Source organism: Nioella ostreopsis (assembly GCF_004000255.1).
Lineage (GTDB): Bacteria > Pseudomonadota > Alphaproteobacteria > Rhodobacterales > Rhodobacteraceae > Nioella > Nioella ostreopsis.
In genome coordinates, this window is sequence record NZ_RCIQ01000021.1 from 1 (window position 1) to 55724 (window position 55724).

Consider the following 55724-nt stretch of genomic DNA (forward strand, 5'->3'; position numbering starts at 1 on the left):
CGCGCTCAAACTTTTCCTTTGCCATTGCTCAGGCGCCTCATGCTTTGGGGGGGCCGCCCGGCCCCGGTTCATCATCGCGCGCTCGTTACTGAGGCGCGGGGGAAAAATCAAGGGTGAGTTGGGGAAATCCGTTATTCCGCCGCTTCTTCGGGCAGCTCTACTGGCTGCTCCACTTCCGCGACCTGCGCCTCCAGCGCAGCCTGAGCCTCGGCGGCGGCGTCCTCGTCGATCGAGAACCATTCCGGATGGGTCAGCATCCAAAGCTGGATGCGCCGCGCCGCGTTGCGCGCAAGGATCTGCATCTGTTCCTCGCGTGACCGGGCAAGGCCCGACCCGATGATCATGGTTTCCGGTGCTGCGCCTTCGAAAATCGTCAGCTGTTCGGGGTCATCATGCAGTTTCGCCTGCAATTCATCATCCCAGACATTGGCACTGACCACGAGGATCGAGCGCGGCTGAAGCACCACGGGGATCCCCGGAGGCGCCAGCGCATAGGCATCCACATGGATCGCGATGTGATAAAGGCGGTCGCCCTCATAGCCCCCAAACCGGCGGTCGATCTCGGCGGTCAGGATCTCGATCCATTCCTCGCCCGACGCTTCCCGCGAGGGTGGGACCTGCTGCATGTTGTCGGCCACGACGATGTTATAGGCCAGGCGGAAATCGCCCATATCTGGCAGGTCTTCCTCCAGCGGGTCGGTCGCGGCGCAGGCCCCGAGAATCAGGACCAGCCCCAAAAGGGCGAAACGGGACAGGGCGCGCATGGGGCTCCTCCTAAATGGCAGCCCATCCGGGATAGCGCAGCCGGGCATGACGCGCAATCGACCCGGTCAAACCGCCGAAAGATCGGCAGAAAACCGTGGCCGAGATGCAAACCGGGGGCGTCTCAGTTGAACCGGTTATCCCGCGGGAAGCCGCGCGGGGCCATGCGGCCCGTTCCGGCGCGTTTGCCTTCCCATTCGGTCAGGTCGGTCTCGGTCCGGGTGCGTCCGGCAGGGTCTTTCCAGCTCAGCCCGTCGGCCCGGTTGAAGCTGCGCGCGTCCGACAGACCGCCATCCTTGTATTTCTGCAACCGCACCCCCTTGCCGCGGCCCATCTCGGGCAGTTCGGCCATCGGGAAGACCAGAACCTTGCGGTTCTCGCCCACGCAGGCGACATAGTCTTCGCCCTCCTGCACGCGGGTGCAGACCGCCGCCCGCACCGGGGCCTTGACGTTCAGAACCTGCTTGCCAGAGCGGGTCTGGGCCAGGACATCGGCCTCGGGCACAAGGAAGCCGTCGCCAGCGGAGGACGCCACCAGCAGTTTCGCGCCGGGCTTGTGAATGAACAGATCGACAATCTCGACCTCGTTGGGCAGATCGACCATCAGGCGCACGGGTTCCCCCATGCCGCGCCCGCCGGGCAGGTTCGAGGCGGCGATGGTATAGAAGCGCCCGTTATTGCCGAACACCAGCAACTTGTCGGTGGTTTCCGCATGCTTCAGGAAGCGGCCTTCGTCGCCATCCTTGTACTTGAACTCACCATCCAGGGCGACATGGCCCTTCATGGCGCGCACCCAACCCATCTTGGACAGCACCACGGTGATCGGTTCACGCTCGATCATGGCTTCCAGCGGCACGTCGGGGGTTTCGCCCGCCTCGGCGAAATCGGTGCGTCGCTTGCCGAATTCGGTGCCCTTGCCGAACTGCTTGCGCATTTCGCGCAGCTCTTCGGCGATGCGGCCCCATTGCAGCTCGTCCCGCGCCAGCAGATCGTCCAGCCCGGCGCGTTCTTCCATCAGCGCGGCCTGCTCTTTCAGCAGTTCCATCTCCTCCAGCCGCCGCAAGCTGCGCAGGCGCATGTTCAGGATCGCCTCGGCCTGCACCTCAGTCAGTTCGCCCTCGCCCGGAGCGGGGCTGACATAGTCGGCCTCGGACGTGGCGCGGACATGCGCCCTGCCCCATTCCTCGCGCATCAATGCAGCCTTGGGGTCGTCGTCATAGCGGATGATGTCGATCACCCGGTCGAGATTGAGGAAGGTGATGATGAAGCCTTCCAACACCTCCAACCGGTGGTCGATCTTTTCCATCCGGTGGGTGGAGCGGCGGATCAGCACCTCGCGCCGGTGATCGAGAAAGGCGCGCAGAACCTCTTTCAAAGAACAGACCTTGGGCGTGCGCCCGTCGATCAGTACGTTCATGTTCAGGCTGAACCGAATCTCCAGGTCCGAGCTGCGAAACAGCGTCCCCATCAGAATTTCCGGGTCCACATTCTTGGACCTGGGTTCCAGCACGATGCGGATATCGTCAGCCGATTCGTCGCGCACATCGGCCAGAATCGGCACCTTCTTGGTCTGAATGAGTTCCGCGATCTTCTCGATCAGTTTCGATTTCTGCACCTGATAGGGGATCTCGGTGACCACGACCTGCCATGTGCCGCGGCCCAGATCCTCGGTCTCCCATTTCGCCCGCAGGCGGAAGGCACCGCGACCGGTGCGATAGGTCTCGGCCATGCTTTCGCGCGGCTCTACGATCACGCCGCCGGTGGGAAAATCAGGCCCCTGAATGTAGTTCAGCAGCGTCTCGTCCCGCGTATCGGGCGACTTGATCATGTGCAGGCAGGCGGCGATCAACTCGTCCACATTATGCGGTGGAATGTTGGTGGCCATCCCCACGGCGATCCCGCTGGACCCATTCGCCAGCAGGTTCGGCAGCGCGGCGGGCAGCACCTCGGGTTCCTGCAAGGTGCCGTCGTAATTGTCGCGGAAATCAACGGCGTTCTCGTTCAGCCCTTCCAGCAGCACTTCGGCCACGGCGGTCATCCGCGCCTCGGTGTATCGGCTGGCGGCCGGGTTATCGCCGTCGATATTGCCGAAATTCCCCTGCCCGTCGACCAGCGGGTAGCGGATGGTGAAATCCTGCGCCAGACGCGCCATCGCGTCATAGATCGCGGCGTCGCCATGGGGGTGATAGTTGCCCATCACATCGCCCGAGATCTTGGCGGATTTCCGGAAGCCCCCATTGGAGGCCAGCCGCAGTTCCCGCATCGCATAAAGGATGCGCCGATGCACAGGTTTCAACCCATCCCGCGCGTCGGGCAAGGCCCGGTGCATGATGGTGGACAGCGCATATTGAAGGTAGCGCGAGCCAATGGCGCGGCTCAGCGACTCGGATATTTCGCGGTTGTCTTCTGACATATTCTGCTCGTTCATTTGGTATCGGTGATACGCGAAACCACGAGGGGTGGTAAAGCAGGATATGTCTCTGCGCTTGCACCATTCGGCCCATGGGCCTACGCAATTGCCATCATCCGCCACGAGGGCATCGCAATGACTCGCAGCATCCTTATTACCGGTTGTTCCTCCGGCATCGGCTATGACGCGGCCCATACCCTGCGTGACCGGGGCTGGCAGGTCTTCGCCAGTTGCCGCAAAGCCGAAGACTGCGTGCGGCTGCGCGACGAGGGGTTCGTCAGCCCAAGGCTGGATTATGAAGACGCCGACACGATCCGGACCGCCGTTGCCGAGGTGCTCCAGGCCACCGGCGGAACCTTGGATGCATTGTACAACAACGGCGCCTACGGCATTCCCGGTCTGGTGGAGGATCTGCCCCGCGCGGCCTTCGACGCCATCCTTCAGGCCAACCTGATCGGGCCGCAGGATCTGACCCGGCAGATCATTCCCGCAATGCGCGCGCAAGGCCATGGCAGGATCGTCAACTGCACCTCCGTGTTCGGCTATGCCGCATCACCATGGCGCGGCGCCTATATCGCCACCAAGCACGGGTTGGAGGGGTTGACCGACAGCCTGAGGCTGGAACTGCACGGCACCGGCATTCATGTCAGCCTGATCCAGCCCGGCTTGATTGCCACCAAATTCGGTGAAAACTCGGGCCGAGAGCTGGAAAAATGGATTGATTGGCGCAGGTCCGCAAGGGCCAGGGACTACGAGACGACCCTTCTGGACAAAAGCCGGGGCCGCGCGGCCGTGGCCCGGCTCGAAGCGCCGGCATCGGACGTTACGCGCAAGCTGATCCATGCATTGGACTCACCGCGCCCACGCGCCCGCTACCGGGTTACCAAGCTGGCTGAACTGGTCAATGTGCTCGACCGGGTCTTGCCCACCCGCGCGACCGACTGGATCATCCGCCGGGTCACTTGACCACGGGGGCCGGATACGAAAAACCCTTCGCTTTATCTGTGGGGCGACCTAGATAGGTCAGCGAACGCTTATACGGGCTTTTGTGGACGGGCAAAGCCTCGGGAAAGGACCACCATGGTTGATACCCTCACCATCATTGCCCTGATCGTCACGGTCGGGGTCGCCATCATCCTGCTCTTCGGGATTGGCACCTTCACGCGCGGCGGGGAATTCAACCGCAGGAATGCCAACAAGATCATGCGCTGGCGTTTGGCGGCACAATTCGTTGCGGTGATCCTGATCGCCGCGGTGGTCTATCTGCGCGGCAACGGGGGCTGAAACATGGTCGTTCTGAACAAGATCTACACCCGCACCGGTGACGCTGGCCAGACCGCGCTTGGCAATGGCGCGCGGGTCGACAAGCATTCCGCCCGCGTGACGGCCTATGGCACGGTCGATGAGCTGAACGCGACGCTCGGGATGGCGCGATTGCATACGGAAGGCGCAATGGACGCGCAGCTGGCGATGATCCAGAACGACCTTTTCGATCTGGGCGCGGACCTGTGCCGCCCGGAAATGGAAAAGGATGCCGAGGCTGAGTATCCGCCCCTGCGCATGATCGCCGCGCAGGTGGACCGGCTGGAGGCCGAGATCGACGCAATGAACGACCGGTTGGACCCGCTGCGCAGTTTCATCCTGCCCGGCGGTTCGCCTGCCGCCGCATATCTGCATCTCTGCCGCACCGTCGCCCGCCGGGCCGAACGGCTGGCGGTGGAACTGTCCACGGTGGAAACGGTCAATCCCGCAGCGGTGAAGTATCTCAACCGCCTGTCAGACTGGTTCTTCGTCGCGGCCCGCATCTGCAATGACGAAGGCCGCGCCGATGTGCTGTGGGTGCCGGGGGCAAACCGCTAGCCGCGCGGCGCAACGGGCACCCAGACCGCAACCTTGCCAGCGCCTTTCGGGTCGAAATCCGCATCATAAAGCTCGAACTCCGGCCCGTTCAGCAGGTCATACTCCGCAACCGGCGCCCATTTGGCAAAGATCGCGTCCCAGGTCCGCGAGATCGTCGAGATATGTCCCTCATGGGCAAAGACCGCATAGGTGCCGCCCGGAAGCGTCAGCCGGTCGAGCCCCTCTGCCGCCTCGCCGGGAAAGGCGACCGTATAGGTGAAGTCGCCCGAGTCGCTGAAATCGGAACAGACCCCATAGGTCGGCCCGCCGATCATGGCGTCATGCCATGCCGACACCGTATCATCCCAAAGCGCGGGGATGCGCGTGCGGCTCTCCATGTCGAACCGGCCCGAGCATCCCACGAGGGGGATCGGCTCGATCGTCCTGATCTCGGGCACCGGGGTGGCCGTTGGTTCTGTTGGGGTCATCTTCATAGCCTCCTGCAAGGGTATCCTGTTCAGATCCTCCGGCCCGCGAATGGAGGACGGGGCCAATCCGAAACAGGCACGGAACGCACGGGAAAACCCCTCGACACTGTCATAACCCGCGTCAAAGGCGGCATTGGTCACGCTTTCACCGGCTGATCGCGCCTTGGCCGCCTCGCTCAGCCGCCGCCTGCGCACATATGTGCCAAGCGAGAGGCCGGTGCGCAGGGAAAAGGCACGGGTCAGGTGAAACCGGCTGACCCCGATGGCGTCAGCCAGCGCGGGCAGATCCGGCCCCCGGGACAGGTCCGTTTCCACCTGCCACAGGGTGCGGGCAATCAGGTCAGATTGGGTGTGCGTCCGTTTCATGACCTCAGGATAGAACGTCGCGACGGCCCGCGCCTGACCGATCTTGCGCCGAACCGGCGACTAGTTGGGCCGGTCGCTGACCGGAACCCAGATCTCGAACGCCATGCCGTCCGGTCCGTTTCGGGGGTCTTCCGGATAGCGCTCGAAAATCGCGCCGCGCCGCTGCGTATAGCGCGACCCCGGCAGCCACTCCGCGATGATCCAGTCAAAGCACAGTTGCACATCATCGAGCGTGCCGAAATCCTGCACCACCGCGTAGTCGCCTTCTGGCAGCCGCGCCAGGCTGGTGCCCTTGGGCAATTCTGTCGGCACCGGGTCCACCTCGACCGTCACGCCGTATTTGAACGAACCCAGACCGTCCGCCGCGAAGGACACGCCATACATGGCGCCGGGCACATAGTTGGGAATGAAGAGCGGCGCCTCGTAGAAGGTTCGCCACAGGTCCGGCATCTCGTCCAGCGTCGCCATTGAATAGTCGCGCACAAACCCGAGCGTATGGGTTTCCGGGAAGGCCTTGATCTCGGGCTCAGACATGGATGGTGTCATTCGCTATCTCCTGTCGGGGCGGGTTCCCACAATTCGATCGGCGTGCCTTCGGGGTCGCGCAAATGGGCGAAGCGACCGATCCCGTCCATATCCTGCCGATTGTAAACATCTATTCCCGCAGATTCCAGTTGCGTCACCATGGCGTCCAGATCCTTCACGCGAAAGTTCAGCATGAAGCGCTGGTCGGCGGCAAAGTAGTCGGTGTCCTCGGCAAAAGGCGCAAAGACCGTCACACCGGCGTCACTGACCCAGGGCACCATCTCCATATCGGTGGGGGCAATGTTGATTCCAAGATGCTCAAGATACCATCGCCCCAAAGCCTCCGGGTCCTTGGCGCGGAAGAAGAACCCGCCGATTCCCTGAACTTTTTCCATTGAAACTCAACCCTCCCCTGCAAATACCCCGGCGCAGTTTTCGCCGCTGATCCGACACATACACACTCAATAAGGAAAAAACGCGGCGTCCAATCGGTCGAACGCGTCGATTTTGACCTGTCATCGCGCGATTCGAAGCGGTAACAACCGCATGATAGCATGACTTGCCCGGGGCCAGCGCCTCGGGGGCCATAACAGGAGAGACGTGGAAATGAAGGTTCTTGTGCCTGTCAAACGCGTGATCGACTACAACGTGAAGGTCCGTGTGAAGGCGGATGGCAGCGGTGTTGATCTTGCGAATGTGAAGATGTCGATGAACCCGTTCGACGAGATTGCCGTTGAAGAGGCGATCCGTCTGAAGGAAGCGGGCAAGGCGGATGAAGTGATCGCCGTGTCGATCGGCGTCAAGCAAAGCCAGGAAACCCTGCGCACGGCGCTGGCCATGGGCGCGGACCGCGCCATCCTGGTCATTGCCGCCGATGACGTGCACACCGATATCGAGCCGCTGGCGGTGGCCAAGATCCTCAAGGCCGTGGTCGATGAGGAAGCGCCCGGTCTGGTGCTCTGCGGCAAGCAGGCCATCGACAACGACATGAACGCCACCGGCCAGATGCTGTCGGCTCTGCTCGGCTGGTCGCAGGCGGCTTTCGCCTCGAAGGTCGATATCGACGGCGACAGCGCGCTGGTGACCCGCGAAGTGGATGGCGGTCTTCAGACCATCAAGGTCTCGATGCCGACCATCGTGACCGTCGACCTGCGTCTGAACGAGCCGCGCTATGCGTCGCTGCCCAACATCATGAAGGCCAAGAAAAAGCCGCTGGATGAAAAGACCGCCGCCGATTACGGCGTCGACGTCACCCCGCGTCTGGAGATCGTCTCGACGACCGAGCCCGAGGCCCGCAAGGCCGGTGAGATTGTCGGCTCCGTGGACGAGCTTGTTGCGAAACTCAAAGAAGCGGGGGCTGTGTAATGGCTGTTCTTCTCCTTGCTGAAGTGACCGATGGCGAACTGGCGCTGGACGCCACCGCAAAGGCTGTCACCGCCGCATCGTCGCTTGGCGACGTGACCGTTCTGTGTGCTGGGGCTTCTGCCGCTGCCGCAGGTGACGCCGCTGCCAAGATCGCAGGCGTGTCCAAGGTGCTCGTTGCCGAAGACGCCTCGCTCGGTCATCGTCTGGCCGAACCCACGGCCGCGCTGATCGTGTCTCTGGCTGGCGATTACGAACATATCGTGGCACCGGCCACCACCGACGCCAAGAACGTGCTGCCCCGCGTGGCCGCGCTGCTTGACGTCATGGTGATCTCGGATGCTTCCGGTGTGGTCGATGGCTCCACCTTCGAGCGTCCGATCTACGCGGGCAACGCGATCCAGACCGTGAAGTCCTCGGACGCCAAGAAGGTCATCTCCTTCCGGACCTCCACGTTTGATGCTGCCGGTGAACAAGCAGCCGCTCCCGTGGACTCTATCGGCGCGGCGGCCAATCCCGGCCTCTCCGAATGGGTCGAGGACAAGGTGGCCGCAAGCGACCGCCCCGAACTGACCTCGGCGGGCATCGTCGTGTCGGGCGGCCGTGGCGTAGGATCCGAAGACGACTTCAAGATCATCGAAGCGCTCGCTGACAAGCTCGGTGCTGCTGTCGGGGCCTCCCGCGCCGCGGTCGACTCGGGCTACGCCCCGAACGACTGGCAGGTTGGCCAGACCGGCAAGGTCGTCGCCCCCGATCTCTACGTTGCCGTCGGCATCTCGGGCGCCATCCAGCACCTTGCTGGCATGAAGGACTCGAAGATCATCGTCGCGATCAACAAGGATGAAGAGGCCCCGATCTTTCAGGTCGCCGATTACGGCCTGGTCGCCGACCTCTTCACCGCCGTGCCGGAACTGACCGAAAAACTCGGCTGATCCACGCGACACCGCAATCCCAGAAGGCCCGCCCATCCCGGCGGGCCTTTTTCATGCCATGGCGCCCGCCAGCATCAAGGCCACCCGGTCATGATCCTCCGGCCCCGGCATCAGCCGTGCGGCGGCCTCCTCGCCCCGGCCATGGAACATCCCCCGCGCTGCCGGACCCCTCGCATCCTGCGCCAGAATGCAGACCGAGACACTCGCCGCCTTCGGCTCCAGCCCCGCCAGCATCCCGGCATCGACGAAGAGCGGATCATATCCCAACCCCTCCTCGTCCAACGGGTCATCCCCCGGCGCGCGGCGTGACAGCCACAGCAGATGGACCGGCACGCCGATCCGGTCCAGCAGCGTCGTCATCCGCGCCTGCCACGCGGCACGCAATTCCTCCACCACGATCATGAACCGGTCCTCCGACCTCCGTTTCAGCGCGGTCAGCATGTGCCGCGTGAAGTGGAACTCGGTGAAATCCACCTCCCGGTAGATCGTGCGCATCATGGTCGAGGCCTTGACGAACCGGTCATTTCGCCGGGGATGCACGCTGAAAAACCGGTTCGACAGATTGGCCGCCCCCGGCACCTGCAACACCACCGCCCCGGCCCGCGTGAGGGCGTTGCGAATGGCGGGGTCATGCAGCAACAGGTCGATCCCCGCGTTCATCGCACCCATATTGACCACAGGCCGCCCGAGCCGCCGCGCCAACAGGTCGGGATAGGGGTCGGGGGAAAACTTCCCGAAGGTTTCCGACCCGCCGAGACACAGGACATAACCCTCCTCCGGCTCGGCCTTCGGCCCCCGAAACGTCATCGGCGACCCCTCGTACCGGCACGGCTGATAATCAAGGGGCCCATGCCCCGCTTTTGCATAACTCATGGCTTGCTCCACCCATGTTTCGACTCACCCGAACCCAATTTGCGCCGTGGCCGTTTCCAAATGGCTAAACCGAAAACTTGTGGTGATTTTTCGCACAATCCGCCGCGGCGTTTGACCTTGTCTGCCCCCGTCCCCCGCGCCTATTGTGCGGGCGAAACACTGGGCCAGAGGTACGGGACATGGACATTCAGAAGATTGGCATCGTCGGCGCGGGACAGATGGGCAACGGGATTGCCCATGTCTGTGCATTGGCCGGGTATGACGTTGTTATGAATGATGTTTCCCAAGACAGCCTTGACAAGGCCCTGGCCCTGATCGACCGCAATATCGAACGACAGGTCAGCCGGGGAAAGGTCAGTGCCGAGGACAAGGCCGACGCGCTTGACCGCATCTCGACAACCCTGAGGCTGACAGATCTGGGATCGTCTGACCTGATCATCGAAGCCGCAACGGAACGCGAAACCGTCAAGCAGGCGATTTTCGAGGACCTTCTGCCGCATCTGAAGCCCGAAACGATCCTGACGTCCAACACCTCCTCGATCTCGATCACGCGTCTGGCCAGCCGCACCGACCGCCCGGAAAAATTCATGGGCTTCCATTTCATGAACCCGGTTCCGGTGATGCAGCTTGTGGAACTGATCCGCGGCATCGCCACCGACGAGGAAACCTTCGCCGCCTGCAAGGCTGTGGTGGACAAGCTCGGCAAAACCGCCGCGACGGCAGAGGATTTCCCCGCCTTCATCGTCAACCGCATCCTGATGCCGATGATCAACGAGGCGGTCTATACGCTCTACGAGGGCGTCGGAAACGTGAAGTCCATCGACGAGTCGATGAAGCTGGGGGCCAATCACCCGATGGGACCGCTGGAACTGGCGGATTTCATTGGTCTGGACACCTGCCTTGCGATCATGAACGTGCTGCATGACGGGCTGGCCGATACCAAGTACCGCCCCTGCCCGCTGCTGACCAAATATGTCGAGGCCGGCTGGCTTGGTCGCAAGACACAACGCGGCTTCTACGATTATCGCGGAGAGGTTCCGGTTCCGACCCGTTGACCGGGGTCAGAACACGCGGTCGGGATCGGCCTTCAGGCCAAGCGTATGCTCACGCAACTGCGCCATGAACTGGCGCGGGTTCTGGATCGGGTCGGTCCACTGATCGGGCGTGATCGCATGGCCAATGATCGGGGCCTGCGGCCTGTCGAAACTTTTCACCACCTCGTGCAGCAACAGCCCCTGGCGCACGACCGGAGACACCCGGTTGGCGATCTGGTACGCACGCGAATTGGTGCCCTGAAAAAAGCACGGCACAATCGTCGCACCGGACCGGCGGATCATCTTGGCGGTGAAGACGTTCCATTCCTGCTCGATCACCGGGCCAAATGCGGTGGCCGAAGTGGCGACGACGCCTGACGGGAACAGTGCGATCAGCCCGCGCGCCGACAGATGTTCCATCGCCTGCGCGCGCATGCGGATCATTTCCTGCTGCGCGTCGGGCTGATGCGGGAATGGAACCGCGATCATGTAGCTGGCCGCGCTTTCGTCGATCCCCGTCAGAAGCGAGCGCGTGAGAATCCGGTAATCGTCGCGGCGGCGGCCGATCAGATCCGCCAGGATCATCCCGTCGACCAGCCCATGCGGGTGGTTGGCCACGAACACGACCGGCCCCTCAGCGGGAATCCGGTCCAGCTGATGCGCAGGCGTTTGCAGCTCGATGCCCATCACCTTCATCGTCGCGGGCCAGAACGCCTGCCCCTTGGGCGCACCCATCCGTTCGAACTGGCGCACCCGGCGCACGATGGTCAGCTTGCCGGTAAACCACTCGATTGCCCGGATCACGGTCGAGCGGAGTGGTGAATCGAAAGACGACGCATAGGTCAGGCTGCGCCGGTCATAAACCGGCTGCTGCTGGCCCTCTGCGGGCCGGGCCTGTTGCCCTGCATCTGGCGTTGTCACGTCGGTCAACGGTTCTCTATCCCCGATTCCACCCCGAGTGTACGGGCTTACATGCCTTCACCGAACTTGTCAGCAACAAGTGCCGCAAGGGCATCCATCAGCTGTTCCGCCTCTGGCCCGCTGGTCTCCACCTCAATAGTGGTTCCCTGAGAGGCTGCCAACATCAAAAGCCCCATGATAGAGTCTCCGGCGGCGCTCAGCCCATCCTTGTAGGCGGTGGCACTGGCGTCGAACTGCTCCACCGTCTCCACGAATTTCGCCGAGGCACGGGCATGCAGCCCCTTGACGTTCACGATGTCCAGCTTGCGTCTGGTCGGATTGGTCATTCGGGGGCTCCGTCAAAACTGTTGATATAGCGGCGGCCAGCCTCGGCGGCGCGCGATACGGCCACGTCGACCGGCAGGTTGCGCGACTTGGCAAGCTTCACCAGCATCGGCAGGTTTACCCCGGTCAGGATCTTGCGATTGGACGGGCGGCAGGCGCGCAGAGAAAGGTTGGAGGGCGATCCGCCAAACATGTCGGTCACCACCACCACACCATCACCGGTATCCACCGCATCTGCGGCGTCACAGATCTCGCGCTGGCGGCGGCTGCGGTCGTCTTCGGCACCGATGGAAATCGCCAGCATGCCGGGCTGACGGCCCACTACATGCTCCACGGCATTCTGCAGCTCGCGCGCCAGACCTCCATGTGCAACGATCACGATGCCGATCAAACTCTGCTTCCTTGGCATTTACGGCGCGCGGGTCACCGCCCGGCGTTCAATCTCCCTGTGCCTCTTTGACACCTGCCAGCCCGCCTGCGCAAGATGGGCAGCCAGTTTTTCGGTGACAGCAACCGAGCGGTGTTGCCCTCCGGTGCACCCGAAGGCCACGGTCAGATGCGCCTTGCCCTCCTCCTGATAGGCGGGCAGCAGGGTTTCCACCAATTGCGTGACCTGCGCCAGGAAGGGCGCGAAGCGAGCGTCGTCGGCGATATAGTCCACCACCGCCGCATCGCGCCCGTCCAGACTGCGCAGATCGGCGTTCCAGTAGGGGTTGCGCAGGAAGCGGCAGTCAAAGACCAGATCGGCCCCCGTCGGCAGCCCACGCTTGTAGCTGAAGGATTGCACCGAGAGGGCCAGCTGCTGACCGCCCGGCGCGAACCAGCGCTGCACCTCGGCGCGCAGCTCATGCGGGGTCATGTCGGATGTGTCGATCAGGATGCCTGCACGGGTGCGCACCGGCGCCAGCAGGTCCTGTTCCAGCTCGATCCCCAGAATGGGCCGATCCTCCGGCGCCAGCGGGTGGCGGCGGCGGGTTTCGGAATAGCGGCGGACGAGCACATCGGTGGCGCAATCCAGATAGACCAGATCGGCCAGAATGCGCGGGTCGGCAGCCAGCCGGTCGACGGCCGCGATCAGCGCCTGCGCGCTGTAGTCGCGGTTGCGGGGATCGGTGCCAAGCGCCAGCGGTCGCGTGGGGGGCGGCCCGTCCAGAAGCCGCGGCAACAGGCTGAGCGGCAGGTTGTCGATGGCCTCGAAGCCCAGATCCTCCAGCGCCCGGATCGCCGTTGACCGCCCCGCACCCGAGGGGCCGGAGACAAAAACCACCCGTTCGGCCTCTTCTGCGGTTGTCTGGTCTTCGTGATCCATCGCTGGCTACTCCGCGCGTCCTTGCTTCAGATACTGGCAGATCGCGGCGGCAAGGAAAGGGTGATCCTTGCCCAGGATCAAGGGCACCGGTCCACCCGGCATGGCGGCCAAGCGTCGCGGTGGCAGACGGTCGGGCTCTGCCCGAGACAGATCGACAATCAGCGACAGGGGGGCCATCTTTCCTGGCTCGGCATGGAGCAGGCCGATTCCCCGCGCCTCGATGAGACGGGGCGCGCCCTCCGGGCGCGTGACCTTGCCATCCTCCGTCAGCAATACCCCGTCATCGGCCACGAGGGATGCGCCAAGCGCCATAAGCTCCAGCGCCAACCGCGACTTGCCGCTGCCCGAGGGACCAAGCGCCAGCAGCCCCTGCCCGTTCAGGCAGACCGCCGTGCCACGGCAGAAGACACGCCCATCCGGCGTGGGGCTGCAATAGGCGGTCTGAAGGGATGTGTCGCCCGTGGCCAAGGCCCTAGAGCGGCAGGCCGACCACGAACCGCGCCCCAAGCGGGTCCGAGGTGATGTCGGCCTCTGTCGGGCGGATGTTCTCGGCCCAGATCACCCCGCCATGGGCCTCGACGATCTGCTTGGAGATCGCCAGGCCAAGGCCCGAATGGTCGCCGAACTGCTGAACGGGCCGTTCCGAATAGAAGCGGTTGAAGACCTTGGTCAGCGCCTCTTCGGGGATGCCCGGCCCGGTATCCTCGACCACCACCAGCACCCGGTTTTCGCGCTTGCGCGCCCAAACCCGGACAGCATCGCCCGCCTCGCAGAAGGAAATCGCGTTGGTGATCAGGTTGACGAAGACCTGTGCCAGCCGGCCCTCCAGCCCGTGCAGCCTGACCGGTTCGCCAGGCAGGTCGGAGATGAAGGCGATCTCTTGGCCCTGCGCCTCTTCGGCATGGTACTGGGTCAGGTTCGACAGCATATGGATGAGGTCGAAATCATCGGCCTCCTCCTTCACCAGCTCGGAATCGAGCCGCGAGGCGTTGGAGATATCCGACACCAGCCGGTCCAGCCGCCGCACGTCATGCTCGATGACATCCAGCAAGCGGGTGCGTTGTTCGTCGGTACGCGCAAGCCGCATGGTGCCGACGGCAGACCGCAGCGAGGCGAGCGGGTTCTTGACCTCATGCGCCACGTCGGCGGCGAATTGTTCATTGCCGTCGATCCGGTCATAGAGCGCCGCAACCATGCCACGCAGCGCGGCGGACAGGCGGCCGATCTCATCGGGGCGGCCCGTCAGATCCGGGATGCGCACGCGCGTCGGGCTCATCTTTCGGGCGTTCTTGTCGCGGCCGAGTTCCGCGGCGGCGGACAGGTCCGACAGTGGGTTGGCGATGGTCGAGGCCAGCACCAGCGACAGGCCGATCGACACCAGAAGCGCCACGAAGAACATTTGCAGGATCTGTTCGCGTTCTGCGCGCACCAGCTGTTCGATCTCACCCGCGGCGGTGGCCAGCGCCACGACGCCCACAACGCCCGAGGCACCCTCGATGGGCGAGGCCGCGAGGAAGATCGCACCCGCCGTCCCGTTACCGCCATGCAGAACGGTTTCACCCGACAGCGCTTCTGCGACCAGCGCGCGGGCCTGGTCCTCGGTCGATACCGTTTCAGCCGGTGTCGAGCCCGAGGAAAGAATTCCGGCGATGCCGTCCCAGACAGTGTTCAGAAAATCCGTAATGACCAATGACCGGCCCGGATCCTCCCCACCTCCAGCCAATGGTGTCGCCGCTTCGGTCGCGGTGTCACCGGTCGAGGCGACCAGCGTTTCGTTCGGAGCGAAGACATAGACATCGACGCCATCCGACAGGCCGATCCGGCCAAGCACATCGACCGGGTCGATGCCGTCACCGGTCAGCAGATTGGCGGGGGCCGTGCGCGGCAAGCTGGCCTCGAAGATCTCGGCCACCAGCTGCGCTTCGACGGCCAGCGCCTGTTCGCGCTGATAGACCAGACTGTCGCGGAACGGGTTCAGGAACAGAACCCCGGCCACGAGAACCACAAGCGCCAAGAGGTTAAAGAGGATGATCTTGCGCGCCAGCGGCGAGCGGTTGAGCGACATCAGACCCCGCCGGGCCCGCGCATCGCGCAGCTCGACCTCGACCGCCCCGGCGGGGCGGTCCCAGTCTTCCCCCAGCACGATCTGCGATTCCGCAGGTTCGCGCCTTTGGGTCGGTCCGATGTCGGAGGCCAGTGTCATTTAGTCTTCGTTATACCTGTACCCGATACCATAAAGCGTTTCGATGGCCGAGAAATCCGAATCCACCTCACGCATCTTCTTGCGAAGCCGCTTGATATGGCTGTCGATGGTCCGGTCATCCACATAGACCTGTTCGTCATAGGCCACATCCATCAGCTGGTCACGGCTTTTGACGAAACCGGGACGCTGCGCCAGCGCCTGCAGCAGCAGGAACTCTGTCACCGTCAGCGACACGTCCTTGCCATGCCAGGTCACCGCGTGACGGAGCGGGTCCATGGTCAGCGGCCCGCGCACCATCACCTGGCTTTCTTCCGGTGAACCGCCCGCGTCAGAGGCAATCGCCTCCTGCCGGCGCAGGATGGACCGGATGCGTTCCACCAGCAGGCGCTGCGAGAACGGCTTGCGCACGTAATCATCCGCGCCCATGCGCAGGCCCATCAGTTCGTCGATCTCATCATCCTTGGAGGTGAGAAAGATCACCGGCACCGCGCTTTTCTGGCGCAGACGCTGCAACAGGTCCATGCCATCCATGCGGGGCATCTTGATGTCCAGCACGGCCAGTTCCGGCATCCGGCGCGTGAATGCGTCCAGTGCCGATTGTCCGTCGTTATAGGTTTCCACTTCAAATCCTTCCGCTTCCAGAGTCATGGAAACGGAGGTCAGGATATTCCTGTCGTCATCGACGAGTGCGATCCTCGACATGTTACTATTTCCTTATGCTGCCCGATTTGCCTGTTTTTTTCTTATTGTCCTACATTTCGGGCTTTAGAATCAATCTCTAAGTTGCATCCCGGTGTAACTGGTGTGGCCGATTTCCTACCATCCACCTCTTAAGGCAGCGCTAACGGCCCGAAAAAAGGTGAGTCTGGTTGCGCTAACTGTGCGATTGCGTCCTGTTCCTCGCGGAAAACGGCATGCTATACGGCCCCTATCGCTGCGGCCGTTCCGACCGCGAACCCTTATGTTTCACCCAAGGCGCCGGGAACAGACGGCGCAGGAGCTTGCATAATGACAACAGGACGCGTGAACCCGGCCCAGACCCTCGAGACCCAAGGCATCTCGGATCTCGGTTCGGTTCACTATAACCTGCTCGAACCCGCCCTGATCGAAGCCGCCCTTCGCAAGAATGAAGGCACGCTTGGCCAGGGGGGCGCTTTTCTTGTGACCACCGGCAAATATACCGGCCGTTCGCCCAAGGACAAACATGTCGTGCGCAGCGCCGCGACCGAAGACACGATCTGGTGGGAAAACAACGCCGAAATGGCCCCTGACGCCTTCGACCGCCTGCATGCCGACATGCTGGAGCACATGAAGGGCGGTGAATATTTCGTGCAGGACCTGTTCGGCGGCGCCGATGCGGAGCATCGCCTCGATGTGCGCGTGGTGACGGAACTGGCCTGGCATGGCCTGTTCATCCGCCACCTGCTGCGCCGCCCCACGGCTGATGAGATCGACAGCTTCGTGCCCGAGTTCACCATCATCAACTGCCCCAGCTTCTTTGCCGATCCCGAGCGTCACGGCTGCCGCACCGACACGGTGATCGCGCTCAATTTCGAGAAGAAACTGATCCTGATCGGCGGCACTGAATACGCGGGCGAGAACAAGAAATCCGTCTTCACCCTGCTGAACTACATCCTGCCCGGCAAGAACGTGATGGCGATGCATTGCTCGGCCAACCACGCCGTGGACAACCCGGAAGATGCCGCCGTCTTCTTCGGCCTCTCGGGCACCGGCAAGACGACGCTTTCCGCCGACCCTGCCCGCGTGCTGATCGGCGATGACGAACATGGCTGGTCCGACAAGGGCATCTTCAACTTCGAGGGTGGCTGCTACGCCAAGACCATCAACCTGCGCGAAGAGGCCGAGCCCGAGATCTACGCCACCACCTCCAAGTTCGGCACCGTGATCGAGAACATGGTCTTCGATCCCGAAACCCGCGCGCTCGATTTCGACGATGACAGCCTGACCGCCAACATGCGCTGCGCCTACCCGCTGGACTATATCTCCAACGCGTCGGATACGGGCCTTGGCGGGCATCCCAAGAACATCATCATGCTGACCTGCGACGCCTTCGGGGTGCTGCCTCCGATCGCCCGGCTGACGCCCGCGCAGGCCATGTATCACTTCCTGTCCGGCTTCACCTCCAAGGTCGCCGGGACCGAGCGCGGCGTGACCGAGCCCGAGCCCACCTTCTCGACCTGTTTCGGCGCCCCCTTCATGCCGCGTCGCCCCGAGGTCTATGGCAACATGCTGCGCGACAAGATCGCCCAGCACGGCGCCACCTGCTGGCTGGTCAACACCGGCTGGACCGGCGGCGCCTATGGCACCGGCAGCCGCATGCCGATCCGCGCCACCCGCGCGCTTCTGACCGCCGCTCTGGACGGGTCACTGAACGACGCCGAATTCCGCAAGGACGCGAATTTCGGCTTTGACGTGCCGGTGTCCTGCCCCGGCGTGGCCGAGGTGTTGCTGGACCCCCGCCGCACCTGGGACAACCCGGGCGCCTATGACGCACAGGCGCAGAAGCTGGTGAACATGTTCGCGGAGAACTTCGCCCAATACGTGCCCTACATCGACGACGACGTGAAGGCGGCAGCGATCAGCTGATTTTCAAGCGCAGCCAAGGCCCTTCGAAGGGCCTTGGATAAAGGGCCTTCAAGGCCCTTATACGCGGTTTCGAAACCGCGTTTCCCAAGCCGCTTCGAAGCGGCTTACGCCCACTCAATCCAGCGGTGCGTGCAATCTCGTCCCCGGCACGATGATCCCGCCTCGGTTGCCGATTTCGACAGTGCCATAGCGCTCGGCAAAGCAGTCCGGCAATTCCCTGTCCCCCGGCAGGGACAGCCACAGCCGCAGCAGATGCCGCCGCTTCTCGGGCTCCGGCCAGTCCGTGAATCCCGTCCGATCGTGAAGCTGCGCGTGGTTGTAGACAAACTGCATGTCCCCCGGCTCCAGCCGCATTCGAAAATGCAGATCCGGGTCATTGGCCAATGCGTCGAACAGGTCCAGCGCCTCGACATGCGCCGATGTCAGCCGCATCGCCCCCTCGAAGCGCTGCGCGCTGTCGATGTATTGCCGCTGGTAGAACACCGTCAGCTTGCCGTCATGCCAGCTCAAAGGCGGGATCTCCATCCACGGCTTCATGCCCTCGGGCACTTCGCCCCGGCGGTCCGTCGCAATCGGGTCGAAGAGCAGCGCCAGCAGATCGGGCCGCGTCGCACGCATCCGGTTGTAGATCGTCTCGGCACTGACGAGCAGGCTGTCGCCGCCCTCTTTCGCGTTGCGCAGGCATATCAGCCCCACCACATCGGCGCTGTCCGTATGGAAGGTCTGCCGCGCCGCCGTCTGGTAGATCCGTGTATTCGGATCATTCGGGTCGGCCCCCACATTTCGCACATGCCCCAACACATGCCCCGCCGCGTTCTGCGATCGGGCCGATCCGACATGCGCCCCGATCCCGCAAAAGATCGTCGCCGCCATCCGCTGGTCATAGCGCTCCATCGGCAGCCCCCGGATCACCTCGACCCCGCTGCCGCTGCGCATCTTTTCCTGCAGTTCCGCCACATGGTCCGCGAAGTGCCGCAGCGGAAAGGCGTCCGCCGTGATCTGCCCCAGATCGGCCTCGGTCGCCAGAAAGGCCTCCGCCGCCTGCTCCAGATCGGCAACGTCTTCCGGCGTCAGCGTCACCAGCCAGCGATCGGGATGCGCGGCCATCTCCGCCCCCACCCAGGCCCCCGGCCCCTCGATCCGTTCTGGCAGATCCTTCAGGTCAATCGGCATGTCACTCTCCTCCCCGACGGGAACTCACACGAAAACCGCCCGCCGCACAAGGTTGAGCCCGGCAATCAGCAACACCACCAGCGTGGCCCTCAGGAATTGCGCCTTGTTCATTCGGTCCTGCAGCTTGAAGCCCAGCCACATCCCCGCGAACGCGGGCAGCAGCATCAGCACCGTCAGCGGAATCGTGTCCGCATTCAGCACGCCCGATCGCAGATGCGCCCCGAACAGCAGGACGTTGCCGAGGAAATACATCATCCCCTGCACCCGCACCTGCTCTGCCTTTTCCGCGTCGCGTGACATCAGATAGGCCACCGTCGGCGGTCCGAAAACCGCGGCGAAGCCCCCCAGAACCCCGGCAAGCCCACCAAACAGCAGCACCGCCAACCCTCGTCGCCGCGCCGGAACCCGGATCGGCCGGCCCATAAGTTGCAGGCTGGCATAGATCACCACCGGCACCCCGATGATCCCGAAGAAGGCCCATTGCGGCACGTCCAGAACCATCTGCGCCGCCACCGCCATGACGCTGAGCCCGATCAGCATGAAAGGCCAATGCCCGTGCAAAGACTGCGCCGCCGCCCCCAGCCCCTGCCGGAAGGCCTGCCACATATTGGTCAGCGCCGCGGGCAGCAGAAGCGCCGCCAGCGCGATCTCCGGCGGCATGATCGCACTGAGGCCAGAGATCATGATCAACGGCAGGGCAAATCCCACCACGCCCTTGACCACGCCCCCGAAGAAGGTGATCGCCAGCGCCGCGGCCAGAACGCCAAGCGGCAAGGATTCGATTACGGCCCCTATCGGTCGCCCTCCAAGTTCGCCACCGATCCGCTGACCGTGAACGCTCCGGGTTGTACAGCCGATTCGGGGGTGGGCCGCAATTGCCAAATCACACCGGCGACTCCGCAAGATGAACACCCTGCATCACGCAGCCCGCCTCACAGCCCACGGTCGAGCGCGGATTGTTGACCTATGCGTCGAAGGTCGCCCCGGTCGCTGTCAATCCGCGCGTATCCACCAGGACCCGGGCCAGTCGATGCGGCGACCATCGTCGGACACCTGACCGACCTGCGCCTCCCAGTCCTCGGCGATCACCGTGTCATCGTCCAGAAAACGCCCTGCTGAGCGTTGCTCCGGGTTGCGGTGGATGATGAACTCCAAGCCATCGCGGGTGCGCTCAATACTGCTATGGGCAGGCAAGCGACCTTCGATATAGACGACCCAGCTTCCGGTGAGATCCATTGGCAGAGGCGCGACGACCGCATCTTCCTGTGTCGGCGCAACTGCCTCAAGCCACTCCACGATCAGTCGATAATCGAGCGCGGCATAGGTATTTCCGGTGCCTCCCTGGTAGGTCACGCGCCCGATAAGCGCCGCATCGACGGGAAATCCCTGCGCATCGGGTCCGAATGCCTGCACCCATTCATATCGAAATGGCTGACCGGCGGCGGTCTCTTCGCTGGACGACACCGTGCGACCGGGAAACTGCTGGCTCTCGCTGCCAGCAAAGGCAAAGCTGAGGCCATATATCGTATTCCCGTGCATGTAGGGACTGCCGGAATAAGTGATATGCATCTGCCCCGCCCCCGGGATCACAAAGCTGCACCGATCGACCCTGTGATCGGAAAACCCGCCGGAATACGCCTCTGCCACGTTGATGTGAAGGTCGCACAGATTTGTTGCCCGCGCGAGCGTGGGCCAGAATGTCATCGTCAGGCAAAAAACCACCAAAGCCGCCCAAGCCGGACCCGCACGACCGGAAATCCCGGATCTTCCCGCAAAATCACGCACAGCACCCGTCCTCCCGAAAACAGTTGCGCTGACAGTAATGTGCGGGCGCAATCAATTTTCTGCATTGATCCGGGTCAAATCGGATGCGGATCGGAGACGGTCAGACAACGCAGGTCAGGACGAGTGTCCTGCGGAAACGTCATATTTCCTCCACCATCAAAACCCCATCAAGGCTTTTCAGCGCGCCCTTGATCTGCGGGTTCACGGGGAAATCCTCGCCCAACAGAACGTCCACCTCGCCCGGCAGGTCGGGGCTGAGCAGGCAAAGGCTGACCGGCCCCCGGCCTTTCAGCTTGGCCTCTCCCCGCGCCCGGTCCAGCAGGCCCGCAACGGCGGAAATGGCCACATCTTCCTCGATGAAGATGCGCAGCCCCGATCCACCTGCATCTGCCACGACGCTGTCAACGGGCTGCACCGTCCGGGCCAGCAGTTTCAGCTGCTCGCCCTCGTATGTCGCATCCGCCGTCAGCACCACATTGGACCCGCTGTCGAGAAACTCGCGGCTCGCCTCCAGCACCTCGGAGAACATGGTGACCTCGTAGAGCCCCGTCGGGTCCGACAGCTGCACGAAGGCAAACCGGTTGCCGCGCTGGCTCTTCCTCTCCTGCCGGGACGACACGGACCCCGCCATCTTGGCCACGAAAGCCCCGCCCTGGACCCGTTGCTCGACCTCTTCCAGCGTCATGCACTTCTTGCGCTTGAGCGCGGGCATGTAGTCATCGAGCGGGTGGCCGGAGAGGTAGAAGCCAACGGCCTTGTGTTCCTCCGCCAGTCGCTCATTCGGCAGCCAGTCGGCGGGGTTGGGCAGGCGCGGTTCGGGCAGGTCGTCACCCGCTTCGCCAAAGAGCGATACCTGGTTGGAACTGCGCTGTTCATGGATCGCAGCAGAGTAGCCGACCAGCGCATCGAGGCTATCGAAAACCCGGCGTCGGTTGCGATCAAGCTCGTCAAACGCCCCGGCGCGCGCCAGCATCTCCAGCGGTCGCTTGCCAACACGTTTCAGATCCACCCGGCGGGCAAAATCGAAAAGCGTCGCAAAGGGCTGCCCGGCGCGGCCATCTTCGATCAGGCGCATCGCCTCGACGCCCACATTCTTGAGCCCGCCCAGCGCATAGACGACGCGGCCCTTGTCGACGGTGAACATCGCGGCAGAACGGTTGACGCAAGGCGGGATGGTCTCGATCTCCAGCCGGTCAACCTCCTGCTTGTAGACATTCAGCTTGTCGGTCAGGTGGATATCGCAGTTCATGACGGCGGCCATGAATTCTACCGTGTGATTGGCCTTCAGCCACGCCGTCTGGTAGCTGACCACCGCATAGGCGGCAGCGTGGGATTTGTTGAAGCCGTAATTGGCGAACTTCTCCAGAAGGTCGAAGACCTCCGACGCCTTCTTCTTGTCGACGCCATTTTCCATTGCCCCTTTTTCAAATTTGGGGCGTTCCTTGGCCATCTCCTCGGCGATCTTCTTACCCATGGCCCGGCGCAGCAGGTCGGCGCCGCCGAGGGAGTAACCGGCCATGACCTGCGCGATCTGCATCACCTGTTCCTGGTAGACGATGATGCCCTGGGTTTCCTCAAGGATATGGTCGATCAGCGGGTGAACGGATTCGCGTTCCTTTAGCCCGTTCTTGACCTCGCAATAGGTCGGGATGTTTTCCATCGGACCGGGACGGTAGAGCGCCACCAGCGCCACGATATCCTCGATACAGGTGGGCTTCATCCGCCGAAGCGCATCCATCATGCCCGAGCTTTCCACCTGAAACACGGCAACGGTCTTGGCGCTGGCGTAAAGCTTGTAGGTCGCCTCGTCATCCAGCGGGATGGCGTTGATCTGGTTTTCGGCCCCGGCGGGCGGCGCGTATAGCTGCGTCCCATCCGGCCCGATATGCAGGTCACGCCCCTGCCCATGGATCAGGTCGATGGCGTTTTGCACCACGGTCAGGGTCTTCAGCCCGAGGAAGTCGAACTTCACCAGCCCAGCCGGTTCCACCCATTTCATGTTGAACTGGGTCGCGGGCATGTCGGAGCGGGGATCCTGATAGAGCGGCACAAGCTCATCGAGCGGCCTGTCCCCGATCACCACGCCCGCCGCGTGGGTCGAGGCGTTCCTGAGCAGCCCTTCAACCTGCTGGCCGTAGTCGAGCAGGCGCTTCACCACCTCCTCTTCCCGCGCGGCATCGCGCAGCCGGGGTTCGTCGGCCAGCGCCTTTTCGATCGAGACCGGCTTCACGCCCTCGACCGGGATCATCTTGGACAGGCGGTCCACCTGCATGAAGGGCATTTGCAGCACCCGCCCCACATCGCGCACGGCGGCCTTGGACAGAAGCGCGCCGAAGGTGATGATCTGGCCCACCTTGTCGCGCCCGTATTTTTCCTGAACGTAGCGGATCACCTCTTCGCGGCGGTCCATGCAGAAATCGATGTCGAAGTCGGGCATGCTGACCCGTTCGGGGTTCAGGAAGCGCTCGAACAGCAGCGAATAGCGCAGCGGATCGAGGTCGGTAATGGTCAGCGCATAGGCCACCAGCGACCCGGCCCCGGACCCGCGCCCCGGACCCACCGGAATGTCATGGTCCTTGGCCCATTGGATGAAATCGGCCACGATCAGGAAGTAGCCCGGGAAGCCCATGCCCTCGATGATATCGAGCTCGAAATCGAGCCGTGCCTGATACTCCTCGGGGCTGACCGCATGGGGGATCACGGCCAGACGCGCCTGCAGCCCCTCATTGGCCTGTCGGCGCAGCTCGCTGACCTCGTCATCGGCAAATTTCGGCAGGATCGGCGGGTGCGTGCGTGCCCGGAAGGCGCAGCGGCTGGCGATCTCGACGGTGTTTTCCAGCGCCTCGGGCAGATCGGCGAACAGCGTCGCCATTTCCTCGGGCGTCTTGAAATAATGCTGCGGCGTCAGGCGGCGGCGCGGTTCCTGTTGATCCACGTAAGCGCCATCCGCGATGCAGAGCAGCGCGTCATGGGCCTCGTACATGCTCGATTTGGGGAAATAGACATCGTTGGTGGCCACCAGCGGCAGGTCCATCGCATAGGCCAGTTCCACATGGCCCTGTTCGGACAGGCGCTCCGCCTCCGGCAACCCGCCTTCTCCGGGGTGGCGTTGCAGTTCCACATAGAGCCTGTCGCCATAGATCCCCTTCAGCCGCCCCATCAGCGCCTCGGCCTTGGCCCGTTGCCCATTGCGCAGGAAGCGACCGATGGGGCCATCGGGGCCACCGGTCAGGCAAATGAGCCCCTCAGAATGGGCGGCGAGTTCCTCAACCGTGACATGCGGCAGCGATCCGTCGCCGCGCAGATAGAGACAGGTGTTGAGCTTCATCAGATGCTCATACCCCACCCGGTTCTGGGCCAGCAGCACCACGGGCGCGTATGGGCGCGGCTTTTCCCCCGGCTGCGGCGGGTCGTAATCGACACTGATCTGGCAGCCGACAATCGGCTGCACCCCGGCCCCCGCCGCCAGTTCGGAAAACTGCAATGCCGAGAACATGTTGTTCGTCTCGGTCACCGCCACGGCGGGCATCCCGGCCCCCGCGCACATGGCTGCCAGTTTCTTGACCGGCACAGCCCCTTCCAGAAGGGAATATTCGGTGTGAAGGCGGAGATGAATGAATCGGGGGGTGCTGCTCATGCTCGGAAGCTAGCGCAGCATCCGGGACGGGGCCAGCGACTATCGCACCAATTCATAGCCGGTGATCCGCCCCCGCCAGTAGGGACGGTACAGGCCACCCTCCACATAGCCCACCTCTCCCACCAAAGGGATGCGCCGCCCGCCCATGTCCGCATGATCCGAAAACACCCCGCGCCAATCCATCAATGCGGTGCTGCCGTCGGGTTGGATTGCGGGCCTGCCCGTCGCGGTGATCTCGACGATATCGCCCGTTTCATCCGCCCGCAGCCTCACCAAAGCGTCCTGCCCGTCCAGCCGCAACCGCGCCTCAAGCCAGCCGTCAACCGCAACGCTCCACCCAATCGCACCGTTGCAAAGGATCGCGTCAGGGGCCCAGGGCAGTTCCGCCAGATAGCGCATCGCCTCGCCCAGTGACAGATCGGGCCCTTCTGCATTGGCCAGGGGAATCGCGCCCAGAAACCGCACCCGCAGCTGACCCGCGCCCGCGGTGAAGGCATCCAGCACCGTTATCAGGTTGATCGGCCCCACCCGGCTTTGTGCGACCCAGGCGAATCCGGGCTCGGTCACCGAAATCACCTGCCGGGCGCTCAGAGGTTGCCATGGTTGGTCAGCAGACATCTGCATTTCGGCACTCTGTGTCAGGCGTATGGCCCGGACCTGGTCACCCCGACCGGCGCCAGCGCGCTCTGCCACCCGCTGCACCGGCTCCGGCACCTGTGTCGGCTGGCAGTCATCGCGTGCATCCACTTGTAAAACCTGCATTTCCACCGCGCGAACCTGCGCATGAAACCGCCAATTCAGGACGAGGATCACCAGCACGACAAGCGCTATTAGGACAAGGGTCAGGAGGAGGAGGGTTCTCATGGGACGCACCAGAGCTTCAACGCGCTAAGCTTGCGCCGATTCTCGCCTCGCCACCTTGATCAGGGACAGAAACTCACCTCTTAATTTTCACCCATCCCCCGGAAATCGGATCAATTACCTGAAAAAACCTGAAAGTCTTTTTGCGCCACCCCGGCTCGCATCGCTTGCCACAGAGACAAAAAGCCGCTTTGCTGGACAGACCAACAGGGAAGCGCGCACAGGCTTTACGTCGCATCGGGCCAGCGCAATTGGGGGCAAAGACCCTCCGACAAGAAGGCGACACGAGAATTGAATGACTGACGAGGTTGTATTCCTCCTCAACGGCGCGCCGGTCCGGATCACGGATCAGCCGTCTACCCGCACATTGTTGGATTGGCTGCGCGAGACGCAGGGCCTGACCGGAACCAAGGAAGGCTGTAACGAGGGCGACTGCGGCGCGTGCACCGTGGTTGTCACCGATGCGGAGGGCTCCCGGGCCGTGAATGGCTGCATCCTGTTCCTGCCGCAGTTGAACGGAAAGGCTGTGCGCACGGTCGAGGGGATTTCCGGCCCCGATGGCCAGATGCACCCGGTTCAGGCCGCGATGGTGGAGCATCACGGGTCGCAATGCGGGTTCTGTACGCCGGGGATCGTGGCCTCGCTGGCCGCGGCGCACACCAATGGCGAAACAGCGTTCGACGATGTGCTGGCAGGAAACCTCTGCCGCTGCACCGGCTATGCGCCAATCATCCGCGCGGCTGAGGCCGCCGCATCCCAACCGGTGCCGGACTGGATGCAGACGGACCGAGACGCTGTAAGCGTGTTGGACGCCGCCCCCCTGCCCTTCGCGCCCACCAGCAGCGACGAGCTGGCGGACTGGTACGCCGCGAATCCCGATGCCACGCTCATTGCCGGGGCCACGGATGTGGGTCTCTGGGTCACCAAGATGCTGCGCGACCTGTCGCCGGTGGCCTTCCTCGGTGCCTGCGCAGATCTGAAGACCATCCGGGAGGACGCTTCCGGTTTGCATGTGGGCGCGATGGTGTCCCTCACGGACCTGCATGCCGCCATCGCCCCCCGCTATCCGTCATTTGCCGAGATGCTGCGCCGCTTTGCGTCAACGCAAGTCAGGAATGCCGCCACCATCGGCGGCAACATCGCCAACGGCTCGCCTATCGGGGATTCACCGCCCGCGCTGATCGCGCTTGGCGCGGAGCTGCATCTTCGCAAGGGTGACAGCCGCCGCACGATCCCGCTGGAGAGTTTCTTCCTCGACTACGGCAAGCAGGACCGCGACGCCGGGGAATTCGTGGAAGGCATCACCATCCCCGCGCAACCCGACCGGCTGCGCTGCTACAAGCTGTCCAAACGCTTCGATCAGGATATCTCCGCCGTCTGCGGCTGCCTGAGCATCACCGTTGAAAACGGCACCGTCACGGATGCGAAGCTCGCTTATGGCGGCATGGCGGGCATCCCCAAGCGGGCCGCCCATGCCGAGGCCGCGCTGGTGGGCCAGCCCTGGACCGAAGAAACCGTGCGCACCGCGATGGCCGCTTACGGGCAGGATTTCACCCCGCTCACCGACATGCGAGCATCGAGCGCCTACCGGCTGGAGACCGCGGCCAACATGCTCCTGCGCTATTTCCACGAGGATCAGGGCACCCTGTCCAATGTGCTGGAGGTGTCGGCATGAGCGTTCACAAATCCCTGCCCCATGACGCCGCGCCCCTGCATGTGACCGGCCAGGCCCGCTATGTCGATGACATCCCGGTGCCCGCCAACTGCCTGCATCTGGCTTTCGGACTGGCCGAGATCGCCCATGGCCGGATCGCCTCCATGAACCTCGACGCGGTGCGCGCGGCCCCCGGTGTGCTCATGGTGCTGGCCGGTGAGGATTTCGACGAGATCCCGGATTGTTCGCCCTCCGCCCATGACGAGCCGCTGCTCTCCGATGGCAGCGTGCACTACCTCGGCCAGCCGCTCTTCCTCGTCGCTGCCACCAGCCACCTTGCCGCGCGCAAGGCCGCACGGCTGGCTCAGGTCGAGTATGAGGAACTGGAGCCGATCCTGACCATCGAGCAGGCGCTTGCCGCCAACGCAAGGTTCGAGGATGGCCCCCGCATCTATGAAAAGGGCGATGTCGACGCGGCCCTTGCCCGCGCCGCGCATATCATCGAAGGCCGGATCGAGATAGGCGGGCAGGAGCATTTCTATCTGGAGGGTCAGGCCGCGCTGGTCCTGCCGCAGGAAGGCGGCGACATGGTGGTGCATTGCTCCACCCAGCACCCGTCGGAAATACAGCACAAGGTTGCCCATGCGCTCCATCGCCCGATGAACGCGGTGCGGGTCGAAGTGCGGCGCATGGGCGGCGGCTTCGGCGGTAAGGAAAGCCAGGGCAACCATCTGGCCATCGCCTGCGCCATGGTCGCGGATCGCACGGGGCGGCCCGTGAAAATGCGCTATGACCGCGACGATGACATGATGATCACCGGCAAGCGGCACGATTTCCGGATCGATTACCGCGCGGGCGTCGATGCCCATGGCAAGCTGACCGGTGTCGATTTCGTGCAGATGACCCGCTGCGGTTGGGCGATGGACCTGTCCCTGCCCGTGGCCGACCGGGCCATGCTGCATGCGGACAACGCCTATCACCTGCCCGCCGCGCGGATCACGTCGCACCGGCTGCGCACCAATACCCAAAGCGCCACTGCCTATCGCGGCTTTGGCGGCCCTCAGGGGGTTCTGGGGATCGAGCGGGTGATGGACCATATCGCCCACACGCTCGGGCTCGACCCGCTGGAGGTGCGGAAAGCCAACTATTACGCCGAGATGGGCGGCAAGGCCGGCGTGAATGTCGAAGAGGGCGTCGAGGCGAAGGGCGCCGGGACTGCCCACAAAATCAGCTCCGGCACCGGGGGTGCAAAACGCTTCGGCGGCGCGCATTCGCCCGAACCGATGGAAGCGGGGCAACAGACGACGCCCTATCACATGCCGGTGACGGATTTCATCCTGAACGGGCTGACCGCGAAACTGGCGGAGGCTTGCGACTACCACGCCCGCCGTGCCGCGATTGCGGAATGGAACGCCAGCCAGCCGGTGCTGAAGCGCGGGCTAGCCCTGACGCCCGTGAAGTTCGGCATCTCCTTCACGCTGACCCATCTCAATCAGGCGGGCGCGCTGGTGCATGTCTACACTGACGGCTCGATCCACCTGAACCACGGCGGCACGGAAATGGGTCAGGGCCTGTTTCAGAAGGTGGCACAAGTCGCCGCTGACCGCTTCGGCGTACCGCTCGACCGGGTCAAGATCACCGCGACCGATACCGGCAAGGTGCCGAATACCTCGGCGACCGCCGCGTCGTCGGGCTCCGACCTGAACGGGATGGCGGTGAAAGCCGCTTGCGACACGATCCGCGACCGGATGGCGGAGTTCTTTGCCGAACAGTACCAGACCAAGCCCGCGCAGGTCCGCTTTGCGGATGGCATGGTCCATGTAGGCAATGAGGCGATCCCCTTCGACGAGGCCGCGAACCGCGCCTATGTCGGTCGGGTCAGCCTGTCAGCCACAGGCTTCTACAAGACGCCGGAGGTCGCATGGGACCGCATCGTCGGGCGCGGGCGGCCCTTCTTCTACTTCGCCCAAGGCGCGGCCTGTTCCGAGGTCGTCATCGACACGCTGACCGGCGAAAACCGCATCCTGCGCACCGACATCCTGCATGACGCGGGCAGCAGCCTGAACCCTGTTCTCGATATCGGGCAGGTGGAAGGGGCTTTCGTACAGGGCGCGGGCTGGCTGACGACCGAGGAACTGGTCTGGGACGATAAGGGACGCCTGCGCACCCACGCGCCCTCGACCTACAAGATCCCCGCCTGTTCGGACCGACCCCGCGTCTTCAACGTCGCGCTCTGGGACGCGCCGAACCCGGCAGAGACGATCTATCGCTCCAAGGCCGTGGGCGAGCCGCCCTTCATGCACGGGATCAGCGTCTGGTCCGCCTTGGCCGAGGCCGTGGCCGCCTGCGGGCCGAACTACGCCGACCTGCAAGCCCCCGCCACCGCCGAGGAAGTCCTCTCCGCCGTCAAGAGGGCGAGAGGATGAGCTTCGACCTTGACGCCCTTCGCGCCGCTGTGGCTGCGCATGGCCGCGTTGCGCGGGTCGTAATCGCAGGCTCAGCCGGATCGGTGCCGCGCGAGGCCGGCACCGCTATGCTGGTCTGGGCGGATGGCCAGTCCGGCACCATCGGCGGCGGCGCGCTGGAATTTCAGGCGGTGGACCGGGCGCGTCAGACGCTGTCTGGCGATGACCGTTTCGACAAGGTGCCGCTCGGCCCCGGTCTGGGCCAGTGCTGCGGCGGGGCGGTGCAGCTGCTGACCGAGATCTGGGACACGGCGCGGCTTGCGACTGTTACGGGCGACGCCCACGCCCGCCCCCTGCCCGGCTCTGCACCTGATTTGCCGCTGAAACTCGCAGGCCAGATGCGCGCCGCGCGGGCGGGTCATCGCCCGGTGGAAACCGCGATGGTGCAGGGCTGGTTCGTGGAACCGATCCGGGCCGAAGCCACACCGCTCTGGGTCTGGGGCGCGGGCCATGTTGGGCGAGCTATCGTGGCCACGCTTGCCGCGCTACCGGACTTCGCTATCACCTGGGTCGACAGCGCCCCGGATCGCTTCCCACAGGAGATCCCGCAAGGCGTCACCGCCCTGCCCGCGCCGGATATGCCCGCTGCCATGCGGCTGGCGCCCCCGGACGCGCAGCACCTGATCCTGACCTATAGCCACGAGATCGACCTGGTGCTCTGCCACGGCGCGCTAAGCCACGGGTTCCGCTTCTGCGGCCTCATCGGCTCGGCCACCAAATGGGTCCGCTTTCGCAAGCGATTGCAGCAGCTTGGCCACTCGGACGCCCAGATTTCGCGCATCACCTGCCCAATCGGCGACCCCAGCCTCGGCAAACACCCGCAGGCCATTGCCGTTGGGGTTGCCACCAGCCTAATCAGGGGCGCCACGCGCACCGACCTGCACCAAGACGAAGACCGCGATCTGCGGCACCACTCGGGAGGGGAGTGACATGACACAACCAGGAACGAGACAGGAGGACGTCACATGACCGGCGACCCCCTGCTTTCCATCAACAACATCACCAAGGCCTATCCGGGCGTCGTGGCAAACAGCGACGTGTCGTTCCAGATCCAGCCGGGTGAAGTTCACGCTCTGCTTGGCGAAAACGGCGCTGGCAAATCGACGCTTGTGAAGATGATCTACGGCCTCGTGCGGCCCGATAGCGGGTCCATGACCTTTCGCGGCGAGGCCTATGCACCGCCGGAACCGCGCGTCGCCCGGTCCACCGGCGTGGCGATGGTGTTCCAGCATTTCTCGCTCTTCGAGGCGCTGAACGTGGCCGAAAACATCGCGCTTGGCATGGAGAACCCGCCGCCGCAGCGCGATCTCGCCAAACGCATCCGCGAGGTGAGCGAAGCTTACGGCCTGCCGCTCGACCCCGATCGTCTGGTGGGCGACCTGTCAGCAGGCGAACGTCAGCGGGTGGAAATCATCCGCTGCCTTCTGCAGGACCCAAAGCTGCTGATCATGGACGAACCGACCAGCGTGCTGACCCCGCAGGAGGTGGAGATTCTCTTCCACACCCTGCGCAAGCTGGCAGCCGAGGGCACCTCGATCCTCTATATCAGCCACAAGCTGGAAGAAATCCGCGCCCTTTGTGACGAGGCGACGATCCTGCGGCTTGGCAAGGTGGTGGGCAATTGCACCCCGCGCGACACATCCGCCGCTGAAATGGCCGAATTGATGGTCGGCAAGTCGCTGGCCACCCCCGCCCGCGACAATGCCGAACTGGGCGAGGTGATCCTGAAGGTCGCAGGCCTGTCGGTGGAACCATCGAACCCCTTCGGCACCCCGCTGCGTCACGTCGGAATCGAACTGCGCGCAGGCGAGGTTCTGGGCATCGGCGGGGTGGCTGGCAACGGTCAGGACGAGCTGCTGGCGGCGCTCTCGGGCGAAGTCACCACGCCCCCGGGGACGATTACACTCAACAAGACCCCGATTGGCGACAAGGGCCCGAACGAGCGGCGCGAAATGGGCATCCTCTGCGCGCCGGAAGAACGTCTCGGCCATGCCGCCGCGCCGGATATGAGCCTTGTCGAAAACGCCCTGCTGACCGCGCGCCAACGCAAGAACCTTGCGGATAGCGGCTTCGTCAACTGGGGGGCAACGCGCGCCTATGCCGAAAAGGTCATCGCCGATTTCGACGTGCGCACCCCCGGCCCCGACAACGTGGCCCGGTCACTGTCCGGCGGCAATCTGCAGAAATTCGTCATCGGACGGGAAATCCTGCAGGATCCGACGGTTCTGGTGGTCAACCAGCCGACCTGGGGCGTCGATGCCTCGGCTGCGGCCGATATCCGGCAGGCGATCCTCGATCTGGCCCAGAAGGGCGCGGGCGTCATCGTCATCAGTCAGGATCTGGATGAATTGCTGGAGGTGTCCGACAATTTCGCCGCCCTCAACGAAGGCCGCCTGTCAAACGTGCGCACGACGCGCGACCTGACCATGGAAACCATCGGGCTGATGCTGGGTGGGGCGCATGACATGCATGATCTGGACGAGGAGGCAATCCATGCTGAGGCTTGAGAAAAGACCTGCCCCGTCCCGGGCATGGACAGCCGCCACGCCAGTTCTGGCGGTTGTGCTGACCATGATTGCCGGTGGGATCATGTTCGCCCTTCTGGGCAAGAACCCGTTCGAGGCGATCCGCATCATCTTCTGGGATCCGCTGTTTCATGAAAGCTTCGCCGCTTATTCGCGGCCGCAGCTTCTGGTCAAGGCCGGTCCGCTGATCCTGATCGCCATCGGTCTTGCGCTCGGCTTTCGGGCGGGCGTGTGGAACATCGGGGCCGAGGGCCAGTATATCATGGGCGCCATCGCCGGTGCGTCCTTCGGGCTGGCCTTCTACCCGTCGGAAAGCCCGCTGATCTTTCCCGGCATGATCATCGCCGGGGCGCTTGGCGGGTGGGCCTGGTCGATGATCCCGGCGATCCTCAAGACCCGGTTCCGCACCAATGAAATCCTCGTGTCGCTGCTGCTGGTCTACGTGGCCGAGAAGTTTCTCGCCTCTGCCGCAACCGGTTTCCTGCGCAACCCCGAAGGCCACGGCTTTCCCGGATCGCGCAATCTCAGCCGCATCGAGTCCATGAACAACCCCGAACTGATCTCGGGCACCGGCATGCATTGGGGCATCGTGGCGGCCTTCATCGCGGTCATCACTGCCTATGTGCTGCTGAACAAGCATGTTCTGGGCTACCAGATCAAACTCGCCGGTCAGGCCCCGCGCGCCGCCCGCTTTGCGGGAGTGAACCCCAATCGCCTTATCGTGCTGTGCCTCGGCATGTCCGGTGCACTGGCCGGGCTCGCGGGCCTCTTCGAGGTCTCCGGCCCCGCCGGTCAGATCAGCATCGACTTCAACGTGGGCTATGGCTTCACCGCGATCATCGTGGCCTTCCTGGGCCGTCTTCACCCCATCGGCATCCTGCTGGCGGGGCTCCTGATGGCGCTGACCTATATCGGCGGTGAACTGGCGCAGCTGATGCTGCAAATTCCCGCCCCGGCGATACAGGCCTTCCAGGGCATGCTGCTGTTCTTCCTGCTGGCCGTCGATGTGCTGTCGACCTACCGTATCCGCTTCAAGAAAGAGGGGGTCGCATGATGGGTATTGATCCAATCACCCTGATCGTCGCTCTGATCACCGTTTCCACCCCGGTGCTGCTGGCCGCGATCGGCGAGCTTGTCGTCGAGAAGACCGGGGTCCTGAACCTCGGCGTCGAAGGCATGATGATCACCGGTGCCGTCATGGGCTTCGTAGTCGCCGTCAACACCGGCTCGCCCACGCTCGGCTTTCTGGCGGGCATGGCCAGCGGTATGGCGCTGTCCCTCATCTTCGGCGTTCTGACCCAGCTCTTGCTGTCCAACCAGGTGGCCACCGGGCTGGCGCTGACGCTCTTCGGGCTCGGGCTCTCTGCCCTGCTTGGAGTGGGCTATCCCGGCTCGACCCCTCCGGTGGTGTCCGACCCGTTCCCGGCCGCGATGGCGGAGATTCCGGTGATCGGTCCGATCCTGTTCGGACATTCGCTGGTGATCTACCTGTCGGTCCTTCTGGTCGCGGCGGTCTGGTATGTGCTTGGCTACACCAAGATGGGCTTGATCATCCGCGCCGTGGGGGAAAACCACGATGCCGCCCATGCGCTCGGCTACAAGGTGATCCGCATCCGTCTGATGGCGATCATGTTCGGGGGCGCCTGTGCAGGTCTCGGCGGCGCGTTCCTGTCTATCGTGCGGGTTCAGAACTGGGTCGACGGGATGACCGCGGGCGCAGGCTGGATCGCGCTGGCACTGGTCGTCTTCGCCAGTTGGAAACCCTGGCGCGCGCTGCTCGGGGCCTATCTGTTCGGTGGCGTCACGGCCCTGCAATTGCGCCTTCAGGCAGCGGGCATCGACATCCCGGTCGAGATCCTTGCGATGTCGCCCTATGTCATCACCATCGTCGTGCTGGTGATCATGTCCTCCGACAAGAGCCGTACCGCATTGAATGCGCCCGCCGCTCTTGGCAAGGTGTTCCATGCAACCGGCTAGGAGGACACATGACTCGCGGCGCGATTCTGCAGGCACTGGATGGCACACATCCGACCATCGGGCGGGGCATCGCAATTGCCCTGCAGCTGCTGATCATCGTCTCGGCCGTCGCCATTGCGCTGGAAACCGTGCAAAGCCTGCCGACAGAGGTGCGCCAGGTGCTGCTGGTGGTGGAATACAGCGTTCTGGCGATCTTCACGGCGGAATATCTGCTGCGGCTGGCCTGTTCGCCGAAACCCCTGCGCTATGCGCTCAGCTTCTGGGGACTCGTGGACTTCCTGTCGATCGTGCCCGCAATCCTGTTCCTGGTGCCCGACGCCCAGTCCATCCGCTCGCTGCGTCTTCTGCGGCTCATCCGTCTGCTGAAGCTCTTCCATGCCAGCCATGCGCTGGACCGGCTGGCCCGCGCCTTCCAGAAAAACCGGGACGAGCTGTGGATCTTCAGCTTCATCGCGCTCGTCGTGCTCTACCTGTCAGCCGTGGGTATCTACCATTTCGAGCATCAGGCCCAGCCCGACACCTTCGGCTCGATCCCCGCCTGCCTGTGGTGGTCTCTGGCAACCCTGACCACCGTGGGCTATGGCGATGTCTATCCCATCACTCTGGCGGGGCGGGCCTTTACCGGCATCGTGCTGCTGGTCGGGCTCGGGGTGATCGCGGTGCCCGCCGGCCTGATCACAAGCGCCCTTCTGGAGGGCGATCTTGAGGATCCGATAACGGATCTCGACCTAGAAACAGAATACGAAACAGACACCAACAAGGAGACCTGAGAATGAAGACACTCACCAAGATCATGGCAGTCAGCGCGCTGTCGCTCGGCCTTGCCGCGCCGGCGCTGGCGCAGGACGATCCGACACAGGTCGGCTTCATCTATGTCGGTTCCATCGGCGATCTCGGCTGGACCTATGAACATGACCGCGCCCGTCTGGCCGTGGAAGAGCATTTCGGCGATGCCGTCGAAACCAGCTATGTGGAAAACGTGCCGGAAGGCGCGGATGCGGAACGCGTGCTGACCCAGATGGCCCTGTCGGGTGCCGACCTGATCTTCACCACGTCCTTCGGCTACATGGACCCGACCAATGCCGTGGCCGAGCGGTTCCCGAACGTGCGCTTCGAACATGCCACCGGCTATCGCCGCGACCATCCGAACGTGTCCACCTATTCGGCCCGATTCTATGAAGGCCGCGCCGTGATGGGCCATATCGCCGGGCACATGACCGAGTCGAACATCGTCGGCTATATCGCCTCCTTCCCGATCCCCGAAGTGATCCGCGGCATCAACTCGGCCTTCATTCACGCCCGCGAAGTGAACCCCGATGTCGAATTCCGCATCGTCTGGGCCTACACCTGGTTCGATCCGGCTGTCGAGGCAGACGCCGCACAGGCGCTGATCGACCAGGGCGCCGACGTGATCATGCAGCACACCGACTCCACCGCGCCGATGACCGTGCTGGCGGAAGCGGGCGCATTTGGGTTCGGTCAGGCCTCTGACATGTACCAGTTCGCCCCGGCTCCGCGCATCTCGGCCATCATCGACGATTGGGCGCCCTACTACATCGCCCGCACCCAGGCGGTCATGGACGGCACCTGGGAAAGCACCGACACCTGGGACGGCATCGGCCCGGGCATGGTCGGCATCGGTGAAATGACCGACGCGATCCCGGAAGAAGTGCGCGCCTCGGCGCAGGCCCTGCAAGCAGCCATCGCTGCGGGTGACTACCACCCCTTCACCGGCCCGCTGAACCGTCAGGACGGCAGCGCATGGCTGGCAGAAGGCGAAGTGGCTGATGACGGCACCCTGCTCGGCATGAACTTCTACGTCGAAGGCATCACCGGCGACGTGCCGAACTGATCTCCTTGCGACTGATCTTGGAAGGGCCCGCCACACTGGCGGGCCTTTTTCTTAGCTCGGGTGCCGGATAAAAGGGGAATAGCTGGGACTGTCAGGCTTCAACCGCCCGTCTGCATCGAAATCCGTATCCGCGTTGAACCGCATCAGGTGCCGGTCCGCCAGCCCGGCCAGCAATGCCTGCTGGCCGTCCAGAACCCCCGTCAACCGCGCCCGCAGCGCCGCCTCTTCCGCCCCTTCGTAATAGCCATGCACGCCGTGCACGGGCTCCGGTTCGAACACGCCGACTCCCAGATAGCGCAAGGTCTGCGCGGCGGGCCACAGCAGCAGCCGGAGGTCGCCCTCCTTGCCATCGGGCCCGCTTTCGGCCGCACTGGCCCCGGTGGTCACACAGAACAGCGCCCGCTTGCCGCGACACAGCCCGGAATCAAACCGCTGATCCACGCTGTGCAAGACACCATGCGAGAGAACCCGGTCGAACCAGCCTTTCAACACCGCGGGCGGCGCGAACCACCAGATCGGGAAATGCAGGATCAGCAGGTCGGCGGCCCTGACCTTGTCGATTTCGCGGGCCACGTCGGCCGGGATCGTCCCTGCCCCGGCGGCCTCCTCCTGCGCTTTGAGCGGGTCAAACGCCCGATCCACCCGATAACCCTTGTAATGCCGCCGCCCTTCCACAGCGTCAAACCCCATGGCGCAAAGGTCGCTTTCCAGCACCTCATAGCCCAGCGCCCGGCAGGCCCGCGCGCTGGCCTCGGCCCAGGCCCCGTTGAACGATCCCGGATCGGGATGCGCCAATACGATCAATGCGGTGGTCATGCCCTGCCCCTGTTCTGCTCTTGTCGCCCGAAATCCTAGCCCGCTCTTCCGGGCAAGGACAGTCCCGGATGCAGCTGCCCCCTTGCCTGCCCCGTCCGGTCATGCCACCCATTCGCCATGACACATGACTTTCTCATCATCGGCGGTGGCATCGCCGGCACATCCGCAGCGGCGCGCCTGTCGCATCTTGGCTCCACCCTCCTGCTGGAGGCCGAAACCAGCCTCGCCTATCACGCCTCGGGCCGGTCGGCGGCACTGTTCGAAGCGCAATACGGCCTGCCTGCCACGGTGCAGCTGAACCTCGCCTCGCGCGACTATCACATGACCGCCAATGGCGGCGTGCTCAGCCCGCGCGGGTTGATGTTTCTTGCCGGTCCGGGTGAGGAAGACACGCTGGCCAGGGACATCGACGACATGGGCCTGCACGCGATCTCGATCGACGAGGCCATGGCGATGGTGCCCGCGCTCAACCGCGACCACCTGCGCGGCGCGGCCCATCATGACGAGGCGTGGGACCTGGATACCGACCTGCTGATCGGCAATTTCGTCAAGGAAATGCGCGGCAATGGCGGGACGGTGAAAACCGGCCAACGGGTCGAGGCCATCACCCGCACGGATGGCATCTGGCAGGTCAGCGCGGGCAGCGACACCTATGAGGCCCGCCAGCTGGTCAATGCTGCCGGGGCCTGGGTCGACATCATCGCCGCAATGGCCGGGATCGAGCCCATTGGGATCAGCCCCCTCAGACGGTCCATGGCGCGGATGCCTGCGCCCGGCGGATACGACCCTTCGGGCTGGCCCATGCTGATCGGTGCCGGTGAAACATGGTACGCCAAGCCCGACGCGGGCAAGTGGATCGTCTCGCCCGCCGAACAGGACCCGGTCGACGAACCCCATGATGCCTGGGCCGATGACATGGTGCTGGCCGAGGGCATCGCCCGCTATCAGCCTTTCGTGACCGAGGAAGTGACTCGCGTGGAAACCACCTGGGCGGGGCTGCGCAGCTTTGCCCCCGACCGGACGCTGGTTTTGGGCCGCGATCTGCGGGAACCCGATTTCATCTGGTGCGCAGGCCAGGGCGGCTACGGCTTCCAGACCGCGCCCGCCGCCAGCCAGCTCTTGGCCGATGTGGTGGCAGGTCGCACGCCGGAACTGGACGCGGAAACCGTCGCGGCGCTCAGCCCCGCACGGTTCGGATGACCCGCAAGCTGACCCTGCCCGACGCGCCAAGATCGGGCGATGACAAGCGCATGTCCGCGCCCTCAGCCCGGCGCAATATGGCCCCCATTCTGGAGGTGCTGCGCGCCCATGCCCCCGCCGCAGGCCGCGTGTTGGAAATCGCGGCAGGCACCGGCGAACATGCGGTGGCGTTTTCCCGCACCTTTCCGGGGCTGGACTGGCAACCGACCGACCTCGACCCCGACAGGCTCGCCTCGATCGAGGCATGGCGGCAGGCCGAAGGCCCGGCCAACCTGCGCCCGCCCACGGCCCTGAACGCCGCCGCCGAAGGCTGGCACGCCACCCACGGCCCCGCCGACATGATCCTGCTGGTGAACCTTCTGCACCTGATCTCGGACGCGGAGGCCGAGACGGTGCTGGCTGGCATCACTAGGGCCCTCACCCCCGGTGGCAAAGCCTTCCTCTACGGTCCCTTTCTGCGGAATGGCGAAGCCACCAGCGAGGGCGACGCCACCTTCCACGCCAGCCTCAGGGCGCAGGACCCCGCCATCGGCTACAAGGATATCGCCTGGGTCCGCGACCGGTTGTCTCCGATGAAAACAGAAACGCTCGACATGCCCTCCAACAACCTCATGATCATTGTCACCGCCAATTGATCCCGGTCAAGGCGCGGCCCCTGCCGACCTGCTCTGACAGGCCGAAACCAATGCAGGAGACCCAGATGAGCTGGATGGACAAACGCGACGAAATGCACGGGCAGCTGCGCAAGCTGAACAAGGCGATCCCGGAGGTCACAAAGGCCTTTGCGGGCGTCAGCGCTGTGGTGAAGACCGATGGCGTTCTGGATGTGAAAACCAAGGAACTCATCGCCGTAGCCATTGCCGTCGCGGACAGCTGCGAACCATGCATGAATTTCCATATCGAGGTGCTGATCCGCGCCGGCGGCAGCCGCGAGGAACTGGGCGAGGCGCTCGGCATGGCGGTGCAGATGGGCGGTGGCCCCGCGCTGATGTATGCCGCCAAGGCGATGGACGCCTATGACGAACTGCACGCGGCCCTGTCGCCCCACGCCGCCGAATAACCCCCTTCCGCCGATCCGGCCCGCGACACCCGAATCGGGTTCCCCGACACGGTCTTCTGTGCTGACCTGATCGGGTCACGGGATTTGAGAAAGGGATTACCATGTCGATCATGCGACTTCTGCAACAGGCGCAGGGCGGTCAGGGATTGGGGCAGCTGGCCTCTCAGCTTGGCCTTGACGACGCGCAGGCGGACAGCCTGACCTCTCTGCTGGCGCCCGCCATCGGCTCGGCCGCGCGCCAGCGGGCGGAAAGTGGCGGGCTTGGCGATGTGCTCGGGCGGTTGCGCGGACAGGATCAGGCGGGGCTCTTCGACGATGCCGAAGCGGCGGCCAGTTCGGACGGTCAGGCGCAGGGGCGCGATTTCCTGTCGGCGCTTCTGGGCGGACAAGAGGCCGCCGATGGTCTGGCCGAGGAAGCGGCGGCCCGGTCGGGCGTGGACCGCGATCTGGTCAGCCAGTTCCTGCCCGCGCTTGCGGCCATGGCACAGGGCGGGCTGCAACGGCAGATGCCGGACGATCAGATCGAAGCCGCCGAACAGGAAGCGCAGGGCGGCGGGCTGGCCGGAATGATCGGCGGTCTGCTCGGCGGTGGCGGTTCCAGCCGCGGTGGCGGGCTTGGTATGCTGAACGATCTGCTCGATGCAGATGGCGACGGCTCGGCCATGGATGACGTCCTGGGCCGGTTCCTGCGCCGCTGAGGGATTTCGCTGCGCGGCTTCGCGCGCATCGACCCGCGCGGCCCTGACGGGCCGCGTGGAATGCCCTTGCAAGGGCATTGGGCCGGGACATGCCTCAGGGCATCCCCTTCCCCACGACGGTCAGGACAGGGCCAGCACCAGACAGGACCCCGCGCAGATCAGCGCCAGCGGTACGCCATGCAGCCGCTCTGCCCCCCGTGCCCCAAAGAGATTGGCCAGCACGCTCAGCCCGAAAATCCCGGCCAGGACCCACAGGATCGGGCGCGGCCAGCTATCCGGCAGGACAGGGGCAAAAACCCCACCGGACTGCGCGACGGTGATCAGGGCCAGACCCGCCAGCACCGCGGACCCCAGGCTCGCGAGTCTCAGACGCATCGGCAGCACGCGCGCAGCCCCGCCCCAGGCCAGATGCCCAAGTGGCGCGCCCGCCGCCAGCAACAGCTGGAACAGGGTCAGCCACGCAAACGCCGCGATGCCCACATAGACGACCATACCAAACCTCCTCGAAACCTCTGTCGAAACTAATTGCCCGAGACAACCAAAATGTCGCACCCGTCGCCGCGACGGAGCCCCCGCCTGACCGCGTGTAACGGGCACAATCTAATGAAAAGGGACACCCACATGAACCGCATTTTGACCACGCTCGCCCTGATCGCCCTGCCCGGCCTTGCCGCTGCCCAGGGTGTGCCCGGCGAACATTTTATCCAGAACTGGGATTACGACACCGACGGCCAGGTGACCTTCGCAGAAGTCGAGGAGCGGCGCGGCGATATTTTCTACATGTTCGACCAGAACGATGACGGCATGCTGCAAAGCGAGGAATACGATCTGTTCGACGAGGCCCGCGCCACGGATATGGAAAACATGGGTGGCCATGAAGGCAATGCGATGCGCCCGGTGGATCAGGGCATGATGCGCGCCAATAACGATGCCAATGGCGATGGCCTGGTCAGCCGCGAAGAGTTCGTGGGCTTCTCGGCCACGTGGTTTGCCAATATGGATCGCAATGGCGATGGCGTGATCACCACCGACGATTTCGGTCGGGGGCATGGGAATGGCAACGGTCAGGGCAGCGGTCAGGGCAACGGCAACGGATGACCATGCAAAAGGCCCGCCGATCTGGCGGGCCTTACTGTTTTCCAAACAAGAAACCGGAGCGTTAACCGTTTCCGCCCGACCGTGCCCCGTCTGCACGGGGGGTGCACAGGGGGTGTACGCCCGGTGTACGGGCGGCACCCCCGGTTAATGCACCTCAGCCGTCCTTGCGGATGGTCTCGTTCTTCGGGTCATAGGGGCTGTCGCAGGTCACGACCGCATCCCACAACTGATCGAGCATCTTGACCTTCAGCTTGGTGCCTTCCACGGCCAGCTCGGGCTTCACATAGCCCATGCCGATGGACTTCTCGAAGGCCACCGAATAGCCGCCCGAGGTCAGACGGCCAACCCGCTCACCTTCCGGCGTATAGAGCACTTCACGGCCCCAGGGATCGGCATCAGACGGCCCGTCGATCAGCAGCGTGCAGCACTTCGACCGGATGCCCTTGGCCTCCATCTCGGCCTTGCCGTGGAACTCTTTCGACAGGTCGATGAAGCGCGGCAGATCGGCCTCGGCGGGGGTCGCGTCGCGGCCAAGTTCATTGCCGAAGGCACGGTAGGATTTCTCCTGCCGCAGCCAGTTCTGCGCCCGTGCGCCGACCAGCTTCAGCCCGTGCTTTTCGCCCGCTGAATTCAGCAGATCCCACAGGTAGTTCTGCATCTCGATCGGATGATGCAGTTCCCAGCCAAGCTCCCCGGTATAGGCCACGCGGATCGCATTCACGGGGCACATGCCCAGTTCGATCTGCCGCGCAGACAACCACGGGAAGCGCTTGTTCGACAGGGCTGTATCCGGGTCGGCGTCCTTAATCACCTCTTTCAGAACGTCGCGCGATTTCGGCCCTGCGATGGCAAAGACGCCCCACTGGGTGGTCACGTCCTGGATCTCGATATAGCCGAACTCCTCCATCTTGTCCTCGGCCGCCTTACGCAGGAAGTCGGCGTCATACTCCGTCCAGGCACCCGCAGAGACGAGGTAGTAGTTGTTCTCGCCATTGCGCACGATGGTGTACTCGGTGCGCGTGGTGCCAGCACTGGTCAGCGCGTAGGTCAGGTTGATCCGGCCCACTTTCGGCAGCTTGTTGCAGGTGAACCAGTCGAGGAACGCCGTCGCGCCGGGGCCCTTGACCACATGCTTGGTGAAGGCGGTCGCGTCGATCAGGCCCACACCCTCGCGGATCGCCCTGGCTTCTTCCACGGCGTATTGCCACCAGCCGCCACGACGGAAGCTGCGGGCGTCGTGGTCGAAATTCTCGGGCGCATCGAGGGGGCCGTAGTAGTTGGGGCGTTCCCAGCCGTTGACGAAACCGAATTGCGCGCCAAGCGCCTTCTGCCGGTCATAGGCGGGTGCGGTACGCAGCGGGCGGCAGGCCTCACGCTCTTCATCCGGGTGGTGCAGGATGTAGACGTGGCTGTAGCATTCCTCGTTCTTGCGCGCCGCGAATTCGGTGGTCATCCAGTTCTGCGAATAGCGCTTGGGGTCAAGGGACGCCATGTCGATCTCGGCTTCGCCGTCGACCATCATCTGGGCGAGGTAGTAGCCGGTGCCGCCAGCGGCGGTGATCCCGAAGGAGAAGCCCTCAGCCAGCCACATGTTGCGCAGGCCCGGCGCGGGGCCGACCAGCGGGTTGCCATCGGGCGTGTAGCAGATCGGGCCGTTGAAATCGTCCTTGAGGCCGCTTTCGGCGCAGGACGGCACCCGTTCCGCCATCGCCATGTACTGATCGGCAATCCGGTCCAGATCGAGCGGGAACAGATCGGCGCGGAAGCTGTCGGGCACGCCATATTCGAACCGCGCGGGCGCGCCGTGTTCGTAGATTCCTAGGATCCAGCCGCCGCGTTCCTCACGGGCGTAGGATTCGTTGTCGGCATCGCGCACGACGGGGTGTTCGGCATTGCCCGCCTCGCGCCATTTGACCAGCTCGGGGTCTTTATCCATGACGATAAAGGTGTGTTCCACCGGAATCGCGGGCATCTTGATGCCCAGCATCTTGGCGGTGCGCTGCGCGTGGTTGCCCGATGCGGTCACGACATGTTCGGCGGTGATCACCACCTGTTCTTCAGAGGGCACGAGGTTGCCGCCCTTTTCCACCATCTTGGTGCAGGTCACTTCCCAATGAGTGCCATTCCAGTGGAAGGCATCGGCCTGCATCTTGCGCACGATATCCACCCCGCGCTGGCGGGCACCCTTGGCCATCGCCTGGGTTACGTCAGCGGGGTTAATATAGCCGTCCTCGGTATGATAGATCGCACCCTTGAGGTCCGAGGTCTCAATGAGCGGCCAGCGTTCCTTGATCTGGTCGGGGGTCAGCCATTCGTATTTCACACCGCAGGTCTCGGCAGTGGACGCATAGAGCATGTATTCATCCATGCGCTCCTGCGTCTGCGCCATGCGCAGGTTGCCGACCACGGCAAAGCCCGCATTCAGCCCGGTTTCCTCTTCAAGCGTCTTGTAGAAATCGACCGAGTACTGGTGAATATGGGTCGTCGCGAAGCTCATGTTGAAGAGCGGCAGCAGGCCAGCCGCGTGCCAGGTGGAGCCGGAGGTCAGTTCATCACGTTCCAGCAGCATCACATCAGACCAGCCTGCCTTGGCAAGATGATAGGCGATCGAGGTGCCGACGGCACCGCCGCCGACGACAAGGGCTTTGACTTGGGTTTTCATTGGGCGCGACTCCGGGCCAGATTTTCTGCCGGTAATGTGCCGAATTGCGCAGGCCCGTGCGAAGGCCAGCCGACCAGATAACGCGAGAATCCGACACGCGCCCGGGTTTTTCGCGACAAGCGCAGTCGATCAGCCCCCGGGCCGGGCCCGACGACGGGCGCGAATGACCGCGACCAGCATGAAGACCACCCCCGCGACAAGTCCGATCAGACCGGCAAAATAGCTCGTGTTGTGCATCAGCCCGGCCCGCACAAAGCCCTCTACATCTTCGACACCCGAAGGAATTCTGAAATGGTGGTATTGTGAAGGGTCGACGGGAATTGCGAGGCTCACCACGCCAAGCGCCAGCGTGATCCCCACGACCATCAGCGAAGCGCCAAGGAAAGTCCGAACCATCTGGCCCGTGGTCGGCATCGCCAGCCCTATGGCGGCAATCGGTACGCCGATCACAATCCCCATCCACCAGCTTGCCCGCCAGCCGACAATCGCCGCCCCCATGCGATAGGGCAGCGCCTCGGCGATGTTGAACTGGTGGAACTTGAAGGCGTGGAAATAGTCGGGACCGACCGTATAGCTGATCTGGTTGTGAACCATGCCGTAGAGACCCGCCAGAAGGCAGGCGAAGGCAATCAGCACCGGCAGGACGACAAACCTAGCCATGACCACAATGCGCGCCGGAAAATCCTTCCCGAAGGATTTTCAAAGCGGTCCAAAATTCTTCTGGAAGAATTTTGCGGCAGGAAGAAAATTCTGGAATTTTCTTCTGATTGCGCATGGTCACAACATGCTCGGCACGACCAGATCGGGCGGCCGGTGGCCATCGTCGAAGGTCTTGATATTGATGATGACCTTTTCGCCCATCTCCTCGCGCCCCTCCAGCGTGGCCGAGCCCATATGCGGCAGAAGCACCACGTTTTCCAGCTCTCGCAGGCGCGGGTTCACGTCCTTGCCATGTTCGAACACGTCGAGACCTGCCCCGGCGATATCGCCGGACCGCAGCATCCGCGTCAGGGCGTTTTCGTCGATGACTTCCCCGCGGGAGGTATTCACGATCACCGCCGTGGGTTTCATAAGCTTCAGCCGCCGCGCGTTCATCAGGTGGAAGGTCGAGGGCGTATGCGGGCAGTTGATCGACAGGATATCGACCCGCGCGATCATCTGGTCGAGGCTTTCCCAATAGGTCGCTTCCAGGTCGGCCTCGATCTCCTCGTGCAGGCGGCGACGATTGTGATAATGCACCTGCATCCCGAACACTGCCGCGCGCCGCGCCACCGCCTGACCGATCCGGCCCATGCCGAGAATGCCGAGCCGCTTGCCGCCGATGCGCCCGCCCATGAAGGCCGTGGGCGACCAGCCCTGCCATTTGCCGGCCTGCATCACGGCCAGACCCTCGGGGATGCGGCGCGTGACGGCAAGGATCAGCGCCAGGGTCATGTCGGCGGTGTCTTCGGTCACCACGCCCGGCGTGTTGGACACCAGAATGCCGCGCTGGCGCGCTGTATGCACGTCGATATGGTCGACCCCCGCACCGTAATTGGCGATGAGTTTCAGCTTCTCACCTGCCTGCCCCAACAGTCCCGCGTCGATCTGGTCGGTCACGCAAGGCACCAGAACATCGGCGCGATTCATGGCGGATACCAGTTCCTGCCGGGTCATCGGGCGATCATCTTCGCGCAGTTCCACGTCGAACAGTTCCGACATCCGCGTTTCGACCGCCTCGGGCAACCGTCGCGTTACGACAACACTCAGCTTCTGACCTGGCATCCCGTTCTTCCCTTTATCTGGCGTTTCAGCCCTTGGCGTGACACTCTCTCATCCTAGGCAGGGGTGCAAGACACAGCACCCCAACAGCGACAAAAACACCGGTCAAGACCGCGATAGAGCGGCAAAGGTGCGGGCAGGCAGTGCAAGGTATGAAGCGCAAGATATTGGGCGTGATGCTGGCGACGATTCTGGGTGTGATGGCTACGGCCACCATCGCGCAGGAGGCCGAGGCGCGCGGTCCCGTGACGGGGTTCCCCCTGCCCCGCTATGTCTCGATCCAGTCGTCAGAGGCATTTGCACGGCGCGGACCCTCGCGCAGCCACCGCATCGACTGGGTGTTTCAGCGCCGCAACATGCCGATGCAGGTGGTGGCCGAACATGAACACTGGCGCCGGGTCATCGACCGCGACGGGGCGGGCGGCTGGATGCACTATTCGCTGCTGTCAGGCGTGCGCACCGCGATTGTCGAGGTTGACATGCTGGAACTGCACCAGCGGCCCGACCCGGCCTCGCCGGTGACGGCTCAGGCCGAGCTTGGGGTGATCGCCTTCGTCGACGAATGCAACGGCAGCTGGTGCCGCCTGAACGTGGCCGGTCATCGTGGGTGGGTGCCGATGGACACGCTTTGGGGCGTCGACCCCGGTGAGGTCTTCGACTAACCCGCGCGGCGCATCAGGGCCAGAAGCGCCGGGATCGACAGCAAGAGCAGCGCCACGAAGCCGAAGGACATCCGCAGCCCGAAGCCCTGTGCGATGAAGCCCATGATCGGCGGCCCGATGAAGAAGCCGAAATAGCCGATGGTCGTCACCCGGCTGATCACATAGGCCCGCGCGTCATCGCTGGCCAGACGCCCGGCAAGCGCCAGCAGCATCGGTGCGATGGTCGACACGCCAAGACCCAGAATGGCAAACCCGGCATAGGCCACCAGAGGTACCGGGGCGATGGCCGCCAGCAAGGCTCCGCAGGCGGTGACAAGCGCGCTCCAGAACACCACGCGGGTCTCGGACAGGCGGCCGACGACCAATTGTCCGGTGAACCGCCCGATCCCCATGGTCAGCCCCAGCATCGCGGGACCAAGCGCGCCCTCTGCCGCGCCGCCACCCAGGGTGCGTTCCACATGCAGGGCCGACCAGCCCTCGGTCGCGTTTTCCGCAAGGAACGCCACCAGCACGATCAGCCCGCCCCACAGCACCACGCCGCCAAAGCGACCGCGGGCGGCCTTGGCCGTGCCATGGGTTTCCGCGCCGTCCTTCGACATCATGAAGACCGAGGCAATCAGCGTCAGCAGCCCGAGCGTGGCAAACACCGGCCCAGGCGGCAGCCCCGCCTCTCGTGCCAGACCCGCAGATATGGCAGAGGCCGCGTATGCGAAGGAAAACATCGCATGATTGAGGTTCATCAGGGATGCCCCAAGGCGCGATTCCGTGCGCGACAGGCGGGTGTTCATCACCACGTCCTGCAATCCCGACCCGGCACCGGCAAAGAACATCAGCGCCGCGAAAACCGGCACCGACGCAACCCACATCGGGGCCTGAAACACCAGTGCCAGAAGAACGGATGCAAACGACACGGCATAGCGCCCGAACCGCGCCGCGAAGACAGGCGCAGACAGCATCGCCGTCACCGCACCCGCCGCGGTGACCAGCATCGCGAGACCGAAGGCCCCGTCGCTGGCCCCGATATGAGCCTTGATCTGCGGCACATAGGCGGCGAACGCACCCCAATAGATGCCTTGCGCCGCAAAGGCCGGCAGGTCATGACGGGACAGGGAAATCGCGCGCAGGATCAACATGTCCGGGCGATTGTCACGGGCTTCGCTCCAAAGCAAGTTCCAAAGCGCGGATTCATCGCGCAAAGCCCCTTTCCAAACCCGCAAGGCTCGTCTATAGGCACGGCTTCAACCGGGCGGACACCCTTGGAGGCCGCCCTTTATCATATGGAGAATAGCTATGGCTGCAGAGATTAAAGATCTCGTCGCCGAGGCACGGACGGGGACAGGCAAGGGGGCCGCTCGTCAAGCACGCCGCAACGGTATGGTGCCCGGAGTTGTCTATGGCGGTGGTGCGGACCCCGTCTCGATTCAGATCCCCTTCAACGTGTTGCTCAAGCACCTGAAAGCAGGCCGCTTTCTGGCGCAACTCTTCAACCTCAAGGTTGAAGGCCACGAAGATGTGCGCGTGATCTGCCGTGGCGTTCAGCGTGACGTCGTGAAGGACCTGCCGACCCATGTCGACCTGATGCGCCTGCGCCGCACCAGCCGCGTCAACCTGTTCATTCCGGTTGAGTTCGTCGGCGAAGAGGTTGCACCCGGCATCAAGAAGGGTGGCGTCGTGACCGTGGTTCGCCCGGAAGTCGAACTGCGCGTGACCGCAGGCGACATCCCGGAAAAGATCACCGTTGACCTGTCGACCCTCAACATCGGTGACGTCGTGACCATTTCCGACGTGACCCTGCCCGAGGGTGCCCGCCCGACCATCGACCGCGATTTCGTGATTGCCAACATCGCCGCCCCCTCGGGTCTGGCGCGCGGCGGTGACGCCGAAGACGAAGGTGAAGAGGCCGAAGAAGCCGCCGCCGAGGAATAATCCCGGCGGTCTGCTGTTCGGACCTGATTTGGCGCGGCCTGTCCCCCGGGATGGGCCGCGTTTTCTTTTGGCCGACCGCAGGCGCTACACCCGGCGAAACCCCAGAACCCGCCCGCGTGATGTGACCGGATCATAGGTTAGACCGGAATCCGACATGCAATCGACAATCCGCTTGATGACCGTGTCGGAATAGCGGGGCGGATGCAGTTCCAGCACCAAGAAGCGCAATTCCGGGTGCCAAGGCTGATCGAACAGCCATTCCTCCGCCCCTTCGATATCCATCATCACCACGTCCGGCCGATGCTCATACAGCAAGGGCTCAAGCCCTAGATTGGGCACCTTGCAAATCTCGTTTTCCGGTGCCCCAGCCCGCGCGAGGCTTGCACCCAGAAAGGCCCGTGGCACCTGAAACCGGACCGTGCCGCCCCCCTCACCCGACGTGACCGCGCCGTGCAGCAGGCGGATACCGCCCTGCCCGTTTCTTTCGAACGTGTCACGCAGTACTGGCAGCAGGTTGGGGTTCGCCTCGACGCTCAGCACGTTCGTAGCCCCCGCAGCCCGCGCCGCCAGCACGCTGATCAGCCCCAGACCCGCGCCAAGATCCAGCACCCGCATTCCCGGCCCGACCCGGCACATCGCGGCGGCGATTTCATCGGCCTCATAGCTGCCATCGGCCAGCCGCGCCGCAAGCGCCTTGGTGATCAGCACCTCGGGCAGATCAAGCGTGATGTCATGAAGGGTGAATACCGGCATCTGTCCCCAATTCGTTGATCCCTCGCCCCGTCATGCCTATAGGACTGAGAAGGCGATTTGAATGCGAGGATGCCATGAAACTCTGGGTCGGCCTTGGAAACCCCGGTGCGAAATACGCGGGCAACCGGCACAATATCGGCTTCATGGCGCTGGACCGGGTGGCCGAGGATCACGGGTTTGCGCCATGGCGGAGCAAGTTTCAGGCCAGCCTGACCGAAGGGCGGCTCGGGTCCGAAAAGGTGCTGCTGCTAAAGCCAGAAACCTTCATGAACCTGTCGGGCCAATCCGTGGGCGAGGCGATGCGGTTCTACAAGCTGGAGCCGACCGACATCACCGTTTTCCATGACGAACTGGACCTTGCACCGGGCAAATGCCGCGTCAAGGCGGGGGGCGGACATGCCGGCCATAACGGGCTGCGGTCGATCCACCAGCATATCGGCCCGCATTACGACCGGGTGCGCCTTGGCATCGGCCATCCGGGCCACAAGGATCGGGTTGCGCCCTATGTGTTGTCGGATTTCGCCAAGGCCGATCAGGATTGGCTGGACGACCTTTTGCGCGGCATATCCGACGGCGCGCCGGAGCTTGCAAAGGGCGACACCGGCCGGTTCATGAACGCCGTTGCCCTGCGCACCGCGCCGCCGCGATCCTCGGGCCAGGGCAAGGCGAAAGCAGCCACGCCGCCCGTCGTATCTGCACCAGCGGCAGAACCGGAAGATGATCGCACGGCCATGCAAAAGCTGATGGATCGGTTCCGCTAGCCCTCATCCCTGACGTAGGGTCAGCATTGCCGCCAAGCGGGCGGCCATGTTCTGCTTTCGGAACAGCCAAAGGGGGGCCTCATGCGCCGTATCGTCAGAATTCTGGTTCGAATCCTTGTGATCTTCCTGATCGTCACGGTTGCTGCGGGCTGGGTCATGCGTCAGGAGATTTCCCGCCTTTGGACGGTCGTGACGCTTTATGACGAAGCCTACATCGTCGAAAATTTCAGCAACATGGGCGACGCCTTCGATACGGCCGATGTCTCACGCGGCTCTGGCCCGGCCAGCCCGTTGCCGGACGGCCCGCCCGCCGATCTGCCAGACGAGGTCGCTTCCTGGATCGAGGCGCGCGATGTGACATCGCTTGTCGTCCTTAGCGACGGACAGATCGCGCATGAAAGCTATCACCTGGGCACTGCGCCGGGAGATCGTCGGATGTCATTCTCCGTCGCAAAAAGCTTCCTCTCGGCACTTCTGGGCACCTTGGTCGAAGACGGGACAATCCCTGATCTCGATGCGCAGGTGACCGATTACGTCCCCGAGTTGAGCGGCACAGCCTATGACGGAACCACGATTCTCAACGTGCTGCAGATGTCATCGGGCGTGACCTTCGACGAGGATTACCTGGACTACAATTCCGACATCAATCGCATGAGCCGCGCGCTGGCCCTTGGCGGCACGATGGACGGGTTCACAGAGGCCTTGTCCGAAACAGACCGACCCGCAGGCGAGCAATGGGAATATGTCTCGATCGACACCCATGTCATCGGCATGGTCATTCGCGGCGCGACCGGGCGCGATATCCCGTCGCTTTTGTCGGAACGGATCATCCAGCCGCTTGGGTTGGAAGCGACGCCCTATTACCTGACCGATGGTGAGGGCGTGGCCTTCGTTTTGGGCGGGCTGAACATGACCACGCGGGACTATGCCCGATTGGGGATGATGTTCCTCAACAACGGCAACTGGAACGGACACCAAATCTTGTCGCAAGAGTGGGTGGCGCGATCTACCGCAGCCTCGGCCCGAACCGCGCCAGGCGAGATTGGCTATGGCTACCAATGGTGGATTCCGGTCGGGGCTGAACCTGGCCAATTCATGGCCCGTGGAATTTACGGCCAGTACATCTATGTAGATCAGGTGAACGGGGTGGTGATCGCCACCACTGCCGCGGACCGCCAATTCCGCGATGCCGGTGTGAACGACGAAAACATCCGTATCTTCCGGCTGATCTCTGAAAGCCTCGCCCCTCCAGCGCCGAACGCCGCGCTGGAGACTGAACCCGGAGATGACGCAGAACCTGAACCGGAGGACAGCCAATGACCCGCATGGACGCCCCCGTGAACGTGTTGGGCGGCGTTTTGCAGCCTTGCTCGACCGCCCCCCTGACCGGGTTCTTCCGCGATGGTCATTGCAACACCTGTTCCGACGATCATGGCAGCCACACGGTCTGCGCCGAGATGACGGCGGAATTCCTGGCTTACTCCAAATATGTGGGCAACGACCTGTCCACGCCCCGGCCCGAATTCGGATTTGCGGGGCTGAAACCGGGTGACCAATGGTGCCTCTGCGCCGGCCGGTTCCTGCAAGCCCATGACGAAGGCTGCGCGCCCAAGGTGCGGCTTGAGGCGACCCATTCCCGCGCCCTGGACATCATCCCACTGGATGTTCTGAAGGAAATGGCCGCAACCTGATCTATTCGGCGGCAATCCGAACGCGGTCATCCACGTCCAGCAGATCTTCGATGAAAAGGCTCAATAGCTGAGGCCGTCCGCTGACGCCTGCCTTGCGATAGATCGCGTTGGTCTGTGCCTTGACCGTGCCTTCGGATGTTTGGCGCAAAGCGGCGATTTCCTGGATCGACATGCCCTTGATCGCGAAAAGCGCAACGTCGCGTTCCGCCGGGGTCAGGCCCCAATCGTCGAACCGTTCCGCCATCACATCCATGAAGGCCCCCGATGCGGCCTTGAGCTTCTGCTCGACAATTGCCGTGCGCCGCATGGAGTTGCGCAGAAAGATCGCGCCGATGATTGGCCCGATAATCAGCCCGATCGTCGCGCCGATTTCCATCAACTCGCGGGTTTGCCAGCTGATCGGACGGGCGCGGACATTGAATATGGTCAGAACAATCTCGGACACGAAAAAGACCGAGCAGACCAGCTGCACAACGAAAACAACCGCAAGAAGCAGTTTACCCTTTGTCACGCAGCTGCCCCTCCTGGCGCTGCGAGGCATCAGTCATCGTCGTCGTCATCATCGTCATCTCCGCCCCCTCCAGAGCCGCCGTTGTCGTCGTTATCGTCGTCATCGCCATTGTCATCATCGCCGTCGTCGCCGCCGCTCGAACCACTGTTATCCTCGTCGGCATCCTCATCGCCGTCGTCGCTCGAACCACTGTTATCCTCGTCGTCATCATGATCGTCACGATCATCACCGTCGTCACCCGAGCTGTCCGACACGGATGATGGCAAGACCCCGTCACCGCCGCTGTGGTCGTCTTCGATTTCCCAGTAGTCACGCAGAATCTCGCCGGTTGTCGGATTGAAGATGATCTCGCGTTCGCGGCCCGGCCCTTCGGCCTCGATGCGGACGCGCCCAAGCCAGGTGCGTGTCACATGGATGCGCGCATATCCCTGCGCCTGAAGCTGCGAGATGATCTGGGCCTCGATATCCTGCGCCCAGACTGCTCCGGTTCCTGCCGACAGGCAGAGCGCAGTGGCCATCAAGAGGCGCGAGGGTTTCATCTGTTTCGTCTCCTTGGTTGATAAGGCTCTGCCCCGCCGGGATGGGGGGACGGGCGGGGCAGAGCGAGGTCCGTCTATCGGCGACAGGAGAGCATACCAGTCTCCTGAAGGGAACCTATAGCCGATATCGGTCCTTAGTCGTCGTCATCGTCGTCATCGTCGCTGTCATGGTCGTCGTGGTCATCGTGGTCGTCACCATCGTCTCCACCATTTCCATGATCGCTGTCGTCATCATCATCTTCATCGTCGTGGCCGCCATTGTCGTCGCCATCATCATCGCGATCATCGTCATGATCATCGTCGTCATCATGATCATCGTCGTCGTCATCGCGATCGTCATCGTCATCCGCCGGGCCGGTTTCAGTCGAGATGACATTGCCGCTGGCGTCATAGCTGGTTTCCGTCCCGATCCCGCCCGACACGACCTCTTCGCGGACAAGGTTGCCATCGCGGTCGAAGGTCCGCTCAACCGAGCCGTCGGCACCGGTGGCCTCGATCCTGTAGCCGCCATTGCGGATCTGCACCTCTATGCGCATGTAGCCTGCGTCCTGCAGTTCGGCGATGGCCGCATTCACGGCGTCATTCGAGGTTTGGGCGGACAGGGTGGTGGTCGACAGCAGAACCGCCGTCACGGAAGCGGCAAGAATGGATTTCGGGGTCATGGATCATCTCCTGTTGATCTTGTCTCAAGGGCGAACCGGGGGACGCTGCCACCGATCCGATGACCCGACAAAAAGCACCGTGAATGCTCAAAGGATATTTGACCGCCGTTTATCTCCGGGTCCATAAACCACCGGTTCACAGGCCTAAACCTGAGGTATAAACAGGCTGACCCGCCCGGATTTCTCCGGACGGGCCTTGTTTTCAGCGGCATTCGCCTAATCCCGAAGCTTCACAAGGTCGGTCATGAGACCCTCGGTCCCGTTATGGACCGTGAGCCGCTCGACCTTGCCCGCGATGGTTTCCAACGCTTCAAGCTCTTTCAACCGCAACATGACGGGGTTTTCCGCCATGACCTTGGCCGTGTTGAGCAAGGACCGCGTGGCGTTCGTTTCCTCGCGCCGGCGGATCACGTTGGCTTCGGCCTCTTTCTGGGCGGCGACCACCCCGTTGAGGATGTCGCGCATCTCGCCGGGCAAGATCACGTCCTTCAACGCGATCTCACCCACTTCGATCCCGATCCCCGCCATATCGGCGCGGACCTTTTCGGCGGCCTCGGCATCGACCATCCCCTTTTCGGCCAAGAGCCGGTCAAGGGTCATCGCCCCGAGCGTCTTGCGGAACGCAAGCTGCACGGCCCGGTGAAGCGCCTCGTCATGATCGCGCACGGCGGTCACGGCTTTCACCGCATCCACCACACGGAAGACGGCGGTCAAGTTCACCCGAATGGACACGCGGTCCTTCGTGAGGATCTCCTGCCCCGTGACCTCCTTGGCCTGCCAGCGCATATCGACCTGACGGACAGTATGCTTGCGCCCGAAGATCCAGAACCAGTGGGTTCCGGGGTCGAGCACCTTGGCAAGCTGACCTTCGGTGAAAAGAAGGGACACGCGCCCCTGCTCGACCGTGGTCACGTTGATCTGCGTATCCAACCGCGCCCGTTCAAGACGGCGGGCAAGGGTCGGGGCAAGCATCACGTCTTCGGCCATGTCGAACCTGTCAACGGTCCAGGGGCCTGCATCGGTCCAGAAAAGCACGCGCTGTTCCGGTCCGACAAGATCCGTGACGATGCCGTCACGAGAGATCACCGCCACATCATCGGGTCCGGTGTGGACCTCGGTGAAGTGGGTCTCGACAAGGTCGGGACGGTCCCGGCGCATGGGTGCCACAAGCGTAGACACGAAACGCGGAGAAGAAAGGTCAAACACTTCGGTCTGAACATCCTGCATGTCGATCCAGTGCTCTCCCGGGCCGAGGATCTGATCGATCCGGCCTTTCGCAAGCACGAGGGTGCGAGTGTTGATCGGAACGCGCAAAAGGCGCTGATTCCGGAGGGCTTTCAAAATAGACATGTCAAATCTCCTTTTTCATGGTCGTGTCTATCGTCGTCGTCGCAAGGCGCGATCTCCTTGGGTTTTGGGTTGCACGGGATCAGCCCCGTGACAGGCATGCGCGACGGGCGGGATTGCCGGTCGCGGAATATGGGGCGGGATCCGAGGCCGGTCCTGCCATACCCCCTTGCGGAGAAGAGCGGAGAGGCGCGCCACCCGGTTCGCGGGGCCCGTACCAGTATTGGCAGGGCCTGGCGAAGACAGGCGAACATGCGTCACGTCCTTCCCGGCGCGGGGCCAGGGCGAACGGCGTCCTTGTCCTCTGGCGCAACAGAGGATCCGGCCACCCCTCGCGGAGCAGCCCCGGAACCCATTTTGTCGAACCACTCATGTGGCTGGTTTGAAGAACCAGTGCCCTCATCCGGGCTTTTGGAGCGAAAAGCAGGAATTGAACCTGCGCCACTCGGAGTTACAGTCCGATGCTCTACCAATTGAGCTATTTTCGCGTGACGTTTGGATGTCACGTTGGCACCGACCTCGGTCTCTGGCCCTGGCATACGGGGATCGGCAGCGCCGCCCGCACCGGAGGGGTGATCACCCCCTGCCGCAAGGGCCAGCCCGTCTGGCTGGTGAGGCGGGTGATACGGCAGGGGGCTGAACCGCTCAACATGTGATTTGGTGTAACAATTACACCGTTACTACTGCGCAACAATATTGCGAGTGTGCGCAACAAATGAAAAGGGCGCCCCCTGCGGGACGCCCTGTCGATGCCATCTGACCGGGGTCAGACTTTCGCGATGTTTCAATCCGCCTCGGCCATCTCGAAGCCAAGATGTTTCGCCACCGTGAAGATATCCTTGTCGCCGCGCCCGCACATGTTCATGCAGATGATGTGATCCTTCGGCAGATCCGGGGCGATCTTGATCACATGGGCCAGCGCGTGGGACGGCTCCAGCGCCGGGATGATCCCCTCCTGCTCACAGCAGAGCTGGAAGGCTGCGAGCGCCTCCTTGTCGGTGATCGAGACGTACTGAGCGCGGCCGATTTCATGCAGCCAGCTGTGTTCGGGGCCGATGCCGGGGTAATCCAGACCCGCAGAAATAGAGTAGCCTTCAAGGATCTGCCCGTCATCGTCCTGCAACAGATAGGTGCGGTTTCCATGCAGCACGCCGGGACGACCGCCAGTCAGCGAGGCGCAATGTTCCATCTTGGCGTTCACGCCCTTGCCGCCGGCCTCGACGCCGATGATGTTGACCGATTTGTCATCGAGGAAGGGGAAGAACAGGCCCATTGCGTTCGACCCGCCACCGATGGCGGCGATGATCGTGTCGGGCAGGCGGCCCTCACGCTCCAGCATCTGCGCCTTGGCTTCCTTGCCGATGATCTGCTGGAAATCGCGGACCATGGCGGGGTACGGGTGCGGGCCGGCCACGGTGCCGATGCAGTAGAACGTGTCGCGCACATTGGTCACCCAATCGCGCAGGGCATCGTTCATGGCGTCCTTCAGCGTGCCGCGGCCAGAAGTGACAGGGACGACTTCTGCCCCCAGAAGGCGCATCCGGAAGACGTTGGGTTTCTGCCGCTCCACATCATGCGCGCCCATGTAGACCACGCATTTCAGACCGAACTTGGCGCAAACGGTGGCGGTGGCAACGCCGTGCTGTCCTGCGCCGGTTTCCGCAATGATCCGGGTCTTGCCCATTCGGCGGGC

The 55724-nt window shown here is 63.6% G+C and carries 57 protein-coding genes and 1 tRNA gene (1 of these 58 running past the window's edge); 26 read left to right on the forward strand and 32 right to left on the reverse strand.

The window, feature by feature from the left end; all coding sequences use genetic code 11:
• Window positions 1-131: 131 nt before the first annotated feature.
• Entirely contained in the window at window positions 132-764 is a 633-nt protein-coding gene (locus EP237_RS18010; protein WP_206052319.1) for a hypothetical protein, read from the reverse strand.
• A gap of 122 nt (window positions 765-886) precedes the next feature.
• Entirely contained in the window at window positions 887-3175 is a 2289-nt protein-coding gene (locus EP237_RS18015; protein WP_240661684.1) for a DNA topoisomerase IV subunit A, read from the reverse strand.
• Between the two features lie 132 nt (window positions 3176-3307).
• On the opposite strand from EP237_RS18015, the gene EP237_RS18020 reads away from it, so the two are divergent.
• From EP237_RS18020 to EP237_RS18030, 3 genes are all read left to right on the forward strand, one after another.
• The gene (locus tag EP237_RS18020) at window positions 3308-4138 is read left to right on the forward strand and encodes an SDR family NAD(P)-dependent oxidoreductase (RefSeq protein WP_127562289.1); all 831 of its coding nucleotides are present in this window, start codon (window positions 3308-3310) and stop codon (window positions 4136-4138) included.
• A 114-nt stretch (window positions 4139-4252) separates the two neighbouring features.
• A complete protein-coding gene (locus EP237_RS18025; RefSeq protein WP_071691892.1) occupies window positions 4253-4456 on the forward strand; it encodes a twin transmembrane helix small protein in 204 nt (67 codons plus the stop codon).
• A 3-nt stretch (window positions 4457-4459) separates the two neighbouring features.
• Window positions 4460-5032: a cob(I)yrinic acid a,c-diamide adenosyltransferase gene (locus EP237_RS18030; protein WP_127562290.1), complete on the forward strand. Its 573-nt coding sequence runs from the start codon at window positions 4460-4462 to the stop codon at window positions 5030-5032.
• Here EP237_RS18030 and EP237_RS18035 read toward each other — a convergent pair.
• From EP237_RS18035 to EP237_RS18045, 3 genes are read right to left on the reverse strand one after another with little or no spacing between them, the layout of a single operon-like run.
• The gene (locus tag EP237_RS18035) at window positions 5029-5865 is read right to left on the reverse strand and encodes an AraC family transcriptional regulator (protein WP_127562291.1); all 837 of its coding nucleotides are present in this window, start codon (window positions 5863-5865) and stop codon (window positions 5029-5031) included. The two genes, EP237_RS18030 and EP237_RS18035, sit on opposite strands and share 4 nt — an antisense overlap.
• Before the next feature lie 60 nt (window positions 5866-5925).
• Window positions 5926-6411, reverse strand: coding sequence for a GyrI-like domain-containing protein (locus tag EP237_RS18040; protein WP_127562292.1), 486 nt, complete (start codon window positions 6409-6411; stop codon window positions 5926-5928).
• Complete coding sequence (locus EP237_RS18045; RefSeq protein ID WP_127562293.1) at window positions 6408-6785, reverse strand: VOC family protein; 378 nt, start codon at window positions 6783-6785, stop codon at window positions 6408-6410. Before EP237_RS18045 ends, EP237_RS18040 begins: the two co-directional genes overlap by 4 nt.
• Window positions 6786-6996: 211 nt before the next feature.
• Here EP237_RS18045 and EP237_RS18050 point away from each other — a divergent pair, with 211 nt between their 5' ends.
• Both EP237_RS18050 and EP237_RS18055 read left to right on the forward strand, forming a co-directional pair.
• Window positions 6997-7755, forward strand: coding sequence for an electron transfer flavoprotein subunit beta/FixA family protein (locus EP237_RS18050; protein ID WP_127562294.1), 759 nt, complete (start codon window positions 6997-6999; stop codon window positions 7753-7755).
• Complete coding sequence (locus tag EP237_RS18055) at window positions 7755-8684, forward strand: electron transfer flavoprotein subunit alpha/FixB family protein (protein ID WP_127562295.1); 930 nt, start codon at window positions 7755-7757, stop codon at window positions 8682-8684. Before EP237_RS18050 ends, EP237_RS18055 begins: the two co-directional genes overlap by 1 nt.
• Window positions 8685-8735: 51 nt before the next feature.
• On the opposite strand, the gene EP237_RS18060 is transcribed toward EP237_RS18055, so the two are convergent.
• Entirely contained in the window at window positions 8736-9557 is an 822-nt protein-coding gene (locus tag EP237_RS18060; RefSeq protein WP_240661685.1) for a DUF6473 family protein, read from the reverse strand.
• 179 nt (window positions 9558-9736) lie between these two features.
• On the opposite strand from EP237_RS18060, the gene EP237_RS18065 reads away from it, so the two are divergent.
• On the forward strand, window positions 9737-10612 hold the full coding sequence (locus tag EP237_RS18065; RefSeq protein ID WP_127562297.1) for a 3-hydroxybutyryl-CoA dehydrogenase: 876 nt from the start codon (window positions 9737-9739) through the stop codon (window positions 10610-10612).
• A 6-nt stretch (window positions 10613-10618) separates the two neighbouring features.
• Here the strand turns inward: EP237_RS18065 and EP237_RS18070 are convergent, their stop codons facing one another.
• Genes EP237_RS18070 through EP237_RS18100 form a run of 7 tightly spaced genes read right to left on the reverse strand, consistent with a single transcriptional unit; the run spans window position 10619 to window position 16050 of the window.
• The gene (locus tag EP237_RS18070; RefSeq protein ID WP_206052324.1) at window positions 10619-11512 is read right to left on the reverse strand and encodes a lysophospholipid acyltransferase family protein; all 894 of its coding nucleotides are present in this window, start codon (window positions 11510-11512) and stop codon (window positions 10619-10621) included.
• A 47-nt stretch (window positions 11513-11559) separates the two neighbouring features.
• Window positions 11560-11838: an HPr family phosphocarrier protein gene (locus tag EP237_RS18075; protein ID WP_127562299.1), complete on the reverse strand. Its 279-nt coding sequence runs from the start codon at window positions 11836-11838 to the stop codon at window positions 11560-11562.
• Entirely contained in the window at window positions 11835-12227 is a 393-nt protein-coding gene (locus EP237_RS18080) for a PTS sugar transporter subunit IIA (protein ID WP_127562300.1), read from the reverse strand. The genes EP237_RS18075 and EP237_RS18080 overlap by 4 nt, the downstream gene beginning before the upstream one ends.
• Before the next feature lie 18 nt (window positions 12228-12245).
• Complete coding sequence (gene rapZ / locus EP237_RS18085; RefSeq protein ID WP_127562301.1) at window positions 12246-13145, reverse strand: RNase adapter RapZ; 900 nt, start codon at window positions 13143-13145, stop codon at window positions 12246-12248.
• 6 nt (window positions 13146-13151) lie between these two features.
• Window positions 13152-13613 carry an HPr kinase/phosphorylase gene (locus EP237_RS18090; protein ID WP_127562302.1) on the reverse strand — a complete coding sequence of 154 codons (462 nt, stop codon included), beginning with the start codon at window positions 13611-13613 and terminating at the stop codon, window positions 13152-13154.
• A 4-nt stretch (window positions 13614-13617) separates the two neighbouring features.
• Window positions 13618-15348: a sensor histidine kinase gene (locus tag EP237_RS18095; RefSeq protein ID WP_127562303.1), complete on the reverse strand. Its 1731-nt coding sequence runs from the start codon at window positions 15346-15348 to the stop codon at window positions 13618-13620.
• Window positions 15349-16050 (reverse strand): response regulator transcription factor, encoded by a 702-nt coding sequence (locus tag EP237_RS18100; RefSeq protein ID WP_127562304.1) that lies wholly within the window; start codon window positions 16048-16050, stop codon window positions 15349-15351.
• Between the two features lie 306 nt (window positions 16051-16356).
• Between EP237_RS18100 and EP237_RS18105 the strand changes: the two genes are divergently transcribed.
• Window positions 16357-17955, forward strand: coding sequence for a phosphoenolpyruvate carboxykinase (locus EP237_RS18105; protein ID WP_127562305.1), 1599 nt, complete (start codon window positions 16357-16359; stop codon window positions 17953-17955).
• Between the two features lie 114 nt (window positions 17956-18069).
• On the opposite strand, the gene EP237_RS18110 is transcribed toward EP237_RS18105, so the two are convergent.
• From EP237_RS18110 to EP237_RS18130, 5 genes are all read right to left on the reverse strand, one after another.
• Entirely contained in the window at window positions 18070-19128 is a 1059-nt protein-coding gene (locus tag EP237_RS18110) for a TauD/TfdA family dioxygenase (RefSeq protein ID WP_206052320.1), read from the reverse strand.
• A gap of 24 nt (window positions 19129-19152) precedes the next feature.
• Window positions 19153-19902, reverse strand: coding sequence for a sulfite exporter TauE/SafE family protein (locus EP237_RS18115; RefSeq protein ID WP_240661686.1), 750 nt, complete (start codon window positions 19900-19902; stop codon window positions 19153-19155).
• Between the two features lie 219 nt (window positions 19903-20121).
• Window positions 20122-20832, reverse strand: a complete 711-nt coding sequence (locus EP237_RS18120) for a hypothetical protein (protein ID WP_127562306.1) — start codon at window positions 20830-20832, stop codon at window positions 20122-20124.
• A 220-nt stretch (window positions 20833-21052) separates the two neighbouring features.
• The gene (gene dnaE, locus EP237_RS18125) at window positions 21053-24550 is read right to left on the reverse strand and encodes a DNA polymerase III subunit alpha (protein WP_127562307.1); all 3498 of its coding nucleotides are present in this window, start codon (window positions 24548-24550) and stop codon (window positions 21053-21055) included.
• Between the two features lie 39 nt (window positions 24551-24589).
• On the reverse strand, window positions 24590-25414 hold the full coding sequence (locus tag EP237_RS18130; protein WP_127562308.1) for a DUF6544 family protein: 825 nt from the start codon (window positions 25412-25414) through the stop codon (window positions 24590-24592).
• A gap of 292 nt (window positions 25415-25706) precedes the next feature.
• On the opposite strand from EP237_RS18130, the gene xdhA reads away from it, so the two are divergent.
• Genes xdhA through EP237_RS18170 form a run of 8 tightly spaced genes read left to right on the forward strand, consistent with a single transcriptional unit; the run spans window position 25707 to window position 35884 of the window.
• A complete protein-coding gene (gene xdhA, locus EP237_RS18135) occupies window positions 25707-27086 on the forward strand; it encodes a xanthine dehydrogenase small subunit (protein ID WP_127562309.1) in 1380 nt (459 codons plus the stop codon).
• Complete coding sequence (gene xdhB, locus EP237_RS18140) at window positions 27083-29491, forward strand: xanthine dehydrogenase molybdopterin binding subunit (protein WP_127562310.1); 2409 nt, start codon at window positions 27083-27085, stop codon at window positions 29489-29491. Before xdhA ends, xdhB begins: the two co-directional genes overlap by 4 nt.
• Window positions 29488-30459, forward strand: a complete 972-nt coding sequence (xdhC, locus tag EP237_RS18145) for a xanthine dehydrogenase accessory protein XdhC (RefSeq protein WP_127562311.1) — start codon at window positions 29488-29490, stop codon at window positions 30457-30459. The genes xdhB and xdhC overlap by 4 nt, the downstream gene beginning before the upstream one ends.
• Before the next feature lie 36 nt (window positions 30460-30495).
• Window positions 30496-32037, forward strand: a complete 1542-nt coding sequence (locus EP237_RS18150) for an ABC transporter ATP-binding protein (protein WP_127562312.1) — start codon at window positions 30496-30498, stop codon at window positions 32035-32037.
• Window positions 32024-33109 (forward strand): ABC transporter permease, encoded by a 1086-nt coding sequence (locus EP237_RS18155; RefSeq protein ID WP_127562313.1) that lies wholly within the window; start codon window positions 32024-32026, stop codon window positions 33107-33109. The genes EP237_RS18150 and EP237_RS18155 overlap by 14 nt, the downstream gene beginning before the upstream one ends.
• Entirely contained in the window at window positions 33109-34032 is a 924-nt protein-coding gene (locus EP237_RS18160; RefSeq protein WP_127562314.1) for an ABC transporter permease, read from the forward strand. The genes EP237_RS18155 and EP237_RS18160 overlap by 1 nt, the downstream gene beginning before the upstream one ends.
• A gap of 8 nt (window positions 34033-34040) precedes the next feature.
• Entirely contained in the window at window positions 34041-34802 is a 762-nt protein-coding gene (locus EP237_RS18165) for an ion transporter (protein WP_127562315.1), read from the forward strand.
• Window positions 34803-34804: 2 nt separating this feature from the next.
• A complete protein-coding gene (locus EP237_RS18170; protein ID WP_127562316.1) occupies window positions 34805-35884 on the forward strand; it encodes a BMP family ABC transporter substrate-binding protein in 1080 nt (359 codons plus the stop codon).
• A 51-nt stretch (window positions 35885-35935) separates the two neighbouring features.
• On the opposite strand, the gene EP237_RS18175 is transcribed toward EP237_RS18170, so the two are convergent.
• Window positions 35936-36700, reverse strand: coding sequence for an NAD(P)H-dependent oxidoreductase (locus tag EP237_RS18175; RefSeq protein WP_127562317.1), 765 nt, complete (start codon window positions 36698-36700; stop codon window positions 35936-35938).
• A gap of 117 nt (window positions 36701-36817) precedes the next feature.
• Between EP237_RS18175 and EP237_RS18180 the strand changes: the two genes are divergently transcribed.
• The 4 genes from EP237_RS18180 (at window position 36818) to EP237_RS18195 (ending at window position 39658) form a co-directional block, all read left to right on the forward strand.
• Complete coding sequence (locus EP237_RS18180) at window positions 36818-37900, forward strand: NAD(P)/FAD-dependent oxidoreductase (protein ID WP_127562318.1); 1083 nt, start codon at window positions 36818-36820, stop codon at window positions 37898-37900.
• Window positions 37897-38535 (forward strand): DUF938 domain-containing protein, encoded by a 639-nt coding sequence (locus EP237_RS18185; RefSeq protein ID WP_127562319.1) that lies wholly within the window; start codon window positions 37897-37899, stop codon window positions 38533-38535. Before EP237_RS18180 ends, EP237_RS18185 begins: the two co-directional genes overlap by 4 nt.
• A gap of 65 nt (window positions 38536-38600) precedes the next feature.
• On the forward strand, window positions 38601-38960 hold the full coding sequence (locus EP237_RS18190; RefSeq protein ID WP_127562320.1) for a carboxymuconolactone decarboxylase family protein: 360 nt from the start codon (window positions 38601-38603) through the stop codon (window positions 38958-38960).
• Window positions 38961-39061: 101 nt separating this feature from the next.
• Window positions 39062-39658: a DUF937 domain-containing protein gene (locus EP237_RS18195; RefSeq protein ID WP_206052321.1), complete on the forward strand. Its 597-nt coding sequence runs from the start codon at window positions 39062-39064 to the stop codon at window positions 39656-39658.
• A gap of 120 nt (window positions 39659-39778) precedes the next feature.
• Here EP237_RS18195 and EP237_RS18200 read toward each other — a convergent pair whose 3' ends face one another.
• The gene (locus tag EP237_RS18200; RefSeq protein ID WP_127562321.1) at window positions 39779-40150 is read right to left on the reverse strand and encodes a hypothetical protein; all 372 of its coding nucleotides are present in this window, start codon (window positions 40148-40150) and stop codon (window positions 39779-39781) included.
• A gap of 129 nt (window positions 40151-40279) precedes the next feature.
• Between EP237_RS18200 and EP237_RS18205 the strand changes: the two genes are divergently transcribed.
• Window positions 40280-40756 (forward strand): EF-hand domain-containing protein, encoded by a 477-nt coding sequence (locus tag EP237_RS18205; protein WP_127562322.1) that lies wholly within the window; start codon window positions 40280-40282, stop codon window positions 40754-40756.
• A 154-nt stretch (window positions 40757-40910) separates the two neighbouring features.
• Here EP237_RS18205 and EP237_RS18210 read toward each other — a convergent pair whose 3' ends face one another.
• The 4 genes from EP237_RS18210 to EP237_RS18220 form a co-directional block, all read right to left on the reverse strand.
• Complete coding sequence (locus tag EP237_RS18210; protein WP_127562323.1) at window positions 40911-43418, reverse strand: GcvT family protein; 2508 nt, start codon at window positions 43416-43418, stop codon at window positions 40911-40913.
• Window positions 43419-43547: 129 nt separating this feature from the next.
• A complete protein-coding gene (locus EP237_RS18215) occupies window positions 43548-44078 on the reverse strand; it encodes a hypothetical protein (RefSeq protein ID WP_127562324.1) in 531 nt (176 codons plus the stop codon).
• The gene (locus EP237_RS23730; RefSeq protein WP_276317012.1) at window positions 44071-44193 is read right to left on the reverse strand and encodes a hypothetical protein; all 123 of its coding nucleotides are present in this window, start codon (window positions 44191-44193) and stop codon (window positions 44071-44073) included. The genes EP237_RS18215 and EP237_RS23730 overlap by 8 nt, the downstream gene beginning before the upstream one ends.
• Before the next feature lie 2 nt (window positions 44194-44195).
• Entirely contained in the window at window positions 44196-45182 is a 987-nt protein-coding gene (locus EP237_RS18220; protein WP_127562325.1) for a 2-hydroxyacid dehydrogenase, read from the reverse strand.
• Between the two features lie 149 nt (window positions 45183-45331).
• Between EP237_RS18220 and EP237_RS18225 the strand changes: the two genes are divergently transcribed.
• A complete protein-coding gene (locus EP237_RS18225; protein WP_127562326.1) occupies window positions 45332-45841 on the forward strand; it encodes an SH3 domain-containing protein in 510 nt (169 codons plus the stop codon).
• On the opposite strand, the gene EP237_RS18230 is transcribed toward EP237_RS18225, so the two are convergent.
• A complete protein-coding gene (locus tag EP237_RS18230) occupies window positions 45838-46974 on the reverse strand; it encodes an MFS transporter (protein WP_127562327.1) in 1137 nt (378 codons plus the stop codon). The genes EP237_RS18225 and EP237_RS18230 overlap by 4 nt on opposite strands.
• A gap of 157 nt (window positions 46975-47131) precedes the next feature.
• On the opposite strand from EP237_RS18230, the gene EP237_RS18235 reads away from it, so the two are divergent.
• A complete protein-coding gene (locus tag EP237_RS18235; RefSeq protein WP_127562328.1) occupies window positions 47132-47767 on the forward strand; it encodes a 50S ribosomal protein L25/general stress protein Ctc in 636 nt (211 codons plus the stop codon).
• Between the two features lie 84 nt (window positions 47768-47851).
• Here EP237_RS18235 and EP237_RS18240 read toward each other — a convergent pair whose 3' ends face one another.
• A complete protein-coding gene (locus tag EP237_RS18240; protein ID WP_127562329.1) occupies window positions 47852-48520 on the reverse strand; it encodes an FkbM family methyltransferase in 669 nt (222 codons plus the stop codon).
• Window positions 48521-48594: 74 nt separating this feature from the next.
• On the opposite strand from EP237_RS18240, the gene pth reads away from it, so the two are divergent.
• The 3 genes from pth (at window position 48595) to EP237_RS18255 (ending at window position 50972) form a co-directional block, all read left to right on the forward strand.
• Window positions 48595-49281, forward strand: coding sequence for an aminoacyl-tRNA hydrolase (pth, locus tag EP237_RS18245; protein WP_127562330.1), 687 nt, complete (start codon window positions 48595-48597; stop codon window positions 49279-49281).
• Between the two features lie 81 nt (window positions 49282-49362).
• Window positions 49363-50601 (forward strand): serine hydrolase domain-containing protein, encoded by a 1239-nt coding sequence (locus tag EP237_RS18250; protein ID WP_127562331.1) that lies wholly within the window; start codon window positions 49363-49365, stop codon window positions 50599-50601.
• Window positions 50598-50972, forward strand: coding sequence for a DUF2237 family protein (locus EP237_RS18255; protein ID WP_127562332.1), 375 nt, complete (start codon window positions 50598-50600; stop codon window positions 50970-50972). Before EP237_RS18250 ends, EP237_RS18255 begins: the two co-directional genes overlap by 4 nt.
• Window position 50973: 1 nt before the next feature.
• On the opposite strand, the gene EP237_RS18260 is transcribed toward EP237_RS18255, so the two are convergent.
• The 5 genes from EP237_RS18260 to EP237_RS18280 all read right to left on the reverse strand — a co-directional run bounded on the left by EP237_RS18260 (window position 50974) and on the right by EP237_RS18280 (window position 54519).
• Window positions 50974-51483 (reverse strand): helix-turn-helix transcriptional regulator, encoded by a 510-nt coding sequence (locus EP237_RS18260; RefSeq protein WP_240661687.1) that lies wholly within the window; start codon window positions 51481-51483, stop codon window positions 50974-50976.
• 29 nt (window positions 51484-51512) lie between these two features.
• On the reverse strand, window positions 51513-52022 hold the full coding sequence (locus EP237_RS23325; RefSeq protein WP_206052322.1) for a hypothetical protein: 510 nt from the start codon (window positions 52020-52022) through the stop codon (window positions 51513-51515).
• A gap of 134 nt (window positions 52023-52156) precedes the next feature.
• Window positions 52157-52684, reverse strand: a complete 528-nt coding sequence (locus EP237_RS23330) for a hypothetical protein (RefSeq protein ID WP_206052323.1) — start codon at window positions 52682-52684, stop codon at window positions 52157-52159.
• A gap of 216 nt (window positions 52685-52900) precedes the next feature.
• Window positions 52901-54034: a slipin family protein gene (locus tag EP237_RS18275; RefSeq protein WP_127562334.1), complete on the reverse strand. Its 1134-nt coding sequence runs from the start codon at window positions 54032-54034 to the stop codon at window positions 52901-52903.
• Between the two features lie 409 nt (window positions 54035-54443).
• Window positions 54444-54519: transfer RNA gene (locus tag EP237_RS18280), tRNA-Tyr, on the reverse strand.
• Between EP237_RS18280 and EP237_RS18285 the strand changes: the two genes are divergently transcribed.
• The gene (locus tag EP237_RS18285) at window positions 54493-54687 is read left to right on the forward strand and encodes a hypothetical protein (RefSeq protein WP_127562335.1); all 195 of its coding nucleotides are present in this window, start codon (window positions 54493-54495) and stop codon (window positions 54685-54687) included. The genes EP237_RS18280 and EP237_RS18285 overlap by 27 nt on opposite strands.
• A 128-nt stretch (window positions 54688-54815) precedes the next feature.
• On the opposite strand, the gene trpB is transcribed toward EP237_RS18285, so the two are convergent.
• Window positions 54816-55724: the 3' portion of a tryptophan synthase subunit beta gene (gene trpB / locus EP237_RS18290; protein WP_127562336.1), read on the reverse strand. It continues 324 nt past the right edge of the window; only the last 909 of its 1233 coding nucleotides appear in the window; its start codon lies off the right edge, out of view; the stop codon is at window positions 54816-54818.

Coding starts and splice junctions, on each gene's coding strand:
- EP237_RS18230 (WP_127562327.1), bottom strand. CDS start 46,974: ATGTTGATCCTGCGCGCGATTTCCCTGTCCCGTCATGACCTGCCGGCC.
- EP237_RS18170 (WP_127562316.1), top strand. CDS start 34,805: ATGAAGACACTCACCAAGATCATGGCAGTCAGCGCGCTGTCGCTCGGC.
- dnaE (WP_127562307.1), bottom strand. CDS start 24,550: ATGAGCAGCACCCCCCGATTCATTCATCTCCGCCTTCACACCGAATAT.
- pth (WP_127562330.1), top strand. CDS start 48,595: ATGAAACTCTGGGTCGGCCTTGGAAACCCCGGTGCGAAATACGCGGGC.
- EP237_RS18165 (WP_127562315.1), top strand. CDS start 34,041: ATGACTCGCGGCGCGATTCTGCAGGCACTGGATGGCACACATCCGACC.
- EP237_RS18200 (WP_127562321.1), bottom strand. CDS start 40,150: ATGGTCGTCTATGTGGGCATCGCGGCGTTTGCGTGGCTGACCCTGTTC.
- EP237_RS18045 (WP_127562293.1), bottom strand. CDS start 6,785: ATGGAAAAAGTTCAGGGAATCGGCGGGTTCTTCTTCCGCGCCAAGGAC.
- EP237_RS23325 (WP_206052322.1), bottom strand. CDS start 52,022: ATGAAACCCTCGCGCCTCTTGATGGCCACTGCGCTCTGCCTGTCGGCA.
- EP237_RS18055 (WP_127562295.1), top strand. CDS start 7,755: ATGGCTGTTCTTCTCCTTGCTGAAGTGACCGATGGCGAACTGGCGCTG.
- EP237_RS18060 (WP_240661685.1), bottom strand. CDS start 9,557: ATGAGTTATGCAAAAGCGGGGCATGGGCCCCTTGATTATCAGCCGTGC.
- EP237_RS18190 (WP_127562320.1), top strand. CDS start 38,601: ATGAGCTGGATGGACAAACGCGACGAAATGCACGGGCAGCTGCGCAAG.
- EP237_RS18120 (WP_127562306.1), bottom strand. CDS start 20,832: ATGACATTCTGGCCCACGCTCGCGCGGGCAACAAATCTGTGCGACCTT.
- EP237_RS18250 (WP_127562331.1), top strand. CDS start 49,363: ATGCGCCGTATCGTCAGAATTCTGGTTCGAATCCTTGTGATCTTCCTG.
- EP237_RS18160 (WP_127562314.1), top strand. CDS start 33,109: ATGGGTATTGATCCAATCACCCTGATCGTCGCTCTGATCACCGTTTCC.
- EP237_RS18130 (WP_127562308.1), bottom strand. CDS start 25,414: ATGAGAACCCTCCTCCTCCTGACCCTTGTCCTAATAGCGCTTGTCGTG.
- EP237_RS18010 (WP_206052319.1), bottom strand. CDS start 764: ATGCGCGCCCTGTCCCGTTTCGCCCTTTTGGGGCTGGTCCTGATTCTC.
- EP237_RS18095 (WP_127562303.1), bottom strand. CDS start 15,348: ATGACACTGGCCTCCGACATCGGACCGACCCAAAGGCGCGAACCTGCG.
- EP237_RS18175 (WP_127562317.1), bottom strand. CDS start 36,700: ATGACCACCGCATTGATCGTATTGGCGCATCCCGATCCGGGATCGTTC.
- EP237_RS18050 (WP_127562294.1), top strand. CDS start 6,997: ATGAAGGTTCTTGTGCCTGTCAAACGCGTGATCGACTACAACGTGAAG.
- EP237_RS18225 (WP_127562326.1), top strand. CDS start 45,332: ATGAAGCGCAAGATATTGGGCGTGATGCTGGCGACGATTCTGGGTGTG.
- EP237_RS18040 (WP_127562292.1), bottom strand. CDS start 6,411: ATGACACCATCCATGTCTGAGCCCGAGATCAAGGCCTTCCCGGAAACC.
- EP237_RS18110 (WP_206052320.1), bottom strand. CDS start 19,128: ATGCCGATTGACCTGAAGGATCTGCCAGAACGGATCGAGGGGCCGGGG.
- EP237_RS18075 (WP_127562299.1), bottom strand. CDS start 11,838: ATGACCAATCCGACCAGACGCAAGCTGGACATCGTGAACGTCAAGGGG.
- EP237_RS18020 (WP_127562289.1), top strand. CDS start 3,308: ATGACTCGCAGCATCCTTATTACCGGTTGTTCCTCCGGCATCGGCTAT.
- EP237_RS23330 (WP_206052323.1), bottom strand. CDS start 52,684: ATGACCCCGAAATCCATTCTTGCCGCTTCCGTGACGGCGGTTCTGCTG.
- EP237_RS18205 (WP_127562322.1), top strand. CDS start 40,280: ATGAACCGCATTTTGACCACGCTCGCCCTGATCGCCCTGCCCGGCCTT.
- EP237_RS18030 (WP_127562290.1), top strand. CDS start 4,460: ATGGTCGTTCTGAACAAGATCTACACCCGCACCGGTGACGCTGGCCAG.
- EP237_RS18155 (WP_127562313.1), top strand. CDS start 32,024: ATGCTGAGGCTTGAGAAAAGACCTGCCCCGTCCCGGGCATGGACAGCC.
- EP237_RS23730 (WP_276317012.1), bottom strand. CDS start 44,193: ATGCGCAATCAGAAGAAAATTCCAGAATTTTCTTCCTGCCGCAAAATT.
- EP237_RS18015 (WP_240661684.1), bottom strand. CDS start 3,175: ATGTCAGAAGACAACCGCGAAATATCCGAGTCGCTGAGCCGCGCCATT.
- EP237_RS18105 (WP_127562305.1), top strand. CDS start 16,357: ATGACAACAGGACGCGTGAACCCGGCCCAGACCCTCGAGACCCAAGGC.
- EP237_RS18150 (WP_127562312.1), top strand. CDS start 30,496: ATGACCGGCGACCCCCTGCTTTCCATCAACAACATCACCAAGGCCTAT.
- EP237_RS18195 (WP_206052321.1), top strand. CDS start 39,062: ATGTCGATCATGCGACTTCTGCAACAGGCGCAGGGCGGTCAGGGATTG.
- EP237_RS18035 (WP_127562291.1), bottom strand. CDS start 5,865: ATGAAACGGACGCACACCCAATCTGACCTGATTGCCCGCACCCTGTGG.
- EP237_RS18065 (WP_127562297.1), top strand. CDS start 9,737: ATGGACATTCAGAAGATTGGCATCGTCGGCGCGGGACAGATGGGCAAC.
- xdhA (WP_127562309.1), top strand. CDS start 25,707: ATGACTGACGAGGTTGTATTCCTCCTCAACGGCGCGCCGGTCCGGATC.
- xdhB (WP_127562310.1), top strand. CDS start 27,083: ATGAGCGTTCACAAATCCCTGCCCCATGACGCCGCGCCCCTGCATGTG.
- EP237_RS18235 (WP_127562328.1), top strand. CDS start 47,132: ATGGCTGCAGAGATTAAAGATCTCGTCGCCGAGGCACGGACGGGGACA.
- EP237_RS18255 (WP_127562332.1), top strand. CDS start 50,598: ATGACCCGCATGGACGCCCCCGTGAACGTGTTGGGCGGCGTTTTGCAG.
- EP237_RS18275 (WP_127562334.1), bottom strand. CDS start 54,034: ATGTCTATTTTGAAAGCCCTCCGGAATCAGCGCCTTTTGCGCGTTCCG.
- EP237_RS18220 (WP_127562325.1), bottom strand. CDS start 45,182: ATGCCAGGTCAGAAGCTGAGTGTTGTCGTAACGCGACGGTTGCCCGAG.
- EP237_RS18285 (WP_127562335.1), top strand. CDS start 54,493: ATGCTCTACCAATTGAGCTATTTTCGCGTGACGTTTGGATGTCACGTT.
- EP237_RS18215 (WP_127562324.1), bottom strand. CDS start 44,078: ATGGCTAGGTTTGTCGTCCTGCCGGTGCTGATTGCCTTCGCCTGCCTT.
- EP237_RS18185 (WP_127562319.1), top strand. CDS start 37,897: ATGACCCGCAAGCTGACCCTGCCCGACGCGCCAAGATCGGGCGATGAC.
- EP237_RS18100 (WP_127562304.1), bottom strand. CDS start 16,050: ATGTCGAGGATCGCACTCGTCGATGACGACAGGAATATCCTGACCTCC.
- rapZ (WP_127562301.1), bottom strand. CDS start 13,145: ATGGATCACGAAGACCAGACAACCGCAGAAGAGGCCGAACGGGTGGTT.
- EP237_RS18240 (WP_127562329.1), bottom strand. CDS start 48,520: ATGCCGGTATTCACCCTTCATGACATCACGCTTGATCTGCCCGAGGTG.
- EP237_RS18180 (WP_127562318.1), top strand. CDS start 36,818: ATGACACATGACTTTCTCATCATCGGCGGTGGCATCGCCGGCACATCC.
- EP237_RS18025 (WP_071691892.1), top strand. CDS start 4,253: ATGGTTGATACCCTCACCATCATTGCCCTGATCGTCACGGTCGGGGTC.
- xdhC (WP_127562311.1), top strand. CDS start 29,488: ATGAGCTTCGACCTTGACGCCCTTCGCGCCGCTGTGGCTGCGCATGGC.
- EP237_RS18210 (WP_127562323.1), bottom strand. CDS start 43,418: ATGAAAACCCAAGTCAAAGCCCTTGTCGTCGGCGGCGGTGCCGTCGGC.